Origin of the sequence: Enterococcus hirae ATCC 9790 (assembly GCF_000271405.2) — a bacterium.
GTDB classification, from domain to species: domain Bacteria; phylum Bacillota; class Bacilli; order Lactobacillales; family Enterococcaceae; genus Enterococcus_B; species Enterococcus_B hirae.
In genome coordinates, this window is the sequence record NC_018081.1 from 2,500,418 (window position 1) to 2,558,088 (window position 57,671).

Annotated in this window: 53 protein-coding genes, 1 tRNA gene, 4 pseudogenes and 1 riboswitch (2 of these 59 running past the window's edge); of the genes and pseudogenes, 9 read left to right on the plus strand and 49 right to left on the minus strand. The window is 37.6% G+C overall.

Going from position 1 to position 57,671, the window contains the following annotated elements:
- The 17 genes and pseudogenes from lpdA to purC form a co-directional block, all read right to left on the minus strand.
- Positions 1 to 633, minus strand: the start of a protein-coding gene (lpdA, locus tag EHR_RS11870) for a dihydrolipoyl dehydrogenase (RefSeq protein WP_010719369.1). Its footprint begins 774 nt before the window's first position; only the first 633 of its 1,407 coding nucleotides appear in the window; the start codon lies at positions 631 to 633; the stop codon falls past the left edge of the window.
- Between the two features lie 7 nt (positions 634 to 640).
- A complete protein-coding gene (locus EHR_RS11875; protein WP_010737449.1) occupies positions 641 to 2,278 on the minus strand; it encodes a dihydrolipoyllysine-residue acetyltransferase in 1,638 nt (545 codons plus the stop codon).
- 26 nt (positions 2,279 to 2,304) lie between these two features.
- Positions 2,305 to 3,282, minus strand: coding sequence for an alpha-ketoacid dehydrogenase subunit beta (locus tag EHR_RS11880; protein WP_010737448.1), 978 nt, complete (start codon positions 3,280 to 3,282; stop codon positions 2,305 to 2,307).
- Positions 3,283 to 3,284: 2 nt separating this feature from the next.
- Positions 3,285 to 4,394, minus strand: a complete 1,110-nt coding sequence (gene pdhA / locus EHR_RS11885; RefSeq protein ID WP_010719372.1) for a pyruvate dehydrogenase (acetyl-transferring) E1 component subunit alpha — start codon at positions 4,392 to 4,394, stop codon at positions 3,285 to 3,287.
- Positions 4,395 to 4,852: 458 nt separating this feature from the next.
- Positions 4,853 to 6,280: an aminotransferase-like domain-containing protein gene (locus EHR_RS11890; protein WP_010737447.1), complete on the minus strand. Its 1,428-nt coding sequence runs from the start codon at positions 6,278 to 6,280 to the stop codon at positions 4,853 to 4,855.
- Between the two features lie 117 nt (positions 6,281 to 6,397).
- Positions 6,398 to 7,375 (minus strand): GMP reductase, encoded by a 978-nt coding sequence (gene guaC, locus EHR_RS11895; protein WP_010719374.1) that lies wholly within the window; start codon positions 7,373 to 7,375, stop codon positions 6,398 to 6,400.
- Between the two features lie 216 nt (positions 7,376 to 7,591).
- A complete protein-coding gene (locus tag EHR_RS11900) occupies positions 7,592 to 8,107 on the minus strand; it encodes a hypothetical protein (protein ID WP_010737446.1) in 516 nt (171 codons plus the stop codon).
- 108 nt (positions 8,108 to 8,215) lie between these two features.
- On the minus strand, positions 8,216 to 9,130 hold the full coding sequence (locus tag EHR_RS11905) for an aldo/keto reductase (RefSeq protein WP_010737445.1): 915 nt from the start codon (positions 9,128 to 9,130) through the stop codon (positions 8,216 to 8,218).
- Between the two features lie 119 nt (positions 9,131 to 9,249).
- Entirely contained in the window at positions 9,250 to 10,524 is a 1,275-nt protein-coding gene (purD, locus tag EHR_RS11910) for a phosphoribosylamine--glycine ligase (protein WP_010737444.1), read from the minus strand.
- Positions 10,525 to 10,541: 17 nt separating this feature from the next.
- Positions 10,542 to 12,076 (minus strand): annotated as a pseudogene (purH, locus tag EHR_RS11915) (bifunctional phosphoribosylaminoimidazolecarboxamide formyltransferase/IMP cyclohydrolase).
- Complete coding sequence (gene purN, locus EHR_RS11920) at positions 12,069 to 12,662, minus strand: phosphoribosylglycinamide formyltransferase (protein WP_010737442.1); 594 nt, start codon at positions 12,660 to 12,662, stop codon at positions 12,069 to 12,071. The pseudogene purH and the gene purN overlap by 8 nt, the downstream one beginning before the upstream one ends.
- Positions 12,659 to 13,701, minus strand: a pseudogene (gene purM, locus EHR_RS11925) (phosphoribosylformylglycinamidine cyclo-ligase). Before purM ends, purN begins: the two are co-directional and overlap by 4 nt.
- Before the next feature lie 13 nt (positions 13,702 to 13,714).
- Positions 13,715 to 15,157 (minus strand): amidophosphoribosyltransferase, encoded by a 1,443-nt coding sequence (gene purF / locus EHR_RS11930; protein ID WP_010737440.1) that lies wholly within the window; start codon positions 15,155 to 15,157, stop codon positions 13,715 to 13,717.
- Positions 15,142 to 17,364 carry a phosphoribosylformylglycinamidine synthase subunit PurL gene (gene purL, locus EHR_RS11935; protein WP_010737439.1) on the minus strand — a complete coding sequence of 741 codons (2,223 nt, stop codon included), beginning with the start codon at positions 17,362 to 17,364 and terminating at the stop codon, positions 15,142 to 15,144. The genes purF and purL overlap by 16 nt, the downstream gene beginning before the upstream one ends.
- A 1-nt stretch (position 17,365) precedes the next feature.
- Positions 17,366 to 18,037 carry a phosphoribosylformylglycinamidine synthase subunit PurQ gene (purQ, locus tag EHR_RS11940; RefSeq protein ID WP_010737438.1) on the minus strand — a complete coding sequence of 224 codons (672 nt, stop codon included), beginning with the start codon at positions 18,035 to 18,037 and terminating at the stop codon, positions 17,366 to 17,368.
- 1 nt (position 18,038) lies between these two features.
- Positions 18,039 to 18,293, minus strand: coding sequence for a phosphoribosylformylglycinamidine synthase subunit PurS (gene purS, locus EHR_RS11945; protein WP_010737437.1), 255 nt, complete (start codon positions 18,291 to 18,293; stop codon positions 18,039 to 18,041).
- A 14-nt stretch (positions 18,294 to 18,307) separates the two neighbouring features.
- Positions 18,308 to 19,024 (minus strand): phosphoribosylaminoimidazolesuccinocarboxamide synthase, encoded by a 717-nt coding sequence (purC, locus tag EHR_RS11950; protein ID WP_010737436.1) that lies wholly within the window; start codon positions 19,022 to 19,024, stop codon positions 18,308 to 18,310.
- A 261-nt stretch (positions 19,025 to 19,285) separates the two neighbouring features.
- On the opposite strand from purC, the gene EHR_RS11955 reads away from it, so the two are divergent.
- Positions 19,286 to 19,663, plus strand: a complete 378-nt coding sequence (locus tag EHR_RS11955) for a hypothetical protein (RefSeq protein WP_010737435.1) — start codon at positions 19,286 to 19,288, stop codon at positions 19,661 to 19,663.
- Between the two features lie 156 nt (positions 19,664 to 19,819).
- Here the strand turns inward: EHR_RS11955 and purB are convergent, their stop codons facing one another.
- The 4 genes and pseudogenes from purB to EHR_RS14005 form a co-directional block, all read right to left on the minus strand.
- Positions 19,820 to 21,127: an adenylosuccinate lyase gene (gene purB, locus EHR_RS11960; RefSeq protein ID WP_010737434.1), complete on the minus strand. Its 1,308-nt coding sequence runs from the start codon at positions 21,125 to 21,127 to the stop codon at positions 19,820 to 19,822.
- A 13-nt stretch (positions 21,128 to 21,140) separates the two neighbouring features.
- Complete coding sequence (gene purK, locus EHR_RS11965; RefSeq protein WP_010737433.1) at positions 21,141 to 22,265, minus strand: 5-(carboxyamino)imidazole ribonucleotide synthase; 1,125 nt, start codon at positions 22,263 to 22,265, stop codon at positions 21,141 to 21,143.
- Positions 22,258 to 22,746, minus strand: a complete 489-nt coding sequence (gene purE, locus EHR_RS11970) for a 5-(carboxyamino)imidazole ribonucleotide mutase (protein ID WP_010719389.1) — start codon at positions 22,744 to 22,746, stop codon at positions 22,258 to 22,260. Before purE ends, purK begins: the two co-directional genes overlap by 8 nt.
- Before the next feature lie 106 nt (positions 22,747 to 22,852).
- Positions 22,853 to 23,729, minus strand: a pseudogene (locus EHR_RS14005) (transposase); the annotation flags it as partial.
- 381 nt (positions 23,730 to 24,110) lie between these two features.
- On the opposite strand from EHR_RS14005, the gene EHR_RS11985 reads away from it, so the two are divergent.
- Complete coding sequence (locus EHR_RS11985; protein ID WP_010737430.1) at positions 24,111 to 25,388, plus strand: hypothetical protein; 1,278 nt, start codon at positions 24,111 to 24,113, stop codon at positions 25,386 to 25,388.
- A 203-nt stretch (positions 25,389 to 25,591) separates the two neighbouring features.
- Here the strand turns inward: EHR_RS11985 and EHR_RS11990 are convergent, their stop codons facing one another.
- From EHR_RS11990 to EHR_RS12015, 6 genes are all read right to left on the minus strand, one after another.
- On the minus strand, positions 25,592 to 26,902 hold the full coding sequence (locus EHR_RS11990) for a nucleobase:cation symporter-2 family protein (protein WP_010737429.1): 1,311 nt from the start codon (positions 26,900 to 26,902) through the stop codon (positions 25,592 to 25,594).
- A gap of 2 nt (positions 26,903 to 26,904) precedes the next feature.
- Entirely contained in the window at positions 26,905 to 27,486 is a 582-nt protein-coding gene (locus tag EHR_RS11995) for a xanthine phosphoribosyltransferase (RefSeq protein WP_010719393.1), read from the minus strand.
- Between the two features lie 151 nt (positions 27,487 to 27,637).
- Positions 27,638 to 27,735, minus strand: a riboswitch (purine riboswitch).
- Positions 27,736 to 28,056: 321 nt separating this feature from the next.
- Complete coding sequence (locus EHR_RS12000) at positions 28,057 to 28,740, minus strand: beta/alpha barrel domain-containing protein (RefSeq protein WP_010737428.1); 684 nt, start codon at positions 28,738 to 28,740, stop codon at positions 28,057 to 28,059.
- A 22-nt stretch (positions 28,741 to 28,762) separates the two neighbouring features.
- A complete protein-coding gene (locus tag EHR_RS12005) occupies positions 28,763 to 29,380 on the minus strand; it encodes a glycoside hydrolase family 73 protein (RefSeq protein ID WP_010737427.1) in 618 nt (205 codons plus the stop codon).
- Between the two features lie 9 nt (positions 29,381 to 29,389).
- A complete protein-coding gene (locus EHR_RS12010) occupies positions 29,390 to 30,193 on the minus strand; it encodes a M15 family metallopeptidase (protein ID WP_010737426.1) in 804 nt (267 codons plus the stop codon).
- Positions 30,194 to 30,207: 14 nt separating this feature from the next.
- Positions 30,208 to 30,744 carry a hypothetical protein gene (locus EHR_RS12015; RefSeq protein ID WP_014834723.1) on the minus strand — a complete coding sequence of 179 codons (537 nt, stop codon included), beginning with the start codon at positions 30,742 to 30,744 and terminating at the stop codon, positions 30,208 to 30,210.
- 183 nt (positions 30,745 to 30,927) lie between these two features.
- Here EHR_RS12015 and EHR_RS12020 point away from each other — a divergent pair, with 183 nt between their 5' ends.
- The gene (locus tag EHR_RS12020) at positions 30,928 to 31,881 is read left to right on the plus strand and encodes a Gfo/Idh/MocA family protein (protein ID WP_010737424.1); all 954 of its coding nucleotides are present in this window, start codon (positions 30,928 to 30,930) and stop codon (positions 31,879 to 31,881) included.
- A gap of 112 nt (positions 31,882 to 31,993) precedes the next feature.
- On the opposite strand, the gene EHR_RS12025 is transcribed toward EHR_RS12020, so the two are convergent.
- Positions 31,994 to 32,947 (minus strand): aromatic acid exporter family protein, encoded by a 954-nt coding sequence (locus tag EHR_RS12025; protein ID WP_010737423.1) that lies wholly within the window; start codon positions 32,945 to 32,947, stop codon positions 31,994 to 31,996.
- 109 nt (positions 32,948 to 33,056) lie between these two features.
- On the opposite strand from EHR_RS12025, the gene EHR_RS12030 reads away from it, so the two are divergent.
- Positions 33,057 to 33,647, plus strand: coding sequence for an FUSC family protein (locus EHR_RS12030; protein ID WP_014834724.1), 591 nt, complete (start codon positions 33,057 to 33,059; stop codon positions 33,645 to 33,647).
- Positions 33,648 to 33,728: 81 nt separating this feature from the next.
- Here EHR_RS12030 and EHR_RS12035 read toward each other — a convergent pair whose 3' ends face one another.
- The 4 genes from EHR_RS12035 to EHR_RS14800 form a co-directional block, all read right to left on the minus strand.
- A complete protein-coding gene (locus EHR_RS12035; protein ID WP_010719401.1) occupies positions 33,729 to 35,216 on the minus strand; it encodes a flotillin family protein in 1,488 nt (495 codons plus the stop codon).
- Positions 35,217 to 35,231: 15 nt separating this feature from the next.
- Positions 35,232 to 35,756, minus strand: a complete 525-nt coding sequence (locus tag EHR_RS12040; protein WP_010719402.1) for an NfeD family membrane protein — start codon at positions 35,754 to 35,756, stop codon at positions 35,232 to 35,234.
- A 195-nt stretch (positions 35,757 to 35,951) separates the two neighbouring features.
- Complete coding sequence (locus EHR_RS12045) at positions 35,952 to 37,724, minus strand: HAD-IC family P-type ATPase (protein ID WP_476589224.1); 1,773 nt, start codon at positions 37,722 to 37,724, stop codon at positions 35,952 to 35,954.
- On the minus strand, positions 37,615 to 38,547 hold the full coding sequence (locus EHR_RS14800; RefSeq protein ID WP_010737421.1) for a P-type ATPase actuator domain-containing protein: 933 nt from the start codon (positions 38,545 to 38,547) through the stop codon (positions 37,615 to 37,617). Before EHR_RS14800 ends, EHR_RS12045 begins: the two co-directional genes overlap by 110 nt.
- 178 nt (positions 38,548 to 38,725) lie before the next feature.
- Here EHR_RS14800 and EHR_RS12050 point away from each other — a divergent pair, with 178 nt between their 5' ends.
- On the plus strand, positions 38,726 to 39,508 hold the full coding sequence (locus EHR_RS12050) for a MerR family transcriptional regulator (protein WP_010719404.1): 783 nt from the start codon (positions 38,726 to 38,728) through the stop codon (positions 39,506 to 39,508).
- Between the two features lie 165 nt (positions 39,509 to 39,673).
- Here the strand turns inward: EHR_RS12050 and EHR_RS12055 are convergent, their stop codons facing one another.
- The 7 genes and pseudogenes from EHR_RS12055 to ulaG form a co-directional block, all read right to left on the minus strand.
- Entirely contained in the window at positions 39,674 to 40,390 is a 717-nt protein-coding gene (locus EHR_RS12055) for an L-ribulose-5-phosphate 4-epimerase (RefSeq protein WP_010737418.1), read from the minus strand.
- Positions 40,377 to 41,251 (minus strand): annotated as a pseudogene (locus EHR_RS12060) (L-ribulose-5-phosphate 3-epimerase). Before EHR_RS12060 ends, EHR_RS12055 begins: the two are co-directional and overlap by 14 nt.
- Complete coding sequence (locus tag EHR_RS12065; RefSeq protein ID WP_010719407.1) at positions 41,239 to 41,880, minus strand: 3-keto-L-gulonate-6-phosphate decarboxylase UlaD; 642 nt, start codon at positions 41,878 to 41,880, stop codon at positions 41,239 to 41,241. The pseudogene EHR_RS12060 and the gene EHR_RS12065 overlap by 13 nt, the downstream one beginning before the upstream one ends.
- A gap of 14 nt (positions 41,881 to 41,894) precedes the next feature.
- Positions 41,895 to 42,194 (minus strand): PTS sugar transporter subunit IIB, encoded by a 300-nt coding sequence (locus tag EHR_RS12070; RefSeq protein WP_010719408.1) that lies wholly within the window; start codon positions 42,192 to 42,194, stop codon positions 41,895 to 41,897.
- A 43-nt stretch (positions 42,195 to 42,237) separates the two neighbouring features.
- Positions 42,238 to 43,728: a PTS ascorbate transporter subunit IIC gene (locus EHR_RS12075; protein WP_010737417.1), complete on the minus strand. Its 1,491-nt coding sequence runs from the start codon at positions 43,726 to 43,728 to the stop codon at positions 42,238 to 42,240.
- 12 nt (positions 43,729 to 43,740) lie between these two features.
- Positions 43,741 to 44,193 carry a PTS sugar transporter subunit IIA gene (locus tag EHR_RS12080; RefSeq protein ID WP_010737416.1) on the minus strand — a complete coding sequence of 151 codons (453 nt, stop codon included), beginning with the start codon at positions 44,191 to 44,193 and terminating at the stop codon, positions 43,741 to 43,743.
- A 16-nt stretch (positions 44,194 to 44,209) separates the two neighbouring features.
- Positions 44,210 to 45,277 carry an L-ascorbate 6-phosphate lactonase gene (ulaG, locus tag EHR_RS12085; protein WP_010737415.1) on the minus strand — a complete coding sequence of 356 codons (1,068 nt, stop codon included), beginning with the start codon at positions 45,275 to 45,277 and terminating at the stop codon, positions 44,210 to 44,212.
- Between the two features lie 217 nt (positions 45,278 to 45,494).
- On the opposite strand from ulaG, the gene EHR_RS12090 reads away from it, so the two are divergent.
- Complete coding sequence (locus EHR_RS12090; RefSeq protein ID WP_010737414.1) at positions 45,495 to 46,259, plus strand: DeoR/GlpR family DNA-binding transcription regulator; 765 nt, start codon at positions 45,495 to 45,497, stop codon at positions 46,257 to 46,259.
- A 164-nt stretch (positions 46,260 to 46,423) separates the two neighbouring features.
- Here the strand turns inward: EHR_RS12090 and nagA are convergent, their stop codons facing one another.
- From nagA to EHR_RS14315, 4 genes are all read right to left on the minus strand, one after another.
- Entirely contained in the window at positions 46,424 to 47,572 is a 1,149-nt protein-coding gene (gene nagA / locus EHR_RS12095; RefSeq protein WP_010737413.1) for an N-acetylglucosamine-6-phosphate deacetylase, read from the minus strand.
- Positions 47,573 to 47,660: 88 nt separating this feature from the next.
- Positions 47,661 to 48,482 (minus strand): helix-turn-helix domain-containing protein, encoded by an 822-nt coding sequence (locus EHR_RS12100; protein WP_014834728.1) that lies wholly within the window; start codon positions 48,480 to 48,482, stop codon positions 47,661 to 47,663.
- Between the two features lie 206 nt (positions 48,483 to 48,688).
- Positions 48,689 to 49,906 carry a pyridoxal phosphate-dependent aminotransferase gene (locus tag EHR_RS12105; protein ID WP_010737412.1) on the minus strand — a complete coding sequence of 406 codons (1,218 nt, stop codon included), beginning with the start codon at positions 49,904 to 49,906 and terminating at the stop codon, positions 48,689 to 48,691.
- Between the two features lie 142 nt (positions 49,907 to 50,048).
- Positions 50,049 to 50,210, minus strand: a complete 162-nt coding sequence (locus EHR_RS14315) for a hypothetical protein (protein ID WP_010719418.1) — start codon at positions 50,208 to 50,210, stop codon at positions 50,049 to 50,051.
- A gap of 68 nt (positions 50,211 to 50,278) precedes the next feature.
- On the opposite strand from EHR_RS14315, the gene EHR_RS12110 reads away from it, so the two are divergent.
- The 3 genes from EHR_RS12110 (at position 50,279) to apf (ending at position 52,167) form a co-directional block, all read left to right on the plus strand.
- A tRNA-Leu gene (locus EHR_RS12110) sits at positions 50,279 to 50,361 on the plus strand.
- Positions 50,362 to 50,984: 623 nt separating this feature from the next.
- Positions 50,985 to 51,194 (plus strand): DUF378 domain-containing protein, encoded by a 210-nt coding sequence (locus EHR_RS12115; RefSeq protein WP_010719419.1) that lies wholly within the window; start codon positions 50,985 to 50,987, stop codon positions 51,192 to 51,194.
- Between the two features lie 355 nt (positions 51,195 to 51,549).
- The gene (gene apf, locus EHR_RS12120) at positions 51,550 to 52,167 is read left to right on the plus strand and encodes an aggregation-promoting factor (RefSeq protein ID WP_010737411.1); all 618 of its coding nucleotides are present in this window, start codon (positions 51,550 to 51,552) and stop codon (positions 52,165 to 52,167) included.
- Between the two features lie 107 nt (positions 52,168 to 52,274).
- On the opposite strand, the gene EHR_RS12125 is transcribed toward apf, so the two are convergent.
- The 6 genes from EHR_RS12125 to EHR_RS12150 all read right to left on the minus strand — a co-directional run.
- Positions 52,275 to 53,186 carry a plasmid recombination protein gene (locus tag EHR_RS12125; RefSeq protein WP_306690491.1) on the minus strand — a complete coding sequence of 304 codons (912 nt, stop codon included), beginning with the start codon at positions 53,184 to 53,186 and terminating at the stop codon, positions 52,275 to 52,277.
- A 289-nt stretch (positions 53,187 to 53,475) separates the two neighbouring features.
- Positions 53,476 to 53,982 carry a hypothetical protein gene (locus EHR_RS12130; RefSeq protein ID WP_010737409.1) on the minus strand — a complete coding sequence of 169 codons (507 nt, stop codon included), beginning with the start codon at positions 53,980 to 53,982 and terminating at the stop codon, positions 53,476 to 53,478.
- 304 nt (positions 53,983 to 54,286) lie between these two features.
- Positions 54,287 to 54,916, minus strand: a complete 630-nt coding sequence (locus EHR_RS12135) for a hypothetical protein (protein ID WP_010737408.1) — start codon at positions 54,914 to 54,916, stop codon at positions 54,287 to 54,289.
- Between the two features lie 55 nt (positions 54,917 to 54,971).
- The gene (locus EHR_RS12140; RefSeq protein ID WP_223603537.1) at positions 54,972 to 55,310 is read right to left on the minus strand and encodes an LPXTG cell wall anchor domain-containing protein; all 339 of its coding nucleotides are present in this window, start codon (positions 55,308 to 55,310) and stop codon (positions 54,972 to 54,974) included.
- A gap of 247 nt (positions 55,311 to 55,557) precedes the next feature.
- Positions 55,558 to 57,030, minus strand: a complete 1,473-nt coding sequence (locus EHR_RS12145) for an AcpB/EbpR/MafR family transcriptional regulator (protein ID WP_010737407.1) — start codon at positions 57,028 to 57,030, stop codon at positions 55,558 to 55,560.
- Positions 57,031 to 57,411: 381 nt separating this feature from the next.
- Positions 57,412 to 57,671: the 3' end of an AcpB/EbpR/MafR family transcriptional regulator gene (locus EHR_RS12150; RefSeq protein ID WP_010737406.1), read on the minus strand. The gene runs 1,225 nt beyond the window's last position; the window shows 260 of its 1,485 coding nt (coding positions 1,226-1,485); its start codon lies beyond the right edge, outside the window — the gene reads right to left on this strand; the stop codon is at positions 57,412 to 57,414.

Below are 57,671 nucleotides of genomic sequence, written 5' to 3' on the forward strand. Positions count from 1 at the left end.
TTGAGGAGAACCTTCAAGAATCGTTACCTCAGCACCTAAGTTAGCATAGGCTCCACCTAATTCTGCTCCAATAACTCCGCCACCAATGATGACGAATTTTTTTGGTACTTCTTTTAAAGCTAAGCCGCCTGTTGAGTCAAGTACACGTCCGCCAAACTTGAAGCCTGGGATTTCGATCGGACGGGAACCAGTAGCAATGATTGCATTATTGAAAGAATACGTTTGAGCAGAATCAGGATGGATCACACGTAATGTATGATCATCGACGAAGAATGCTTCACCTTCGATTGTTTCTACCTTGTGTTTTTTCAATAAGAAACCAACACCAGAAGTCAGTGTTTTCACTACTTTATTTTCTTTCCAGTCTTGTGTTTTTGCAAAATCAAGTGTGACATTTTCACTCGTGACACCGAATAAAGTTGAATCAAGAGATTCTTGATAATGATGTCCTGCAGCAATCAGCGCTTTTGAAGGAATACAACCAACGTTTAAACAAACACCACCGATGTATTCTCTTTCAATGATTGCCACTTTTTGTCCCATTTCAGCAGCACGGATGGCAGCAACATAGCCACCAGGTCCCGCACCGATTACAACTGTGTCTAATTCTACAGCAAAATCTCCAACTACCATTTGTTTATCATCCTTCCATCATCAATAACTCAGGATCAGCTAAAAGTCGTTTGATATTGTTCATTGCTTGTTGAGCTGTTGCTCCGTCTACGATACGGTGATCAAAGCTTAAGGAAAGTTTCATCACTCGTCCAACAACGATTTCACCTTCACCATTAACGATCGGTTGTTGTGCAATTGTTCCCACACCTAAAATTGCTACTTCAGGGTAGTTGATTACTGGTGTAAACCAACCGCCACCTACAGAACCAATGTTACTGATCGTAATAGTGCCATTTCGCATATCTTCAGCTGCTAATTTACCTTCATGAGCTAGTTTTGCTTTTTCATTGATTTCATCCGCAATCGCAAACATGCCTTTACGGTCTGCATCTTTTACATTTGGTACATACAAGCCATGATCTGTATCAGTTGCAATTCCGATGTTATAGTAATTTTTATAAACGATTTCTTGGTTCGCATCATCAATTGACGCATTCAAAATAGGGAATTTCTTCACAGTAGCAGTTAATGCTTTTACCACGTATGGCAAGAAAGTCAATTTTGTCCCATTCGCAGCTGCCACTTCTTTAAATCTCTTACGATTATCCCAAAGTTTAGAAACCTCTACTTCATCATGTAAAGTAACATGTGGCGCTGTTTGCTTGCTATTGACCATTGCTTTAGCAATCGCTTTACGTGTCGGTGTCATCGCTACACGTTCTTCCAATTCACCTAAATTAGATTTGAACGCTTTTGCTGGTGCTGCTGGCTTGCTTTCAGCTTTCGCTTCAACCGCTTTTTCTGACGCAGGTGCAGCTGGTTCAGCTGATGCTGTTTGACTCGCATGCCCACCTGATAGATAACTTTCAATATCTTCTTTTGTCACACGTCCGCCTTTACCAGTTGCAGTGACTTGTGTGATATCCACATCTTTTTCACGAGCAAATTGTCGAACTGATGGCATAGCCAAAACACGTTTGTTAGGATCAGCTGCCTCAGCTACTGATGCTGAACCAGAAGTTTCTACTTTAGCATCAGTTGATTCAGCTGTTTTTTCTGATGTAGTAGAAGGCGCACTATTATGTCCTGGTGCATCGATTTCTACTAATACATCACCAACAGTTGCAACTGTTCCTTCTGATACCAAGATGTTTTTAACCGTTCCAGTCACTGGTGACGGGATTTCTTCTACCGATTTATCGTTTTGTACTTCTAACAATGTGTCATCTTCATTGATGGTATCGCCTGGTTTCACAAACCATTTAACGATTTCACCTTCTGCGATTCCTTCACCAATATCGGGTAATTTAAATTCAAAGACCCCACCATCGGCACTAGCTTCAGTTGGTTCAGCAGCTGGATGTTCAGGTGTTTGCTCTTTCGCTGCTACTCCAGCATCGCCACTTGTTTCATTGTCTTCATGTCCTGGTGCATCGATTTCTACCAGTACATCGCCAACATTCGCGACTGTTCCTTCAGGTACGATGACGTTTTTCACTGTCCCAGTAACTGGGGATGGAATTTCTTCTACTGATTTATCATTTTGAACTTCTAATAACGTATCATCCTCATTGATGGTATCGCCTGGCTTGACAAACCATTTGACGATTTCGCCTTCTGCGATTCCTTCACCAATGTCAGGTAATTTAAATTGGTATGCCATGATTTACTTACGTCCCTTCTTATTTCTTAGAATTCTGCAATTTCTTTGACTTTTGCTTCAATATCAGCCGCATTTGGTAACCAGATGTTTTCAGCTTGTCCAAATGGAAAAACAGTATCTGGTGCTGCTACACGTCCAATTGGTGCTTCTAATGAAAGGATCGCACGTTCTGAGATTTCAGCAATCACTTGGGCACTTACACCTGCTTGTCGTTGCGCTTCTTGAACGACTACCACACGACCAGTTTTCTCAACTGATTGAATGATTGTGTCAATATCTAGCGGTGCGACTGTTCTTAGGTCAACGACTTCTACTGAAATATCCTCTTTCGCAAGATTGTCAGCTGCTTTGATCGCTTCACGAACCATTGCGCCATAGGTGATGATTGAAACGTCTGTTCCTTCACGAGTAATTGCCGCTTTGTCCAATGGTACTTCATAAGCTTCATCTGGAACTTCTTCACGGAATGAACGATAAAGTTTCATATGTTCCAAAAATACAACTGGGTCATTGCTGCGGATAGAAGAGATCAATAATCCTTTTGCATCATAAGGATTTGATGGAATGACTACGCGAATTCCTGGAGATTGAGCAATCAATCCTTCTAAGTTATCTGAATGAAGTTCTGGTGTGTGAACCCCACCACCAAATGGTGAACGAATCGTGATCGGTAGATTTCTAGTCCCACCCATTCGATATCTTGTACGTGCCATTTGTGCGACTACTTCATCCATGGCTTCAAAAATAAATCCAAAGAACTGAATTTCAGGTACTGGACGAAAACCTTCTAAAGCTAACCCAAAACTCATACCAGCAATCCCTGATTCAGCTAATGGGGTATCGAAAACGCGTTCTTCGCCAAATTTTTCTTGCAATCCTTCCGTTGCACGGAAAACTCCACCGTTTTTCCCAACATCTTCACCAAAAACGATTACGTTCTCATCATTTTCAAGTTCAAGTGCTAGGGCATCTGTGATTGCTTGAATCATTGTTTTTTGTGCCATGATTATTTCGACTCCTTCGCTTCATAGATTGCAATTTGTTCTTTAATTGATTGTGGTGCCACTTCAAACATATTTTTTAAGAAATCAGAAACTTTTTGTTTTGGAATCTTATCTGCTTCAGCAATCGCTGCTTTGATTTCCTCTTTTGTTTGTTCAATTACTTGTTCTTCTTTTTCTTCTGACCATAGACCTTTTTCTGTTAGGTAGTTACGGAAACGGATCAATGGATCTTTTTTCTGCCATTCGTCATCTGTTTCTTTAGAACGGTAACGAGTTGGGTCATCTCCTGATAAAGTATGCGGACCATAACGGTAAGTCAATGTCTCAATCAAGACTGGACCATTCCCGTTGATTGCCCAATCACGTGCCATTTTAGATACTGTATAAACTGCTAATGGATCCATACCATCTACTTGGATCCCTGGAATCCCGGCTGCCACAGCTTTTTGCGCTAATGTTTTAGCAGCTGTTTGTTTTTCACGAGGTGTTGAGATCGCAAAGCCATTGTTTTGGATATAAAATACAGCATTTGCATGATAAGCTCCAGCAAAGTTTATTGCTTCATAAAAATCACCTTGAGAAGAGCCGCCGTCACCAGTATAAGTGAAGACCACATTTTTTTTGTTTCGTTTTTTCAAACCTAAAGCCACACCAGCCGCTTGGATGTACTGCGCACCAATAATGATTTGTGGTGGTAGAGCTTTCAATTCTTCTGGATAAAAATTCCCTGCCGCATGTCCTCGTGACCATAAGAAAGCTTGTGCTAAAGGCAATCCATGTTTTACTAATTGGGGAACATCACGGTAACCAGGAAGTAATACGTCTTCTTTTTCAAAAGCAAATGCACTTGCAAGTTGGCTAGCTTCTTGACCAGCTGTCGGTGCAAAGAATCCTAAACGTCCTTGACGGTTTAAAGCTGTTGAACGTTGGTCTAATACACGAGACCAAACCATGCTAGTCATTAATTCTACTAATTGTTCATCTGATAAATCAGGAACAAGATCAGGGTTTACTACTTTACCATTTTGGTCAAGCGCTTGGTATACTGGAAAATCTGAATTGACTTCATCTAATAACGCATTAAAGTCTAGTGGTAATTTCTTTTTTGCCATTTGTACACATTCCTCTCTCATCATATAAGAAAATCTCATCTTTCTGCGATTGAAACAGATATATAAACTGTATCAATATCCAACCGTCTTCTTTTATAAATTATCATGGATCATTAAGAAATACAAGCTAAAAGCAAAAAAATTCACGTTTTTAAAAATTTGTAATAATCCGCTTAACCACGCAAATAGTGAACAACCTCACAATCAAGAAAGCGGTTTACATCATTTGTACAAAATTAGTCCTTATTTTCTATCTACTCCTCTCTACTGTTATCATTGAATCCGCACATTGTTATACCTTATTCCAACAAACAGAAAAAATTTTTTATTAATTAGTGATTTTCTTTACAATCATCCCTCTTTTAATTTTCTACTATATGTGTATTTTTTTCAATTAAAAAGCAACAGCAAGGAATCTCCTTAACTGTTGCACATGAACCTGTTCTTTTGATCATGAATTAAACGGATAAACGTTTTGCTAATTTTGCCATTTCCGCTTGAAAAAATGGCAGCCTTTCTTCAGTTAAACGACTAAAATTGATACGTAACCCGTTGGTCTCTTCTCCAAACAAAAAACTTGGTGCAATGCCTAACCCTGAGCGGATCAATTCTTCCGCAATATCTCTTGTCAATTGCTGTCCTTTCCACGTAATCCACGCATAGTACCCACCATAAATGGGCCAGACTTCAAAAAAGTTTTGCGTTTTTTCCCATTCAACCAGTGTCAAACTTCTTTTGTATAATTCTTCCCTCACAATGGCGATCTTTGTGCTATAACTTTCTTCAAATACAGTCATCGCCACATTTTGGGGAAAGATGCTCATCGAAAATTCCATCATTTCCTGCGCTTTCGCTAAGCGGTCGATAAAGGAACGCAGCCCAACGATCCAACCTATCTTGGTCGTTTGTCCTAATACCCTAGATAATGATCCGACATATAAGACGTTTTCCGGATCAATCGAATGAATCGCAGTTGGTTTATGCTTTTCACTATCATGAAAGGATAAGTCACTAAAAACGTCGTCTTCAATGATCGGTAATTGATAGTTGCGACAAAGGGTCACTAATGCTTCGCGACGTTTTTGGGACATCACTTTCCCTGTTGGATTTTGAAAGTTTGGATTAACTAAGACAGCTTTCAATTTATTTTTCTTGATCAACACTTCTAGCTTATCCAGCTCAATACCTTCTCTATCCATGGGTACACCAAATAGACGAATCCCTGTCGCTTTAAATAAGGACAAACGATAAAAAAACGAAGGCGCTTCTACCGCAATAGCATCACCACTAGATAAAATCGTCTGTAAAATTAGAAAAATAGCCTGTTGACCCCCACTCGTAACTAATAATTGCGTTTTAGTAAAATCAAAATAAAATTTTTCGATCAAGTAATTTTTTATTTTTGCTACTAATGGAAGATAACCTAGACAGGTGATTTGTTGCTCTTTTTCAATAATCTCATTCATTGAGTATGCTGGAAATTGAACGTTTGGTAATAAGTCTGTAGGCATCTCGCTCGAAAATAAATCGAGAAAATAAGGGTTCAGTTTTCCTACTTCGATCATTTTTTCATAACTATCATCGATTTGTTCATAGCGTTGGGAAAATAATTCGCGCCAATTCACTCTCGGGACAGAATACCGCCCCCATTCGGTTTGATTCACAAAACGTCCACTACCTCGGCGACTGATAAGAACGCCAAGATCTCGTAATTCATCCAACGCTCGAACCACAGTTGTGCGATTTGTTTGAAAAATAACTGCCAATTTCCTTTCAGAGGGCAAGGGTACGTTGGGATCTAAATTCCCATTTTCAATATTTTTCATCACCTGATCCATAATTTGTCGATAAATTGGTCTTTGTTTCTTATCTATGACTTCCCACATGTTCTGCTCCATTCCTCTTTCTTCTACTGCCTATTTTATCTTATAAAAAAGGGATCGAAAAGCAAAGAAAAAGCAAAGTATGATGCGAGAGCATCTACTTTGCTTTTTCTTTGCTTATTAAATGGTATCTCCGTTAAAAATGGAGTTTTTAACAATCACATAATCAACTTTGCGAATAGCTTCAATATCTTTCCCACCCGCGTAAGAAATAGAAGATTGTAAATCTTGTTGCATTTCAACCAACGTGTCTTTCAAAGACCCTTTATGTTGGATCCAAATTTTCTTACCTTCTACATTTTTCTTTTCACCTTTTTGAAACTCGGAGGCAGAGCCGAAGTATTCTTTGTACACTACGCCATTTTCCACCATTGTCTCACCAGGCGATTCTTCATGTCCGGCAAATAGCGAACCGATCATAACCATTGTTGCGCCAAAACGAACGGATTTTGCAATATCACCATGGGTACGAATACCCCCATCAGCAATAATCGGTTTTCTGGCAGCTTTCGCACACCATCTTAAGGCAGCAAGTTGCCAACCACCGGTACCAAAACCGGTTTTGATTTTTGTGATACAAACTTTACCAGGTCCAATTCCAACCTTTGTTGCATCAGCTCCGGCATTTTCTAATTCCCGAACAGCTTCTGGTGTACCAACGTTTCCTGCAATAACGAACGTTTCTGGTAAATGTTTTTTGATATGTTGGATCATTTCAATCACCGCATTTGAATGACCGTGCGCAATATCAATCGTGATATAATCAGGAACTAAATTTAACTGTGCTAATTCTTCAACAAATGAATATTCTTCTTGTTTTACGCCAACACTGATTGAAGTAATCAATTGTTGCTCCTTCATTTTTTGCACAAAGGGGATTCTTGCTGCTTCATCAAATCGATGCATAATATAGAAGTAACCATTTTCTGCTAAAAATTGTGCAATTGACTCATCGATGATCGTTTGCATATTCGCAGGGACAACAGGCATTTTAAAAGTATGCTTTCCTAGTGTCACTGTCGTGTTACATTCTGAACGGCTACTTACAATACATTTATTAGGAATGAGTTGGATATCTTCGTAATCAAACACTTTCATGGACATGATCCTCCTGATGTTCGAATTCAGTAAAACACGAACATTATTTGCTTTTTGGGTGTTTATTTTTAGCACCTTATGTAATTTACCGTATTTAAACTAAAAAATCAAGGGGAATATAAACAAAAAATAAAAACTCCTTAATCTGAAATAACACTGTCTAGCCATCAAACTTTTCGACAAATAAACAATCAGCTGTTTGTCGCTTATAGCTACTCAATCTCTACCAGGTGGTTCATTCTTTTGTTGATTTCCAGCTTCTTTTGATTGGTTTGTTTTCTCTTGATTGTTTTCATTCAGAGTTCCGGGTTGAACGATTGCTTTTTTAGCGTCAGAAATAATATTAGTCAATCTGTTATAAACCCGTTTTTGACCGTTAGGGTTTTCTTTATCTTTAGATAACTTTGTTTGCGAAATGTTCGAACTTTTTTCTAGCTCTTTTTCTCTATCCTTTTTGAATTTCTCCATACCAGCAAGTACTTTAGGGCTAAAATAGCTTTGCGCTATTTCTTGGATCATTCCAAGTAGAGCTCTATTAGGTTTATTTGATTTTGCAGATTTCGTTTTATTTATTGCGTGTGTCATTACTCCAAGACTATAGCGTTGGGGGTCTAGTTTTAGATTGCCTTTCGCTTCTTTACCATCACTGACATTTTCATACGCTGCTCTATGAGCGTTTAGCTCACTTTCTGGCATTGACGAATTATTGTCCCATTTATTTAGATATCCCATTTTACTCCCCTTTTCGTAGATTCTTAGTGACGTTCCTCGCATCAATATATGTAGAAGTCATTAGCGAACAAGCAACTAATGACTGTTTCATTCAATGTTTTTTCATGTCTATGGTAGGATATTGCCAGCTTCGCGATACAGCGCATACCAGTCTTCACGACTCAGTTCAACGTCTGATGCTTGTGCAATTTCCTTGATTCGCCCTACATTCATCGTTCCTGCAATCACTTGGATATTCGCAGGATGGCGTAAAATCCAAGCTGAAGCTAAACCTGTTGGCGTTGTATGATATTTTTCAGCAAGTTCTGCTAATTTTTGATTCAATTTAGGAAACTTTTCGTTACCGATAAATACCCCTTCAAAAAAACCATATTGATAAGGCGACCATGCTTGGATCGTCATTTCATTCAAACGTGAATAATCCAAGACACTACCATCGTGGTCAACGCTAGCTTCATCTGTCATATTCACATGGATCCCTTGATCAATCATTCCAGAATGTTTCAATCCAAATTGCAATTGGTTGATCAACAAAGGTTGTTTGACGTATTTCTTTAGCAATTCGACTTGCATTGGTTTCTGATTACTTACACCGAAATAACGTACTTTACCTGACTTTTCTAATTCATCGAATGCCTCTGCCACTTCCTCAGGTTCAACTAAGGTATCAGGACGATGTAATAGCAACGCATCAACATAATCCATTTTTAACCGTTTGAGGCTACCTTCTACTGATTCAGTGATGTGCTTTTTGGAAAAGTCAAACATCACACCGGGAACAATCCCACATTTTGTTTGAATAAATAGCTCTTCTCTCTTTATTGAAGTTTTTGCTAACGCACTAGCAAAGATGTTTTCACATTCTCCACCACCATAGATATCCGCATGGTCAAAAAAATTGATACCGTTATCAAAAGCAGTTTCAATAATACGTTCTGGATGCTCAGCGCCATTAATCCTCATACATCCGAGAATGACCGACGACACCTTTTGATTTGAAGTTCCCAATTGAATCTGTTTCATTAAAATCATTCCTTTCTTTCCCATTAGATTTTAACACATTTACTTCAAAAAGGGGGCAAAAAGAGGCATGCCACTTTTTTCTCAAAAAAGAAAAAAATGTTATCCCCCTTTTTGTTGTGCTAGTGATTCTTAGAAAAAACGTTGATTGCTTTCATTCCAATATCTTTCCGATAAAATGTCCCCTTTGTATCTTTTGATTCTAACACGTTGTATATTTTTTCCCTCGCTTCTTCAATTGTTTCCCCATAGGACTCCACTAAGTAGATTCGACCACCTGAACCTTTTAAAATTCCTTTTTCCTCTTGAACACCCGCATAATAGACAGTTGCCTCCTCTTCAGGAAAATCGGGCAAATCCATAGCAGTTAAATACTGATTAGGATAACCTTCTGCTGCAACTACAACCCCTAAACGATATCCAGTTTCCTCCCAAATTAAATGAACCGGCTTATGGTCTAACAAATCGGTGATCACTTGCGCCAAGTCACTCTTCAATCGAGGTAAAATGACTTGTGTCTCAGGATCGCCAAATCTCGCATTAAATTCAATCACTTTCGGTCCATCTGAAGTGGCGATCAATCCTGCATACAATACACCGATAAACGGACGACCAATTTCGCTCATCCCTTTAGCTGCAGGTTTTATTACTTTTTCGATTCCCGCTTCAATGATCGCTTCAGAAATATGAGGTACTGGAGAATAGGCACCCATCCCCCCAGTATTCGGCCCTTGATCTCCATCATACGCTCGTTTATGATCTTGTGAGATTTCCATTGGATAAACTGCTTCGCCATCCACAAACGCTAATAAAGAGAACTCTTCTCCTTCTAAAAATTCTTCCACAACGATTTGATGTCCACTTTGTCCAAAGCGATGTTTTTCCAGCATATCGCTGGCTGCCTGTAACGCTTCGGCTTTTGTCATCGCTACGACCACGCCTTTGCCAGCAGCTAAACCGTCCGCTTTGATCACAATTGGGGTGCCCTTCTCTTCGATATATCGTTTGGCTTCAAGATAGCTGGTAAAAGTTTTAGATTCAGCAGTTGGAATCTGACAACGCTCCATCAATTCTTTGGCGAAACTCTTAGATCCTTCGATCAATGCGGCAGCTTTCGTTGGGCCAAATATTTTTAATTCTGCTTTTTTAAAATCATCTACGATCCCATTTAGTAATGGAATTTCTGGGCCAACAAAACTCCAAGTAATTGACGCTTTCTTAGCAAACTCAATCAATCCTTGATGATCAGTTTCTTTAATATCAACGATTTTGACCCCATCACGTGTCATGCCAGGATTCCCCGGTGCACAATAAACGTTTTCGACTAGCGGACTTTGTAAGATTTTACTCGCAATCGCATGTTCACGCCCACCAGTTCCTATGATCAATACATTCATTTCTTACTCCTTCTATCTTAATGTCTAAAGTGACGGACGTTCGTAAAGACCATGGCAATTCCATGTTTATTAGCCATATCAATCGACGCTTGGTCCTTGATACTTCCACCAGGCTGAATGATCGCATTGATTCCGTGTTTAGCTGCATATTCCACCGAATCATCCATTGGGAAATAAGCATCGCTTGCCAAAACAGCTGCTTGTGCTTTTTCTCCAGCTTGTTCAATCGCAAGTTTGACAGAACCGACACGATTCATTTGTCCTGCACCAATCCCTAGTGTCTGATACCGATTACTTACAACGATCGCATTTGATTTGACGTGCTTAACAGCTTTCCAAGCAAATGCTAATGCAGCCATTTCATCAGATGTTGGCTGACGATCGGTTACTACTTGCCACGTAGTTGGTTTTTCCATTGCTGTATCTTTTTCTTGGACGAGTAACCCTCCAAGGACTGAAACAATTTCATTAGATGCTTTTGTTAATTGCGAGTTAAAGTCAACCGTTAATAATCGTAAATTCTTCTTGGCTTTTAAAACTTCTAAACTTTCTGGTGTATAAGACGGTGCAATGATAATTTCTAAAAAGAGTTTATACATTTCTTGAGCTGTTGCTAAATCGACTTCCCGATTCAATACCACAATCCCACCAAAAATCGAAACAGGATCTGCTTCATAAGCTGCTAGCCAAGCATCGAAAATCGTGTGAGCTGAGCCAATACCACAAGGATTCATGTGTTTGAGTGCTACGACTGTTGGTTCTTGGTATTCACTCATGATCCGCAAAGCAGCATCTGCATCACGAATATTATTAAAAGATAGTTCTTTTCCATGAAGCTGTTTTGCTTGAGCAATCGAATAACGTTCTGGTAGAGCAGATTGATAAAAGACAGCTTGCTGATGACTATTCTCGCCATAGCGGAGGTCTTGCTTGCGTTCAAAAGTAAGAGTCAATTTTTCCGTCTTTTCTTCCTTCACTTGCTCCGTTAAATATTGAGCAATCAATGCATCATAGGCTGCTGTGTGACGAAATACTTTCGCTGCCAGTTTCTGACGTGTCGCTAGAGAAGTAGTCCCTTGATTTCTCAGTTCATCTAAAACAATTGGATAATCGTTCGGATCAACGATCGCCGTAACAAATTCATGGTTTTTGGCAGCACTACGCAACATACTTGGTCCACCAATATCAATATTTTCAATGGCTTCTTTTTCACTAACATCCGGTTTCATGATTGTTTCTTTGAAAGGATACAAATTGACGCAAACAAAATCAATCGGCAAAATCTCAGAAGCTGCCATTGCATCTCTGTGACTAGCAAGATCACGACGTGCTAATAATCCCCCATGAATCTTAGGATGCAAAGTTTTGACACGTCCGTCCATCATCTCAGGAAAGCCAGTGACATCTTCGATTGCGATGGTTAAGATTCCCGCTTCATCAAGTGTTTTTTGGTGCCCCCAGTTGAAATGATCTCAATTTCCAAAGCTTGTAATCCCTTGGCAAATTCAACAATTCCTTTTTTATCCGATACACTTAACAATGCTCTAGTCATTTTTTTCTTCCTCCACTTTTTGCATTTCTTTGATGACTGCTTCGATTATTTTAGGATAGGTCTGATGTTCGATTTGATGAATCTTTGCTTCTAAGCTATCCAATGTGTCTTCTTTCGTGATCTCTATGGTTTCTTGGTGAATGATGGGTCCTGTATCTATCCCTTTATCAATGTAATGAATCGTTATACCTGTTTCTTTGACTTCCGCAGCAAACGCATCACGAATCCCATGTAAGCCAGGAAAATCAGGTAAAAGAGAGGGGTGGATATTAATGATCCTTGACTCATAAGCATTCAATAAAGTCGGACCAATAATCCGCATGTATCCTGCTAATACAATGAGTTCAATTTCTTTTTCCACTAGGATCTCTAAAATTTTTTCTTCATATTCTCTTTTAGATGAAAATTCTTTTGGTGAAAAAAAATGAAATGGTACATGTAACTTTTCTGCCCGTTCTAAGACAAAAGCATTCGGCTGGTCACAAAAAAGCCATTCAAAGGTATCTGGCAACTTATTTTCCCGAAAATAGTCAACTAAAGCTTGAAAGTTGCTGCCATTTCCTGAAGCAAATACGGCAATCTTCATTTTTCTTCCTCATCAAACAACACTGTTTTATTTTTTAAGGGAATTACTTCACCGATTCGATAAGCTGCTTCTCCTTGCTCATTGATTTTTTCAATGACTTCATCGACTTGAGAAGCTGCTACTGCTACAACCATTCCAATACCCATATTAAAAATCTCAAACATCTCTTGTTCAGGGATTTCACCTAAACGTTGGAGACAATCAAAAATCGGCAAGCTAGGCCATGAACCTAATTGAATTTGCGCGGCCGTCCCTTCCGGCAACATCCGAGGAATATTTTCTACGAATCCACCACCAGTGATATGTGCCGCACCTTTGATCTTTTGTTCTTTTATGATTGGCAGCAAAGCTGATACATAGATTTTTGTCGGCTTTAACAATTCTCGGTCCAGTGTTTCAGACAGACCCTCTATCTGATCGGTTAATGTGTAACTATTTTGTTCAAAAAACACTTTCCGAACCAATGAATAGCCGTTTGAATGAATCCCGCTAGAAGGTAAGCCTAACAGAACATCACCAACTTCGATTTCACTTCCTGTGATCAATTGCGACTTTTCTGCAACCCCAACTGCAAAACCAGCAAGATCATACTCATTTTCCGCGTACATCCCTGGCATCTCTGCGGTTTCGCCACCGATCAACGCAAGATTACCTGCTACACAACCATCCGCCACGCCAGCGACGACTTTTTCTAATTTTCGTGGATCATTTTTTCCAGTAGCTAAATAGTCTAAGAAATATAAAGGTTCCGCACCTTGAGCTAAAATATCATTGACACACATCGCCACACAATCGATTCCGATCGTTTCATGTTGATCCGCTTCGATGGCTACTAACAATTTTGTTCCTACCCCATCTGTCCCTGATACCAAAACTGGTTCTTTTAATTGGTAAGAACTTAAATCAAAACAGCCACCAAAACCGCCTAAAGCACCCATTACCCCTAGTCGCTCTGTTTTTTCACGTGTTTCTTGATTCGTTCTACTACTTCATAGCCAGCTTCTACATCCACACCAGCATTCGCATAGGCATTGCTCATGTTACTTCCTCCTTTATTGAAAAAAAGATACTTTTTCTTTCAATGATTCACGGTATTTTTCTTCATAGTCGTATAAAGGCGTCGGATAATCACCATTAAAATAAGCCATACATAACCCAGAATAAGGAGCTGCTTCTTTTAATCCGATTGCTTGGATCAATCCATCCTCACTCAAAAATTCCAATGAATCTGCTTCGATACATTGTCTGATTTCTTCGATACTATGATTCGCTGCAATTAGTTCTTTTCTCGTTTGAATATCGATGCCGTAAAAACAAGGATATTTTAACGGTGGTGAAGCAATTCGTACATGAACCTCTTTTGCTCCTGCTTCTTTTAATAGACGTACGATTCGCCGGCTCGTTGTTCCTCTAACGATCGAATCATCCACCATCACGATTCGTTTGCCTTTAACAACTCCTCTGACAGCCGAAAGTTTCATCCTGACACCCTGTTCCCTTAACGCTGGTGTAGGTTGAATAAAGGTTCTGGCAATGTATTGATTTTTTACTAGTCCAATCTCATAAGGGATGCCACTAGCTTCGGCATAGCCACTGGCTGCTGATAGCGAAGAATTTGGAACACCTACAACCATGTCAGCATCAATTGGCGCTTCCTGTGCTAAATTTCTCCCCATATTTTTACGAGCAGTGTGTACATTGACACCAGCGATATTTGAATCTGGTCGTGCAAAGTAGATATATTCCATGGAACAAATCGCTAACTGGGTTTCGGTCGTATAAGTATCGATCGTGTAGCCTGAGTCATCAATGATCACTACTTCCCCTGGACGAACATCTCGAATAAACCGCGCACCGATGACTTCCAGTGCACAAGTTTCAGAAGCAATCACATATGCACCATTTTTCATTTGACCGATTGCCAAAGGTCGAAAACCATTCGGATCAAGAGCGGCGATCATGGCATCTTCTGTTAAAAGCAAATAGGCAAATCCGCCTTTCACTTCATTTAATGCTTCTTTTAAACGATCGAGCAATGTTGTTTTTTTACTTCGACGAATCAAATGCATCAAAATCTCTGTATCTGAATTGGAATGGAAAATCGCACCGTCTTTTTCTAACGACGTTCTCAACGAACGGGCATTCGTAAGATTACCATTGTGAGCTAGACCGATTGACTGGTCATAAAATTTAAATAAAAAGGGTTGGATATTGTCCACACTACCATTACCTGCTGTAGCATAACGCACATGTCCAATCGCTGCTTGTCCAGAGAGTGCAGCTAGCTTTCTTTGATCTTTGAAAACTTCTGAGAGTAAACCTAGATCCCGGTGTCCTAATAGTTTCCCTTGATCATTTGAAACGATCCCAGCACCTTCTTGACCACGGTGCTGAAGACTATGAAGCCCAAAATACGTTACGCTAGATGCTTCTTGATGTCCCCAGACACCAAACACCCCACATTCTTCATTTAAACTTTTTACTTCATAAGACATTCGATTGCGTCCTCCCAGCATTTTTTAGCTGTTGTAACAGCTAGATGGATTTCCCCATCACTTGCTTGGATCACGATATTACTTGACTCAGTCACTTTACCGATACAACTTGCTTTTTCGCCCATCAAACGTTCAAATTCCTCACGATCTTCTGGAAGGATGGTGACCACAAATCTTGATTGTGTCTCTGAAAAAAGTTGTGCTGTCGTCAGATTTACTGTGACATCTAATCCCAATTGGGTACCAAAAGCTGCTTCAGCCAACGCCACAGCCAAACCGCCTTCCGAACAATCATGCGCACTGGTTACCACTCCTGCTTGAATAGCCGCCAGTAGACTTTCTTGGTTTTGTTGTTCCGTCAATAGATCAAAATGCTCGATGTCCCCTTCAATTTTTCCTAATTGCATTTTTTGCAATTCACTACCATTGAAATCGTCATAAGTTTCACCAACAAGATAAATCAAATCATCCGCCATTTTGAAAGATTGAGTGGTGATGTGTTGGTGGTCTTTGATCAATCCGACCATGCCGATCATCGGGGTAGGATAAATCGCTTTGCCATCCGTTTCATTGTATAAAGAAACATTCCCGGAGATCACAGGTGTCGCAAAGACTTCACATGCTTTGGCAATCCCGTCTGCTGATTTGACCAGTTCCCAAAATACTTCTGGCTTATCAGGAGAACCATAATTCAAGCAGTCTGTGATCGCCAATGGACGTCCGCCACTAGCTACAATGTTTCTGGCAGCCTCTGCAACAGCAATTTGGCCACCTATCTCGGGGTTTAAGTAAAGGTAGCGGGCATTACAGTCAGTCGTCATAGCAATTGCTTTTTCAGTTCCACGAATACGCAATACGGCAGCATCACTTCCAGGGGAAACTACTGTATTGGTTTGTACTTGAGAATCATAGGTTTCATAAATCGCATGTTTTGAAGCTATTGTCGGTTGTTTCAATAAATCTAGCAATAATTGATTCGCATCTTCAATGATTGGTTGATATTGCCCTAACTGTTTAAATTTTTCGATTCGAGCGGGTTCTTGCACTGCCTTTTCATAAACAGGTGCATCTTCGGCTAAGGCATCAACTGGTAAGTTAGCCACTTCTTCCCCATGATGGTACAAGCGATACAAGCCATCATCGGTGACTTCTCCAATCGTAACAGCATCCAAATCATATTTTTTAAACAATTCTTTGACTCTTTCCTCTGCCCCAGCTTTTACACAAATCAACATTCGTTCCTGTGATTCTGAAAGCATCATTTCGTAAGGAGTCATATTTGTTTCTCGTTGTGGCACATCGTCTAATGTCAAAATCAAACCAGATCCAGCTTTTGATGCCATTTCCGAACTTGAAGAAACCAATCCAGCAGCGCCCATGTCTTGGATCCCTACTAAAATGTCCGCATGTTCCAGGATCAATTCTAAGCAAGCTTCAAGTAATAGTTTTTCCATAAAAGGATCGCCTACTTGAACTGCGGAACGTTGCTGTTCTTCTTCTTGACTGAACTCTTCTGAAGCAAAAGTCGCACCGTGAATGCCGTCGCGTCCTGTTTTCGCACCGACATACATGATCGAATTACCCACACCAGAAGCTTGCCCTTTTTGAATGTCTTTGTGATCGATCAATCCTACACACATGGCATTAACTAACGGATTCCCTTCATAACAAGGATCAAACGCTACTTCTCCTCCAACCGTCGGTATTCCGATACAATTACCATACCCAGAAATCCCTGCGACTACTTCTTCCAATAAGTACTTGGTTCGTGGTTGGTCTAACTCGCCAAAACGTAAGGAGTCAAGTAAAGCAATCGGACGTGCACCCATACTGAAAATATCACGGATGATCCCACCAACACCGGTTGCCGCTCCTTCATAAGGTTCTACTGCTGAAGGGTGATTATGACTTTCCGCTTTAAACACAACTGCTTGACCATCACCGATATCCACGATACCAGCTCCTTCTCCTGGACCTTGAAGAACATGCGGTCCACTTGTTGGGAATTTTCGTAAAATCGGTTTAGAATTTTTGTAAGAACAATGTTCACTCCACATGACTGAAAACAAACCTGTTTCGGTGTAGTTAGGCATTCTCCCCAATATATCTTCTTCGATCATTCGATATTCTTCATCTGTCAATCCCCATTCAGCATAAATTTTCTTTTCTTTGATCTCTAAGGGACTTGGTTCATTCCGTGTTTTCATCTTAGACAGTCACCTTTCCAAAATTTTTTAACATCGATGCAAAAAATCGTTTTCCGTCTTCTGATCCTAGTAACGCCTCCATTGCCCGTTCTGGATGAGGCATCATTCCCAACACATTTCCTGCTTTATTGGTGATCCCTGCAATATTTGCGACACTACCATTGATATTCTCAGCGTAAGTAAAAACGATTTGATTATTGGCTTTTAACTCTTGCAACGTTTGATCATCGCAAAAATAATTTCCTTCGCCATGAGCGACAGGCAGCTGAATGATCTCATCGGTTTCATACTCCGAAGTAAAGGCTGTCTGGTTGTTAACTTTCAAAGGAACAGTTTTGCAAATGAAGCGCAAAGAATCATTTTTTCTTAACACGCCTGGAAGAAGACCCGCTTCTGTAAGGATTTGAAACCCATTACATGTACCAAAGACTGGTTTTCCTTCCTCCGCAAAACGAACAACTTCTTTCATGATAGCTGAAAAACGCGCAATAGCTCCACAGCGTAAGTAATCGCCATAAGAAAAACCACCAGGGAGCAATACGCCGTCATAGCCTTGTAGAGAGGTTTCATCGTAACGAACATACTCAGCTTCTACTCCCACAATGTCACGAATTGCCCACAGCATATCCGCATCACAGTTCGAACCAGGAAAGACAATCACGGCAAATTTCATGCTAGATTCCCTCCAATTGTTCGATTTCATAACGATACGTTTCCATGTTGACGTTAGCTAATAGTTTGTCACAAATTCCTTCAATCGTTTCCTCTACTGCGCTAGCTTCTGCTGAAACTTGGATCTCAAAATATTTACCGATTCGGATATCTTCAACAGTTTCATATCCCAAACGATGGACCGCATTTTTCACTGCTTCTCCTTGAGGATCTAATACAGAATCTTTATAGGTGACATAAACTTTTACAAAATACATTTCATTTTCCCCTCTCATAAACCAACTTGTGTTAAACGTGTCAAAACTTCTTGATATACTGGGACAATCTCCCCAATTTTTCGTCGATAAACATCTTTGTCCATGTGTTCGTTTGTTTTCAGATCCCATAATCGACAAGTGTCAGGCGAAATTTCATCTCCTAATACGATTTCGCCCGTAGCTGTTTTCCCAAATTCCAGTTTGAAATCAATTAACTGTAAATCGATTTTCTCAAATAGTTGGATTAACAAATGATTGATTTTTCTAGCCTGTGTCTTTAATTCAGTAATTTCAGCTTCATCTGCAATTTGTAAAAACAGCACATGTTCATCATTGATAAATGGATCATCTAATTGATCGTCTTTGAAATAAAATTCGACAATTGGTGTGGGTAATTTTTGTCCTTCAGGAATTGCCAACCGTTTTGAAAAACTACCAGCTGCACTATTTCTGACTACCACTTCTAAGGGAAGAATATTTAATTTTTTCACTAATTGTTCGTCTTTTCCGATTTGTTGAATAAAGTGATTGGCAATCCCTTGTTCGGATAAATAATGGAAGACTTTACTTGTGATTTGATTGTTCAGTTCCCCTTTTCCATTTACTTGGTCTTTCATCAAGCCATTTAAAGCGGTAGCTTGGTCCAAGTATTCCACCCAAATCACCTGTTCATCTGAAGTATGGTACATTTTTTTGGCTTTTCCTTCATACAGCAAATCTTTCTGTTCCATTTCGACATCTCCTTAAATTCTTGACGATCACAACAAATATTATTTTTTTGTTCGTCTTTTCGCTTTAAATTTTAACAAGTGTTTTTATCCTGTTCAATAAAAACATGTACATTTATAGCATTAAAATTGTCTAATGTTCGTGTTTAATCAAAAAATTCTTCCCTGGAAAAATAATAAGCGTTTACACCTATAATAATTGATGCTATAGTAGGATTAGAATGATTCTGGATATTTATTCAAGGAATTCAAGGAGGTAGCGAAATGGAAGAGGCCGCAGTTTGTGCCCAATGTTTTTTAATGGATTTATCGCCCGAGGAAACGTCACGTTTATATAATGACCTGTTGTCTATCAAAGATGTCTACTTATGTAATAAAGATACGAGTTTTTATACCTTCAGAAAAATCCGTCGTGCGGCAAAGCGCCATACTGAGTGTCGAAAGCGCACATTTGAATATCAAACATTTTCTGAACATCAACTCGTGATCAGTCAGATACACGAACAAAAATTATTCAAAAATCATTATCGTATCCAAGTCACTTATGATCAGCAAGAATTTGATTATACTTTTATCGAAGAATTATTGAGTTTGCTTCATACTAAACATTTTAACTATTCCGCTCAAGCCCTTTACGGATAGTTTTCTCATGCTATTATCAAGCAACATCATGAAATGAATCAAAATAGCTAAAAAGAACCCCGACTAGTTGAGTTATTTGTGTCAAGGTTCTTTTTTATTACATTTCAGTAAAAGAGTGGCTGCTTCTAGCAATCCGAAGCAAGCCACTCATTTTGATTATTTGTCTTTTTCTCCTAAACCAACACGGTCAAAGATCACATCCACATTTTTCAAGTGATGATGGTAGTCAAATGCGTCATCGATCTCTTCTTTTGTTAAAACAGAAGTAACCGTTGGATCCTCTTCAAGTAAAGGTCTAAATTGAACTTGATGATCCCATGCATAAGCTGTTTTAGGTTGAACCAAGTCGTAAGCTTCTTCTCTTGTCATACCTTTGTCAATCAGTTTCAACATCACACGTTGACTATAGATCAAGCCAAAAGTAGCTTCCATGTTACGTTTCATATTCTCAGGAAAGACCGTCAGATTTTTTACGATATTTCCAAAACGATTCAACATATAGTCCAATAAAATTGTTGTATCAGGTAAAATGATTCGTTCTGCTGACGAATGAGAGATATCTCTTTCATGCCACAACGAAACATTTTCATAGGCTGTGACCATATGACCACGAATCACTCGAGCAAGTCCAGCCATGTTTTCTGAACCGATTGGGTTTCGTTTATGAGGCATTGCTGAAGACCCTTTTTGTCCTTTAGCGAAGAACTCTTCTACTTCTCTCGTTTCTGATTTTTGCAAACCACGGATTTCTGTTGCAAAACGTTCGATGCTGGTAGCAATCAATGCCATAGTCGCAAAGTACTCTGCGTGGAGATCACGTGGGAGCACTTGCGTAGATATCTCTTGCGGACGAATCCCTAATTTTTCACACACATATTCTTCAATAAATGGCGGAATGTTCGCAAATGTTCCTACCGCTCCTGATATCTTACCTGCTTCAACACCTTTGGCTGCATGCTCAAAACGTTCAATATTTCGTTTCATTTCTGAATACCAAGTAGCTAATTTCAAGCCAAATGTCGTTGGTTCAGCATGAACGCCATGCGTTCTTCCCATCATCACTGTGTACTTATGTTCTTTAGCTTTTTCACCAATAATTGCCGTAAAACGTTTCAAATCATCTCGTAAAAGATCATTTGCTTGTTTGATTTGATAGCCATAAGCTGTATCCACGACATCAGTACTCGTTAAGCCGTAGTGGACCCACTTACGTTCTTCGCCTAATGTTTCAGAAACTGCTCGAGTAAAGGCAACAACGTCGTGACGTGTTTCCTTTTCAATTTCCAAAATACGTTCAATATCAAAAGATGCATGTTCACGAATTTTTTTGACATCTTCTTTAGGAATTTCTCCTAATTCTGCCCATGCTTCGTCAGCTAAAATTTCTACCTCCAGCCAAGCTTGGTATTTGTTTTGTTCTGTCCAGATATTGCCCATTTCAGGTCGTGTATAACGTTCTAACATCAATTTTTCTCCTTTAATCCCAAATATTGGTTTTCTTTATTTCATCCAAAGTTTGTTGAATGTCTTCAGTTACGATAGTAATATGCCCCATTTTACGACCCTTTTTCGCTTGTGCTTTCCCATAAAAATGAAATTGCCAATCTGGTTTTTTATCGATCAAATGATAGCTTTCTAATAACTGCTCGCCCAATACATTGACCATCACTGCCTCACTCAATAAACGGACTTTTTTACTTAATGGCCAACCACATATTCCCCGAATATGGGCATCAAATTGACTCATCGAGCATGCTTCAATGGAGTAATGTCCCGAGTTGTGAGGTCGTGGTGCTAATTCATTCACATATAAACCACCAGTTTTTGTTAAAAACATTTCAATGCAAAGTACGCCAGATAAGCTCATTCCTTCAGCGATGACTCGAGCAATCCGCTCTGCTTCTTCAACAACCTCATCAGCGATTGCTGCTGGTGCAATCGTTTCATGTAAAATGTTGTTACGGTGGATATTTTCGACCACTGGAAATGTACTATAATCCCCTTGTCCGTTTCCAGCAACTAAGATCGAGATTTCTTTTTCAAAGGGAATCCATGCTTCCAATACACAGGTCCCTTCCCTTAGTAAATCCATTGCTGGCGCAAGGTCTGCCCGACTTTTCAAGACGTATTGTCCCTTGCCGTCATATCCACCTCGTGTCGTTTTCAACACACAAGGATAACCAATACCATCAATGGCATCTTGAATATCGGTTGGACTTACAATTGTCGCATAAGGGGCAATAACGATATTATTCGTTTCTAAAAAAGATTTTTCTAAAAGACGATCTTGGGTGATCGCTAATAAATCAGTTCCTTGAGGAATAAACGACATAGAGGAAATGGCATTTAATGCTTCCACACTGACGTTTTCAAATTCATACGTGATAACATCTGTTCGTCTAGCAAGTTCTTCCAATGCAAAAGTATCATCGTATGTTCCTTGAATATACCAATCAGCTACTTGAGCTGCTGGACAATTCGTTACAGGATCAAGAACCCCGACTTTAAAGCCCATTTCTTTTGCACTGATCGCCATCATCAGTCCTAATTGTCCGCCACCGACAATTCCGATCGTTGATCCAGGCAACAAAGGTTTAACCAAGTTGATCACTACTTTCTATCACAGTTTCAGCTAACATTAACCGTCTTTTCGCTAACTTAGCCTCCAACTTTAAATCATACATTGAAAGCATCTCAACCGCAAGTAGTCCAGCGTTAATTGCCCCCGCTTTTCCAATCGCCGTCGTTGCCACAGGAACACCACCAGGCATCTGGACAATAGATAATAGCGAATCTAATCCGTTCAATGTTCGTGTTTGTACCGGAACGCCAATTACTGGTAAGGTTGTTTGAGAAGCCACCATTCCTGGCAGATGAGCGGCTCCACCTGCTCCAGCAATGATTACTTTGATTCCCCTTGCTCGTGCTTCTTTGGCATACTGAAACATCAAATCAGGTGTACGATGCGCAGAGACGACTTTCTTTTCATAAGCCACCTCAAACTCTTCTAGAATCTCGCAAGTATTTTTCATCGTTTCCCAATCAGATGTACTCCCCATAATTACCGCAACCTTGATTGTCATACATTTCTCCTTTCTCTACTTTCACATTCATATTTTAGCAATCGATTTTTTTGATGTCAAAGAATTTTCGAATATTATAAAGATTTTCAGCTTCAATGTTCGGTATTTATATCAGCAAAAAAACGAGAGTGAGACAATCGTTCTTTCTCAAAAAGAAAATAAGTTCGATTTTGATGTTTATTGTCAAAATCGAACTTATTTTTTCTGTTATGCGCACTTTCCTCTCCATATATTTTCCTTATTTCCTTAAATTTAATGCCATCAGTGCCAAACCAATATCTATCGTTGCTCCTTGTTTCCCACGCAAATGGAAACGATGGAACGCCAAGTGAGCCTTCAGATATCCGAATGCGGGTTCGACATCCATTTTTCGTTTCCGATAAATCGAACCAGTTTTCTCCTCTAGAAGCTTTTTTCTGCATTCTGCTTTGAAATAGCGCCAATTATTATTTACTTGAATTTTTCGCTTTTGTTCACTTTTCACACGCGTACATTGACGACGAACTGGACAGTTCCGACAATCCTCACATTCATAGATTTTGAAATCTCGAATAAAGCCGCCTTTCTCTTTTCTGCGACTATAATTTTTGAACGGTACCGGACGATTCGCCGGGGTCTTGTTCTTCAAGATAACGCCAATTCTCCACGTTAAACGGATTCTCCTTGTCCTTCTTTTTATTTTCTTTGTAATAACTGCCATAGGTAATCAAGGGAGTTATATGTAGAACATCGTTGATATACATGTAAATTTCTTCGCTACCATACCCTGCATCTGCCACAATGTACTCCGGCAACTCCTTATGTTGGTCTAAAAAACTATCTAAAAATGGCTTCAATATTTTGGTGTCTGTGGGATTCGGAAATAATTCATAGCTCAAAACATACTGATTTTCGGTGGTGATTTGTAAATGATAACCTGGTTTGAGCTGTCCATTTCGCATATAATCGTCTTTCATCCGCATAAAGGCGGCATCAGTAAATGTTCTACATCTAGTGGTAAAGTTGTTTGGTTGATGGTATTATTTTTAAACATAAAGCACACTCCTTTGATTTTTGTTTAAGCACTTGAATCATACAAGGTTGTGTGCTTTTTGTGTGCCTTAAAATCAAAAAAAAATGGGACAATAATCAGATTTTTTCTGACTATTGTCCCACTCTCTAATCTTAGTATGTTTTTGTAAATGGAAACAATAAATTTCGTGGGAACTATCATATCCTTTGTATAGATTTATGTAATTATCCATTATACAAGTAGAAGAAAAGAGTAGTTTTTCATCTTTTCCTAACAAAAGAAATTATTAGAATATAACTATAATCTTAACGTGTTAAGATTGAACTATGAATAAAAATAGAGGAGTGAAGAGATGAAAGAATGGTATGAAGGGTTTTACTTTACAAAAGATGAGATTAACAGTCAAAGAAAAATAACTGAAAAAGCAAAACAAGCCCTTAATGTGAAACATGAATATTCATCAGCGAGCAAAGTGGCGAAAGAAAACTACGAAAAAGAAAATAAATGCTTGGAATATATGAAAAGTCATCATCAAGAAGAAAAGGATCAATCAGCATTTAGCGCAAAAGAAATAGATGAAGCAAAAGTACAAGTGTATAAATTGGAAATGCAGCATGCTCGGATATCCGATCCTTTTGGCAATGAAGCATTAAAAATATCAGAAAAACTTAAATATGCCAAAAACAGATACAATCATATGGAAAACATAAATAAACCCAAAGTACAACGACAGCAAAAAGCGAAAGAGACAGAACAAGCAGCGGCTAATTTGGGCACGTTACAAGCACTGAGAGAACAAAGAGAAGAACCTGATGATAAAAAAATTAAGGTGTATATGGACAATTTTAAAAAGTCAAACAACCAGTTAGAAGCAAAATACAATAACTTAACGACTAACAGTCCTGATAAAAATGGAAAACTCAAAGAAAACCAATTTGAGGAAATCACAAACACTGTGCAGTATGTTAAAGATAATAAACATAAAATGTCCCTGCTAGATAAAAAAGAGTCTAGAATCCAAGATAAATTAAGTAATGAAAAAGAGAGCCGAAAGAACATAAAAAATCAAATAAATGAAATAGATAATTCGTCATTTTTCAATAAAATTATAGTGTATTTTACAGGAGAGAAGAGAGATTTAACGAAAAAATTAGACACAAAAGATCAAAATATAGTAACTTATAATAAAGAATTGAGTACGATATCTGTAGATAAAGCAGCATATATAATGGAGAGTGAAGCAGCAATAGATAAAATGTTACCCATAAGTCAAGAAAAACAGGCTGAGCTTAATGCTTTAAAAACGAATCTCAAAACTTTGATGAATGAGGTGAATCATTTATCTAAAAATACACAAGTAACCCAACAAATTGATCCCAAATTCAAGGATGATTTGACAAACTTAGAAAATTCGAATAAAATACTTTCGGAAAAAATTAAGAATTCAATAAAAATAGTTCAAAATTTAGCTGACCAAAAAAAGGAATTTGCAACAATGAGGGGTCAAAGTACATTTATTGATCTAAAAGAAAATGCGAAGGAAAAACAAAGTGAAATTGTAAGTCAAGGGAAACAACCTGAAAAAAGTAAACAACCAGATAAATCAGAGCGGGGTTCCTCTTTTGCATAGCATAAATAGCATATAATAAGTATAGAATATTGATTTTAGCGTATACATAAAGAAATAAACTAGAACGAGGTTGAGACAAAGGTATTTAGCGTCAAGAAATAAGCAGGAATTTCCAAAATTTGCTTTTCAACTTTTTGGTCAATCCCTGCTTATTTTTCGAAGATGTTACTTTTGTCTCAGTCTCATTTTTAGGACGATTCAAGTTATTTTTTTGCTAATGCTTCTTCAATAATCTCTTCATCTTTTTTCAACCCGTTAAAAACAAGATTCAAAACGATCGCTGTCACGCTACTCATGACGATCCCATTCCCCGTAAACATTTGAACTGTTGGGGGTAATTGGCTAAATAAAGTCGGCATAATATTGAATCCTAAGCCAAAACCAATCGAAACAGCAGTAATCAAGAGATTTTTGTCATTCGTAAAATCAACTTCCATCAACATCCGAATACCTTGAACAGCAACCATCCCAAACATGACTAACATACCGCCACCTAGAACTGGCTCTGGAATGATTTGTGCTAAAGCACCTATTTTAGGAAATAATCCAAGAATAATCAAAAAAATTGCAGAGAAATAAATTGGTTTTCTTGTCTTGATACCAGAAAGTTGGACTAGCCCAACATTTTGAGAAAAACCAGTGTAAGGGAAAGTATTGAAAATCCCACCTAAAATAACCGCCAGACCTTCGGCACGATAGCCTTTTTTCAATTCTTCTTCGCCCACTTTTTGTCCAGTGATATCCCCTAGCGCAAAGTAAACACCTGTTGACTCTACCATACTCACAATAGAAATAATGATCATCAACAAGATCGACCAGACATCAAAAGTTGGTTTTCCAAAATAAAAAGGTTGAGGCACGTGAAAAACAGGTGCTTGACCAATCGCACTTAAATCCACCATTCCCAGTACAGCAGCTAAAATACTCCCGCCAACTAAACCGATCAGTACAGCAATCGAGCGAACAAACCCTTTAGCTAACATTTGTACTCCGACGATCAGTGCAATTGTAACGAAAGCTAGCAATAAATTGGTTTGATTTCCAAAATTAGTCGCAGATGAATCGCCACCGCCCATTTTTTCGATTGCAACTGGAATCAACGTCAACCCAATCACGGTAATGACCGTCCCAGTCACGATCGGCGGAAATAATCGTTTGATCTTTGAGAAAAATCCAGACACTAAAACAACAAAAATACCAGAAGCGATAATCGAACCATAAATTGCCCCAACACCTTGGTCGCTCCCAATTAGGATCAGTGGTGCAACTGCTTGAATGGCACAACCTAAAACAACTGGCAACCCAATACCAAAAAAACGATTAACCGTCAATTGTAATAATGTTGCTAAGCCACACATAAAAATATCAATCGAGATCAAGTACGTCATTTGCTCTTGATTAAACCCTAGTCCCGTACCGATCAGCAAAGGAACAGCAACTGCCCCAGCATACATTGCTAAGAGATGTTGTAAACCTAATACTGCGGCTTGGCCATTTTTTGTTTCTTTCTCCACCTTTATGCATCCTCCTCAAGAAATTCAACTTGTCCGTTGGATAATGCCGCAATTCGTGCCAATGAAACAACTTTCAAGCCCATTTCTTCTAATAGCTGACGGCCATCTTGGAACGATTTTTCAATCAGGATGCCGATCCCTTCGACTCCTGCACCTGCTTGGCGGCACAATTCAACCAACCCTTTCGCCGCTTGACCGTTCGCTAAGAAATCATCAATGATTAAAACCTTGTCCTCTGCAGATAAAAATTTACGAGAGATAGAAATCGTACTAGTCACTTGTTTTGTAAAGGAATAAACAGAAGTAGTCAGCAATTCTTCATCCATCGTCAAGCTTTTGGCTTTTCTGGCAAAAATCATTGGTACATTTAATGTCTGTGCCACAAATAAAGCTGGTGCAATTCCAGAAGCTTCAATCGTTACCACTTTAGTGATTCCTTGATCTTTGAAAACTTCCGCAAATCGTTGGCCTATTTGTTCCATTAATACCGGATCCACTTGATGCGTCACAAAGCTATCTACTTTTAAGACGCCTTCACCTAGCACACGGCCATCTTTTTGAATACGTTCCACTAATTCTTTCACTTTATTTTCCCCTTTTTCATTTATTGATATCAAAGCTAACCACTATTCGACCTCATGGATCACCCTTTCAAGGTTTCAAGCTCGTGCGAAATACGCAAAAATGCCTGCTTTTTAAACAAAAAAACCCTTTTACTAAATAAGTAAAAAGGGTGCAAGACACTCTTTCACTTATAGTCCAGCATTTACGGTGCTGGCTAGAAACTGTCATCCTTATCATGACGATATATAAGTGGGCTATATCACTACGTTCCTTCGATCCTCTTAAGAAACAAAATAGTGATCTATTTTGCTCAAGTAGTCTAGAAGTAGCTTTAATAAAATATGTTGATTGGTTCAAGCATTCATAATCGTTGTTTGGCACTTTTAATGTTAGCTTTTGTTCCAAACGATGAAAACAGTTTAACATCTGTTTCAGAAAGTGACAACCAACTTTCACTATTTTTTTCTAAAATCTAATATTTTTGATCTCACTCAGCAAGGTTGTTCGGTATTTATGACAGAAATAAAGAGAAAAAAGAGAATTTACGTGAGTGCCACGATTTTTTCTCTTTTTTGACTTGTTTTTGATTATTATGATTCCTCTTGCTTTTCAAGTTGTCGATACTTTTCCATTTTACGACTAAATAATTCCCCGTTACTTGGAGGAGTATAGGTAATAGCGTTCGCTCCAGCTTTGATCGTATCCAAGATGCTTTGATCTGTTGGACCACCAGTAGCAATAATCGGTAGTTCCGGATACTTTTCTCGGAAAAATTTTACCGTTTCAGTTGTTTCTTTCCCTGCACTGATATTGATGATCGTAATACCTGCTGCCAATTTTTCATCGATTTCTGTATATTTCGATGTCACTGTACTAATCACTGGGATATCCACTGCACGACAAACTTCTTGAACTGTTTCAAGTGGTGTGGGTGCATTTAAAACGACTCCTAACGATCCTTGCGCTTCAGCGAATAAGCTCATGTAAGAAGAGCGCGTGCCTTGCGTTAGACCTCCGCCAACACCTGAAAATACTGGAATGTCTGCTGCTTCGATAATACTTTTAGTGATTGCAGGATGCGGAGTAAATGGGTACACAGCAATCACGGCATTTGCATTTGTATTCCGGACAATTGCTATATCAGTAGTAAAAATAATCGATCGGATCAGTTTTCCAAAAATCTTAATACCACTTGCCTCCATAATGACCTCCGGTACTCTAACGATATCTTTTCGTAGCTCGGTCATAATTTCAGGGGTAAATTGCTCTGCCATCTTGCCACTCCCTTTTTCATAGTTATTGATCATATTGATCCAAGTGATAGGTTTCAATGACTTGGATAATTTTTTGTGCGTAGGAAGGGTCAGTTGCGTAGCCTGCGTCTTGCAGTGCTTGGGCAGCTTCACGATAGTTCGTAGCCGTGATCACTTTTTCATATAATGCTGGATTCCAATCTACCCCATTCACAAAAAGTTGTGTGTGAGAGTCCATCGATTGTTCCCATGAATCATACACACGAAAATCTCCTTGGATCGTGACCCATTCTTCATTCACAAATTCCTTTGTTTCTAAATTGACCTTTTTTTGATCACCATATGCTTTAATTCCAAAAAGATTATTGTATTGACTGGCTAACGTACTCTCGCCCCAGTTTGATTCAAGAATTGCCTGACCTAAAATGATACTTGGGAGAACGCCATAGCCGGTTTGTAATTCTTTCGCATGAGGAGCTAATCGATCAATAAATTGTTGATGTGTTTGTGCCTCATTGTTATTCTGTTCTTGCCCAACAAGAGGCGCTGACAAGCCTCGTAAAGAGAGAACAAAAGCTATCATCAACAATATTCCACCAAAAATCACAGCAATCAAGCGTAATGAATTACGTTTTTGTTTCTTCCATTTTTTTTTGGCCATTCACTACTCCTATTTCTTTTGTAATTGTTCTAAGTATTCTTCTAATGTGATATCATGTTTCGAAATATAGGCCGCACTTTCTTCTCCAACATAACGTAGGTGCCATGGTTCATACGTGATTTTTGTAATATCTTGACGATCTTTAGGATAACGTATGATAAATCCATATTTAGGCGCATTTTCAGCAATCCATTTTGCCCCTGGTTGATCTCCATAACTTGCCTCTAAAAGCTGTGAAGGATAATTATTATACCAATTTTCATCCACTACATCGACCGCTAAGCCTGTATGATGTTCGCTATGTCCAGGGACGGTGATTGTTTGTTTCGTGATTGCTGTCGCCTCTTCTTCTGAAACATGTTGACTACTCATCACTTCTTGGACATTTTGTGTAAACACCTGTTGCTGTGCTGCAACCGAACGATATGCGGAGACCATCACTAAAGGAAACCCTGCAGATTGTGCTGCTTTCGCAAAATCTTCATAATGGGATTCGATACGTTTATCGATCAAATAACCATTGGGCAGTGATGCCAGTTGCGTGTCTTCATTGATTTCTTTTTCGATTTTATGATCAGGTCCTACCAAGACAAGATCCCAATCGGTCGATTGAACCTTTGGTAGATCTTCACTTTTTTTGGTTGAATCCTTCACTTTAGTTTCTTTGGAACTCTTTGTTGTCTGTTTGGTTACTTGTTCAGTTGTTTGATTTTCTGCTTGGACGTCAGATTTCATGTGTTGCTCGCTTACAAAGATGTACCCCATTGCGGCAACCATGATCACAACTGCTCCAAACCCTAAAACTTTATTCACTCTTAAAAATCCTCTCATTCCTTTTTATGTTCATTTTTTTCATGAACATAGGTTTCTTCCAAATTCTCGTTTACCCAATCCAACAGTTCCAATTTCTCGCCTTCGATCTGTCTTTGAACGTCTGCAGGTAATCGAAAGTTCAAGATGTCGTCATAACCCCATTCATCATAATTAATACTTACCTTCAAGTCAAGGAACCCTGTAAGATATTGATCGTTTTTTAATGGAATCAATTCGACTTTGGCAGGACCATCCGTTAACCATTTTTGAGCGATTCTCGTTTTGATTTGTTTATACTCTGCCACTGCAGTCGTCCTTTTTTCAGGGAAAATGATCGTTTGTCGTAAAATCTTTTGCGTAAGCATCCATTCATAATCAGTAAACAGGTTTTTGATTTTCTGCATGGTTTCAGATGGAAGGTTCTTCTCTCCTCGTTTCCAGCCTTCCCACTGCGCTTCGTCAATTACTAAATAGTCCTCTAAAAAATTCTTTTCTGTTGCGTACTGTTCCAGTAATACACTAAGAATCAAATCAACATAAACTTGATGCATAAAAGTTTCCCCCTCTACTCATTTTACTTAAATTTCAAAAAAATTCACTACGGCTTTACTTTTTCTTATTAAAGTACTCTAACACAAATTTTAACGATTCATTTGGTATAATTAAACAAGGACAATGGCATTTTTTCATTTCATTCACTATATTAAATATAACACGAGAAGGAGTTTTGAAGTATGAAAAAGTATCAATGGGGAATCATTGGCTTAGGAAATATTGCACATGAGTTTGCGGAACATTTTGACCAAGAAACAAGCGAGTTGGCAGCAGTTGCTTCACGAACAATAGATAAAGCAGAAGCATTTGCACAACGCTATCATATTCCTAAAGCATATGGTAGTTATCAAGAAATGCTTAATGACCAAGAAATCGATATTATTTATATTGCCGTTCCCAATCGTCAACATAGTCAACATATCATGGAAGCATTAGCAGCGAATAAGCATGTTTTATGTGAAAAAGCGATCACCATGAATAAAAAAGAACTGACCGAAGCAATGAAATTAGCAGAAGAAAAGAATCTAGTGTTAGCAGAAGCGATGACGATTTTCAATATGCCATTGTATCAACAGTTACGTTCTTTGATCGATACAAACAAGCTTGGGGCATTAAAAATGATTCAAGCACCATTTGGCAGCTATAAAGATCCCGACCCAACCAATCGCTTTTTCAATCCTGAATTAGCTGGTGGTGCTTTATTAGATATTGGGACATATGCCGTCTCGTTTGCTCGTTTCTTTTTGAGCTCTCAACCAGAAGTTATTGCATCAACAATGGTACCATTTGAAACAGGTGTGGATGAACAGTCAGTGACTATTTTAAGGAATAAAGAAAATGAGTTAGCAACGATCAGTCTGACTTTCCAAGCCAAAATGCCTAAAGTGGGAATCGTTGCCTTTGAAGAAGGCTATATCACCATCACCGATTACCCTCGTGCGGATCGTGCGGAGATCATCTTCAATGACGGGACAAAAGAATGGATCGAAAGCGGCAGCACCGCGCAAGCCATGAATTATGAAATCGAAAATATGGTCAAAACTATTAAAGGCGAACTCCCTAACCGTTCGTTGTTTCTGACCCACGATGTCATCGAAATCCTTGATGGGATGCAAAAACTTTGGCAAAAATAAGCTCCTTGAAATAAGCTGGAATTTTTCAAAAACATGAAAAGCTGTTTAAGCAACGGAGACATCCCCAATGCTTAAACAGCTTCTCTTTATTTCATTCATTGAACTGAATAATTTAACCAATCGATTGTTGCGAAAATTCCGCTTTGATTTCAATAAAGCTCTTAAAGGATTGCAAAAATTGAAACAATTCTGCTCGATCTTCAAATTCTAAACGTTCTTTGGGCATAGCCATGTCCCGATATAGTTCGTAGACTTCTTCAATCCGCTTCAATAATTCTTTTCCATCATTTTTTTCGGAAAAAGTTTCTGCAGTATAAACCAACAAGCCGTAAATATGCTTGCCATAAGGAACCGGGTCTTGGATTCGATCCAGATTCCCCTGCATATCTTTGATCACGTTGATTTGGGTTCGACGCATGGAAAAATACGTTTCATAGTATTGCGTTTGTTTCACCCAGTAATTCTCTTGGTACTTCCTAGCATCGCTCTGACTTTCTCTTACGAAAGCCAACAATTTATCACAAAGCAGTTGATTGTTGGTATTTCTTCCAGTCAGTAGGAAATCAGCCATGTTGTTTAAAATGATACGAAACTCTTCTTCGATCAATTGTTGATTTTTTTGTAGCTGTTTTTTGATATCCGGCATATAGATATTCGCTACTAATGCAAAAAAGACACCGATAGCCATTAAACTTGCTGCATTACCGATCAACGACCAACTCATATTTTTTTCACTTAAATAGTGTGTGACTAGCACAGAATTTACGACAATTCCATCCGTCAATTTTAACCCAACAGTCAGAGGAATAAACAGTAGTAGGAACAAGCCAAACCCCAAGATCGTATAATCAAAAATAAAAAAACTAATAAAAGCAATCACAGTTGCTAAAATAAATGCCGTAATCCTTAACATCCCAGTTCTTAAAGTTGAACGTTTCGTGTTGCCCACACTTAACAAAGCAATGATTCCTGCTGAAGGCCAAAACAATAATGAAAACATTTGGGCGGTAACCATGGACAACATACTACTAACCACTGTTTTCACGGTCCTCATTCCGATACGCATAAGCAACCCCTCTCTTTTCTTAGAATTATACTAAAAGACTTAGCTAAAAACTAGCAATCTCTTTAAAAGTTCGTTATCCTATTAAAAAGGACTAAAAGGAGAATAAGCGATGGAATTTGGCCGTTTTCGTTTAGGAATGCGAACAATAAAAAGCGCATTAGCAGTTTTTTTATGTATTTTATTTTTCCACGTCACTGATCGAGGACTACCGATGATTGCTGCATTGTCAGCTGTTTTTTCCTTGCGCCAAGATTTAACCACTACTGTTTCCTTTGGTCGTTCAAGAATCATTGGCAATTCAATCGGCGGCTTTCTCGGAATCATCTATTTTTTAGTAAAGAACTATTTTCACAATGATTTTTTAGTGGAATTATTTCTGCTGCCGGTTCTAGTGGTCATCGTCATCGTGGTATCTGACGGAATCAATAATAATTCTGGGATCATCTCAGCAATCGCCACTTTGTTGTTGATTGCCCTGAGCGTTCCCCAAGGCGAATCCTCTTTATATGCGATCCAACGAGTCTTAGACACATTCATTGGAACCTTTATCGCCATCGGAATCAATTTCTTTCTCCGTCCACCTGAGACAGAAAAGAAAGAAGAGCTTGTAGAAGACTTAGTTGAGCTGCAAAAAAAAGAAGCGTTGCTTAGAGAAAATTTGGCAGAAGTCGAAGAACAGATCAAAAAAACACAAAAATAGCTAATACATAAATAAACAAACCAGTCTCTTCAACATGAAAGAAACTGGTTTGTTTATTTTTCTAACTAATTTTAGCGATAATTATTCTGCTTGATCGGGTTGTTCCCCGTTTTCATAGAGATTAACTTGTTTCATCGTTCCACGATTAGAGAGATTTTCGATAATGTCTTTGATATCTAATCCTGTTGTTTCTTTCAACGTTTCTTGAGTGGAAGCTAAGAGATTGGTAGCATAGTTAGTCACCCGGTTCGCTCCGCCATTTTCGCTTGACCCGTTACTGGTATCAACCACTGAGATTTTCTCAATGTTTCCTAATGGTTGTGCTGCTTCTTTCATTAATTGTGGTAACATCTCGATTACCATACTCAAGACCGCTGCTTCACCATATTCTTTGAACGCATCTGCGATTTTGGCTTTGGCTTCAGCTTCGGCCGCTCCTTTGGCTAAAGTCGCTTCCGCTTCCGCTTGACCAGCTAACCGGGTTTTATTGGCTTCGGCTTGTGCCAGTGCTTCAACGCGGAATTGTTCAGCTTCGGCTTCAGTTACTTCTTTTACCTTTTGAGCTTGTGCTTCTTGTTCTTTGGCATAACGATCCGCATCGGCTTTTTTCTTCACTTCTGAATCGTATTGTTTCTCACGACGAATGATTTCTTTTTCTTCTAATTCAATTTGTTTTTGTCGTTCAATGACTTTTACTTCCATTTCTTGTTCAACAACATGTTGTTGCGCCCGAGCGCTTTCCAAGTTATAGGCTTGGTCTGCTTTGGCTTTTGCAATATCTTGTTCTTGCTTGTAAGAAGCTAGTTTTAATTCTTTTTCTTTGATTGATTCTGCAATTTCCGTCTGTCTTTGTAGTTCCGCTGCTTGAGAATCTTTTTCAGCTTCTGCTTTTTTAATACGTGTTTCTTTTAACGCTTCTGCTTCCGCAATATCTGCGTCACGTTTCACTTGGGCGATCCGTGGTTTCCCTAAAGAATCTAAGTAACCGTTTTTATCACGAACTTCTTTGATCGTAAACGAAACAATGATCAATCCCATTTTCGCTAAATCAACAGATGCCACTTCTTGAACGCTTTGACTAAATTTGTCGCGGTTTTGATAAATTTCTTCTACAGTCATGGAACCCAAAATGGAACGAAGATGCCCTTCCAAAACTTCTCTTGCTTCATTTTCAAGTTCCTCACGTGTTTTACCTAGAAACTGTTCTGCAGCAGTCGCAATTTCTTCCACTGAAGAACCAATCTTGATGATCGAGGTGCCATCACACATCACTGGTACCCCTTGTTCAGTATAGACTTCTGGCGTCGAAACATCTAACTTGCTTGACAAGAGACTGATCCGATTCGAGCGTTGGAAAACTGGTAAAACAAATGCCCCGCCACCACGAACGATTTTGATTTTATTATTACTTTCATCTGCGTGGACATTTTTACTGCCTAAATAACTCCCGCTAATAATTAATGCTTCATCTGGTTTGGCAGTTTGATATTTTGCTACAAAGACGATCAGTAACATTAAAATGATCAAGACTGCAATAGCAATTGCGATATAAACTCCTGATATTTCCATTTCTTATACACTCCTTCATATTTTTAGCATGCCTTCATAAGGCGTTACATAACAAACTCTTTCTTTTACTTCAATGATCAAGACCTGTTCTCCTTGCTTAGCTGGTGAACTTTGTGGGGCATAAAAGCATGCAGGTCGCGTAATCGAACCAGTCACACTTTTTAATTGGATCTCCCCCATCCCTTTTAATGGTATGGGTGTAACTACGATCGCCATCTGTCCTTCAAGAGTTTTTTCTGATGCCGACAACGTACTTTCAGCATTTTTCATCGGCATTCGGACATAAAAATTGAGCAAAAACACTAAAACAGTTGCAATCGCCCCACTTGAAATCAATAGAAACAGCGAATCTAATTCTGTTAAGCGTTCTCCTAAATACCCAAACAGGCTGGTAAAAGTTAGCCAAGGGACAATGAGTATCGGGTCAATTGGACCATCGAAATCAAAAATATCTCCAAAGACTAGCAGAAAAACTGCAATCCCCGCACAAGTTAAAAGTGTATACCAATAAATCGTCTCTAATGCCACCCCTCCAATCATGTAATCGCCTCCTCCTCTGTTTTGTTCTATCATACCAATAGAATAACTTTCTGTATAGTTTGATCGATAATTTTGTTTTACCAATTTCCCAATGACGATTTAGCCAGTGGGGCGGACACCCCACCGGCAACAAAAGAACTTTGATGCGATCGTTTATTATTTTTGTTCGCTTCTTTTCTTTAAAAAGAAAATGGCTCATGCATCTAGTTTGTGAGTTGATTTTACCGTCATCCCTACAAAAGCTTTCTCTAATTCAACAAGAAGGAATAAAACCAATCCAGGTAGTAAACTGATGCTTGCTTCTTGGACAGTCAACGAAACTGTCCCAATCGCAATTTTTAATGGTGGGAACACTAACATCAATCCTTGTAAGAGGATCATCGCTCCAATCGAATAGAGTAATGCCCGATTTTCAAAAAGATCTTTTGTCAGACTAAATTCAGTCACTCTTCGACAATTAACCATGTAGAAGGCTTGTCCAAAAACCATCGCATTGATCAGAACGGTTTGTTTCGCTTCAGCAGGAACAAAATCCATTGCAACAAACCCTAAAATAGTCATGATGATCCCAACATATAAAATACGCAAAAGTGCATATTTTGATAGGATTTTTTCGTCAATTGGTCTCGGTGGACGATTCATAACATCTTGATCTGCTTTTTCAAAACCCAATGCGTATGAAAGGGTGATCGAAGCGACTAGATTTAACCACAAGATTTGTACAGTAGTTAAAGGTAATGGGAAATTTCCTACCAATGAAAAGAGCAATAGTAATCCTTGGGCTAAACAAGTTGGCAAATAAAAGAGAATCGTCTTTTTCAAATTATCAAAAATACGTCGTCCTTCTTTCACGGCTTTTGCAATGGTCTCAAAATTATCATCTACCAACACCATGTCTGCTGCCTGTTTGCTAACATCGCTCCCTTTGATTCCCATAGCGATCCCGACATCGGCTTTTTTCAAAGCTGGCGCATCATTAACGCCGTCCCCAGTCATTCCAACAATTTCATCTTGTTCTTGGAGATAGGTCACAATAGCCAATTTATGTTCAGGTGTCGTCCTGGCAAAAACATCATTCTCACGGACAGCGATCTTCCATTCTTCTTCTGTCAATTGATCTAGTTCCGTTCCCGTAATCGCCGATTTAGCATTTTTTAAACCTAATTCCTCAGCGATCGCTTTTGCTGTTGCTTGATGATCGCCAGTGATCATTTTTACTCTGATCCCTGCTTGTTGCATTTCCTTGACTGAAGCAATAGCTGATTCCTTTGGTGGATCAATGATGCCACTAAGTCCAATCATCACCAGCTCATTCGTTAATTCTTCATGTGACAATTCACGATCCTTTAACTCTTTCATTGCAAACGCTAAGACACGTTGGCCTGTTTGCGCTAATTGTTCGTTTTTTTGTAACCACATAGCATGATCTATCTGTTGTTGTCTTCCATCTGATCCCAGTTCATATTGCTCTTTATTCAGTAAAACATCTGGCGCACCTTTCACAAATAAGATCCTTTTTCCTGCAATCTCATGGACGGTCGCCATATATTTGTAAGCTGAGTCGAAAGGGATTTTATCAACGACTGGATAAAGTTCGATCGGTTGTTGATTGGTCCATTTTAATAAAGCTAATTCCGTGGCATTACCTGAAGTTGGACATACTCCTTGAGTTAGTTGGGTTTCTTGACAATTATGCATCGCTTCAACAAGCCAAGTCTCATTTTTGGTCCAGTTTTTTTCTTCAAGCATTTCCACCCCATGGTTCGCTTCTCTAGTCGCTAAGCTAACCAATGTCATTTCATTTTTAGTCAGTGTTCCTGTTTTATCTGAACAAATTACTGTCATTGCCCCTAACGTTTCAACTGTGGGTAGATTTTTGACGATTGCTTGTTTCTTTGCCATTCGATTGACACCCGAAGATAAAATAATCGTTAAGATCGAAGGAAGTCCTTCTGGGATAGAAGACACGATCAAGGCAATGACAGCCGTCGCTATATAGCCCCAAGTCATGCCATAATAAAAGTGTAGCTAACAATAAAATCAACGCAGCGATTCCTTTAAATATACTAGTATTCATTTCTTTGATTTTCTTCAATAACGGTGTTTCTTGTTCTGTGATCGACCCTAATGAAGTGCTGATTTTTCCAATTTCTGTAGCAGTTCCGACAGCGACTACGATCCCTATTCCTCTGCCTGATTCCACTTTAGTCCCAGAAAAAGCCATATTCGTTTGTTCCGCTAAAGGAGTCTCTAGCGGTAACGGGTCGGTCGTCTTTTGGATCGCATGGGTTTCTCCAGTAAGAATTGCTTCATCAATTTGTAAGTTGAACGTTTCACTCAAACGAACATCTGCAGAAACGATATCTCCAGCAGCTAATACGATTTGATCCCCCACCACTAAATCAGCTGGTGCAATCTCTTTTTGCTGTCCCTTTTCGATGATGACTGCTTTTTCACTAAGTAATTCCGCAATGCTGTCTAAAGATGAAGCTGCCTTTCGTTCTTGTAAATAGCCGATCAGCGCATTTAAGAAAACAACTAAAAAAATCATACTGCCTTCAATATATGCGCCTGTAAAAAGCTTAACGATCGCAGCTCCTAATAAAATGTACATCAGTGCATCATGAAAGTAAGAAAGAAATTTTTTCCATTCTGGAACTTTAATACCATTTTCTAAGACGTTTCTTCCATACTTAAGTTGTCGTTCGTTCCTTTCTTGTTCGTTCATTGCTTTTTTTACCATTAATTTTTCTTTGATTTCTATGATTGATAAGGTGTACCATTCTTTCATTTTTTTCCTCCAATAATTCTTACTGATCAAATCATAAAGGTTAGAGTGACTCTAAGGTCAAGAAAAATTTAAGCAAATCTATCTATGTAGAATAAAAAAATCAATTCCATTCACATTTCCCCCACGTTTCGTAGTAAAATAACCTTACTTAAAATGACTGATCAATGGAAGTGATGATTTGAAAATCAATGAATTAGCAAAGCTCTATGATATTACAGCCCATACTTTACGCTATTATGAAAAATTAGGTTTGATTACACCGGATTATGATGAAAATGGCTATCGAAATTATTCTTACGAACACATTGAACAACTGAATACCATCCGTGACCTACGTTATTTTGATGTCTCCATTACTGAGATCGCCGATTATTTGAAGCAAAAAGAAATCAGCAAGACAAAAGAATTATTAGCTTTTGAAATCGAGGCACTTCATCAACTCATCAGTGACTCACAAAAAAAAATCGAACTATTAATCGAACGTGTCCAGTTAATTGAAGAAGCAGAAAGCATAGACTATCAAGAAGTGCTATTAGTGCAGCAACCGAAAAGACTGATTCTTAAAGCTTCTACGGTTGCAACGGATGAACAAATCGACTTTTCGTTAAAAGAACTTCATAAAAAATACGAACCTTTATTAAGCACTAATAATCAAAATCTTTTTGGTAGTATCATCCATTTAGAGGAAGATCCTTTTACCTATCAAGTATTTTATTTTTGTCCTGACCTTACGATTAAAAATGAGGATGCTGAGATACTCCCTGCTGGAAATTATCTTAGTTATAGTTTTAAAGGTGACTATGAACAAAGGAAGAAAGGAATTGCTACCATCATGAACTACCTGACTACCCATTCGCTTCATAGAGCCAGTCCATTTTATGAATCTTATCTAATTGATTTTCACGAAACGAATAAGCCAGAAGAATATGTGACGCGTTTAGAAATTTTAGTTGAATCGTAGCTTGGAATAACTAAATATTTATACAAGAAAAAACTACGTCTGAGTTTGACATCAGACATCAAACTCAGACATAGTAACTCTTTTATAAATCAAGAATAAAAATTTGCTACTAAGTGCTACGAATCAATAAATGTGAAGACTTCAAGTAAGCCCCCGCAAGCTTCGTCACTTTTGACCGTAATATGCATGCATCCCATGTTTTCGATAGTAGTGCTTATCTAAAAGATATTGTGGAATAGATTGCATAGCAGGATTAATTTTTTCATTTTCTTTAGCCATTAAGCATATTTCGTCTAAGATCAAGCTATTCTCTACCGCCTTTGCAGGGGTTTCACCCCAAGTAAATGGGCCATGTCCATAAACGAATACACCAGGAACTTCAGTGGGAGCTAATTGTCTCTCTTGAAACGTTTCAACAATCACCTGACCAGTGTTTCTTTCATAAGCACTTTTAACTTCTTCTTCAGTTAATTGCCGTGTGCAAGGAATCGTTCCATAAAAAGCATCCGCATGAGTTGTTCCATAGGCAGGCAAGTCTCGACCAGCCTGCGCCCACATGACTGAATGAGTGGAGTGCGTGTGGACGATAGCATTGATTTTTTCAAAAGCTTGATACAAAATCACATGAGTCGATAAATCAGAAGAGGGCTTCATCCCATCTTCTTCTAGCGGATTTCCAGCTAGATCAGTCACTACCATTTGTTCGGGAGCCATCTGTTCATACTTTACACCACTTGGCTTGATCACGATCACCCCAAGTGCTCGATCAATCTCACTGACATTGCCCCAAGTCAACTTAACTAGTCCATATTGAGGTAGTGCCAAATTTGCTTCATAAACACGTTGTTTCATTTCTTTAATGATCGGATTACGCAAACTCATAACCTGCCTCCTTTAGCTTCGGATAAAGATAGCTTTTTGCTGCTACGATTTCTTTTTTAAAATCCGGATTTTTTTCACTCCACATTTCAATTAAAAATGACCCATTATAATTCATCTGTTTGAGTTTCTTTAACAAACCCTCAAAGTCAACACAGCCTGCGCCAAAAGGAACATCACGAAATTGACCTGATGATTCAGTTGTTACTGGATAGGTATCCTTTAAGTGGATGGAAGAAATCCAATTGATCCCTTTTTCTAGTTCACGTTCTGGATCGTTTTCTTGCCAAGCCGAAAGGTTACCAAGATCTGGATAAACTTGAAGATATGGTGAATCAATCTGGCGTTTGATTTCTAAAAATTTAGTGATTGAATTCATAAATGGATCATCCATAATTTCAATTGACAAGATGATTCCATATTCAGAAGCTATTTTGACGCTTTCTTCAAGTCCTTCAATAAATAATTTTCGTGATAGCCTTGTTTTTTTTCATAATAGACATCGTATCCGGCTACTTGGATAATTTTGATACTTAAGCGCTGAGCAAGTCGGATCGCTTTGACCATCAATTCTTTGGCTTTTATCCGATACGCTTCATTTGAAGAGCCAAAAGGAAACCTGCGATGACCACTCAGACAAATGGAATTGATCCGAATGCCCGTCTCTTTCATGTCTTTGCGTATTTGATTGATCATCTCGTCAGACCAATTGAGTCGAGCTAGGCGTTCATCTGTCTCGTCAATCGACATCTCAATAAAGGAAAAACCAAGTTCCTTTGCTAATAAAAAGCGCTCTTTCCAAGAGATATCTTTTGGTAGTGCCTTCTCATAAATTCCGATTTGAGCCAAGTCTATTCCCCCCAAATGCGAATCATTTCTTGTTTAAAATCATTGGCTGCTTTTGCAGGATCGTCCGCACTAGAAATCCCTCTTCCAGCTATAAAAGTTTCCACTTCAATCCCTGCGAATAATTTCAATGTTTCCACGTTTAATCCACCTGTCACAGAAACTGCAAAGCCCATTTCTATCAATTTCTTTACTTTTGTCAGATCCCGTTCTCCCCAAGTTTCACCAGAAAGTAATGCATCTCGACTTTGATGATAGATCACCTGTTGGATACCGATCCTCCGCCATTCAGCTGCTTGTTCATAGGTCCAATCCCCATACAGTTCGACTTGCAATGCCTTCACTTCTTTTTGAGCTGCTTCCATGGTTGGCAGAGTAGCACAGCAGATAACAGTCATAAAATCCGCACCGGCATCAGTTACATTTTTGGCTACCGTTCCCCCGGCATCCGCACATTTTGTATCAGCAACAATTGTTTTCCTTGGAAACATGCTACGAATACAGCTGATGGCTTTGCGCCCCTCTTGCAGACATAAAATGGTTCCAATTTCAATAATATCGACAATATCCCCTACTTGAAATACATCTGCTAATGCTTGTTCTAAATCATTATGATCCAAAGCAATCTGTAATTTTGGTCTGCTCATTTTGTCTTCCTCTTTTATTTAGATTTTTGATACAACGCTGATTCAGCAAATTTTTCACCAATTTCTTTGGCTGACATGACATTTTTAATGCCAATCACTGTAATTCCTTTTTTCTCAGCTTGGATAAACATATTCAAAAAATTGACTGGTGTAAAAACGACATCATACTGAGTCGCAGAACTTTTTCCTTCAGAAATTGCACAATGATGGATTTTGGTAATTGACACACCTAGTTCTTTCATTGCCTTTTCGACGCTTCTCATCATCATCAAACTTGTTCCCGACCCGTTTGCGCAAGATACTAAAATTCTCATTATGTTTTCCTCCTATGTGTTCATTTTAATTTTATTGTTGTATTTAATTCTCGTTGTGATATTTTTCTGCATATTGCTCATAATCATCGACGATCAAAAAGTACCCGTCTGGATTTTTACGGTATTGTAATTGTGGAATAATCAATAGCCCAACCACGACTAATGCGATACCAACATACCCCAAAAACTTCATCATTACAGTAAATAATGGCCAAGCAGTGGCCCAGTCAAACATACCGAGATAGCCACCATATTTTGACATGCCGATCCAAGTTGCAAAAACGGCCGATCCACCAACTTGAATGATTCCAGAAAGAAATGGGAACAGACAGGCGGCTTTGAAACCACCTCGATTGTTGGCAAAAACTGCGATAACTGCATTGTCAAAGAACAGTGGAATAAAACCAGCAATCACGATGGTTGGTGATTTGAACAAAATGAGTAAGGCAATCATCAAAAATTGACCTAAGGCACCAAACAAGAAGCCAATGGTTACGGCGTTAGGTGAACCAAAACCAAAAGTAGCAGCTACGTCAATCCCAGGAACCGCACCTGGTAGGATTGTATTGGAGATCCCTTGAAAAGATTGTGTTAGCTCATCCACGAAAGTACGGACTCCTAATTGTAAAATGGCTAGGTAGACAGCAAAATTCAATGATGTTGTCATAATATAGAACAAGAAACTTTGTCCTTCTTGCATAAACTGTGCTTGAATCAAATAATCTTTTCCTAGCACTAACAAAATAATTCCAAAAAATAAAAGCATTAATAAAGAAGTTGCTACCATATTTTCATTAAATATAGATAAAAAACCTGGTAATTCAATATCTTCCAATTTTTTATCCACTTTTTTAGAGTGTTCTTTTTTTTGATCACGTTTCTTTAAAAACTCGGCTAACTTCGCAAATATATAGATACCAAACATTTGCTGATGTGCCACAGAAAAACCCGCGCCCTCGGTTAACTCCTGGGTGATACCAACTGTTAAATTAGAAGCTACTGCCCAATAACAGCCTAAAATCAGTCCCATAAAAATCAGAACTTGAATTCTTCCTAAAGAGGGAAAACAAAATAATAATATCCAAAAAGCAGTTGCAGATTGTTGAATCTGAACATTTCCAGTTGTAAAAACCGAACGTAATTTTGTATATTTTTGAAAACGAACGAGTAAGATATTCATAACAAAAGCAATCAAAAGTAAAATCATGACATCCCCAAATGTACGACCAAATGTTTCCTCTAATCCAGAGTCAACGGCATTTTGTCCAAAATATGGATCGGTGACCATCGCATCCAGATTAAACCGTTCTTTTAAACCTACTAAAATGGGGCGGAAGTTGTTTACTAATCCTCCTGAACCAACCGTCAAAATGAAGTAACCGACTGTTGCTTTCAAGAAACCAGCAATACACTCATAAAATGGACGTTTCAAGAGAATGTACCCTAGCAGTACAATAAAACCAATCAGATAAGCTGGTTGAGTTAAGATGTTTGTAGCGAAATAAGTCCAAATGCTCAATAAAAAATCAGCCATTCTTTTTTCCTCCTATAAGTTATACTCTTGCATCACCACTCGATAGTCTTCAATCGAATCGGTATCTGCCAAACGATCAATTAGCCCATCTATCATCAACAACTCAGACAATTTTTGAATATTTTCCATATGCTGATCTACATTTTTGGCTGCTAAAGTAAAGAATAAACTTGCTGATTTTTCTTCTTGGTCGAATTGAATGGGCCTTTTCATTTTAGTGAATGATATAGCTGTTCCATAAACTCCTTCACTATCTGCTGAAGAATGTGGCATTGCCACTTTGGGAACAATCATGATATAAGGACCATGTTCTTCTACACATTGGATGATTTCATCTACGTAACTTTGATCAATCAACTTTTTATCTAATAATAGTTGACAGCTTTCAGCAACAGCTTCCTTCCAATCAGTAATTTCTTTATCGGAATATTTCACCAAGCCTTGATCCAAAAAATATTTCAACATGTTGTTAGCCTCTTTTCTATAAGAATGACGGGAATGGTGTATCGTTTTCTACAGAAAATACATCCTCAAAACCACGGTAGAAATTAAATTCCAGGTCGTCTTTGTTCGTTGGATAGGTAAACTTGCCTCCTACCTGCCAGATATATGGTTTAAAATCGTACTTCAAGCGATCCTTTTTAAACTTCCATATTTCGGTAATTTCTTTTGGATCAGCCATAAAATTTGCCCAGATATCATAATGAACAGGGATGACTACTTTAGCCTTCAATGACTCAGCCATTCGCAACATATCGACAGAAGTCACTTTATCCGTGATACCTCGTGGATTTTCACCATATGCACCTAGGCAAACATCAATAGTATGTTCGTTCCCATGTTTCGCAAACATATTAGAATAATGAGAGTCTCCAGCATGATAAATATTTCCACCCGATGTTTCAAATAGATAATTCACAGCGATCTCATCCATTTCTTGAGGTATTTTCCCTTTTAAAGTTTCCTCTGGATCTTCACAAGTGACTAATGCTGTACGGTCAAATGCTTCTAAAGCAACGATAGTTACATCCTCAATTTTGACTTCATCTCCTGGTTTGACGATTATCGTTTTCTCTTTTGGAATTCCCCAGTTCAACCAAGTATTTACTACTTCTTGAGGACCAATGAATTTTGCATTCGGACAATTTTGATGAACAGCAGCTGCTGTATTGATATCCAAATGATCCGAATGGATATGCGTGACAACTAAAGCGTTTACACTTTTCATTTCAAAAGGGTCAATCACAAAAGGTTGCGTCCGCAAGTTCGGTTGCATTTTTTGAACCCCACTCATTCGCATCATCTGATGCCCTTTTTTCATCATCCCATTTCCATGACTACGTTTACCTGTCCCACACCATAAATCACACAAAATATTTGTCCCTTTATGCGTCTTTAACCAAATCCCGGTACAACCTAACCACCACATCGCAACCGTTCCTTCTTTTACTTCTTCTGTTTCGATCTCTTCATTCAAGTAGGTACCCCATTCAGGAAATGTTTCTAAAACCCAATTTTCTTTTGTGACATCATTGACATGTTTGCTCATTGTAATTCTCCTCTCAAGAACTTTCTTTTGTTGATATCTAAATCATAATATGCAACGACAAACATGAAAACCCTTTTATATGACTGTTTGTTATTTATATGATCGTTTTTGTAAGTTAATTGATTTTTTTAGTATGATATATATAGTTAATAAACTTTATATGAATCTTTGAAGCGATAAAAATCATATACATAGGCAACAAATAGGAGGGTAAATAATGAAAAATTCCATTGTCAATATTGAGAAGCGTCAAAAGGATATTTTGGAGCGATTACAACAAAAAGAGCAAATGACAACATATGAGTTAGCTGAATCTTTAAAAGTCTCTATTAGTACAATACGCAGAGACCTAAATTTATTAGAAGAAAAAAATGAGATCATTCGTCATTACGGGTTCTGTTCTTATAATTATGATAATCGTACAGACTTTGATCAATCTGGACCAGAACGACTAAAACAATCAATCGCTCGTGAAGCTTGTAAATACATCAATGATTATGATACCGTATTCATTAATTCTAGTTCTACTGCACTTAAAGTGGTTGAATATGTACGTGCCAATCACCTGACAATTGTCACAAATAACGTAAAAATCACTTACTCCCCTCATAAAGAAAACTGCAATTATATCTTGACTGGAGGTGAGATGCGCTTTCCAAAAGAAGCATTAGTGGGTGATATCGCATTAAATACCATTTCTTCAATGAATGCTGATGTCTGTATCATTGGTTGCAGTGGTGTGTCGATCGATAATGGCGTAACAACTAAAATTCTCAATGAATCAACGATCAATGAAATGATGATTCGTCAAACGTTTAAATGTAAAATTCTAGTTGCTGATCATCGTAAAATTGGTTTAACATCAAAATTTAAAATTGCAGATATTTCATTTTTTGATTATTTGATTACTGACAAGTTTTGTTCTGAAAAAGTAATTGCTGAAATCAAAAATGTTGGGGTGAAAGTCATCCAAATCAGTTAAAAAAAAGCCGTTGTGAATGGAACAAGGTTCTGTCCCAACCACATCGGCTTTTGCTTATTTACGAATGATGTTCAAATAAAATGACCTGATCCATTAAGTCAAAGCTCTTCAAATCAGCCTTTCAGCGATGGTTCGCTCTTACTTACTTAATAACAGTCTTTTTATTAAGCGTGATAACGTTCTACACCATCTAGGTATGTTGCTTCTAAAGTCATATCTGGATTCAATACGATAAAATCAGCGTCCCGTCCTTTTACGATCTTGCCACAAGTATCATCGATCTTGCAGCTGATTGCTGGTACTAAGCTTCCCATCATCACAGCTTGTTCAGGTGTAGCTAATCCCCAGTCTACTACATTTTTGATTGCTTCTTTTAATTTCAAGATACTTCCTGCTAAATTACCTGATTCTAAGCGAGCAGTTCCATCTTTCACGACCACTGGAAATTCTCCTAAATTATAATTGCCATCAGGCATTCCACCAGCCATCATGCAATCAGTGATCAATGCCACATGGTCATGACCTGCTTTTTCCATTAAAATTTGAGCAGCATTTGGATGAACATGATGCCCATCACAAATCAATTCTGAAAAAACATGTTCTAGCGATAGTAGCGCACCAACCATTCCAGGTTCACGATGATTTAATCCACGCATGCCATTATACGCATGGACAAAGACACTGGCACCTGCTTCTACTGCCTTTTGTGCTTCATCGATCGTCGCATTACTATGACCCAATGAAACAACCACGCCTTCATCTGTCACTTGTTTGACAAACTCTTCAACGCCTTTTCGTTCTGGGGCTAGGGCAATTTTTTTGATCAGTCCGCCAGAAGCTTCTTGCCATTCATGGAAAGTATCAAGATCAGGGTCTCCAAAATAACTTGGATTTTGCGCCCCTTTATGTTCTTCCGTAAAGAATGGTCCTTCAAAATAGATTCCTTTAATTTTTGCTCCAGGAGCTTCTTGGTACATTTTTCCAATTGTTTCAGCTACATCTTTTAAACGTTCTTTACTTGATGTTAAAGTAGTTGGTAAAAACGATGTTACTCCACAAGAAAGCAATCCTTCTGACATTGCTTTCACACCTTCTGCATCATTATCCATCACATCATGGTTCATATAGCCATGAATATGCGTATCAACTAGACCAGGAGCGATCCATTTTCCGCTTTGATCAATGATATTGACTTCTCCTTCAGGTGTGTTTTGGGTATACTCCCCAAAAAGACCATCAGTGATTTCAAGATAACCTGCATTTTTGACACCGGATGACAAAAAGAATTTGTCTGCGTAGATAAAAGTTCTCATTCTTCTCTCTCCTTTGATTTTCTATCCTAAAGGTACTCTTATTTTGGAGATAAGTCAAGAATGGTCTACACCATTTAGAGACTTTTTGCTATTTTTTAACTGATTGTGCCAATTCTTCATAAAAGAGAGCTTTATTGATTTCACCTTTCTTTTTATAAATCAAACTCTTTAAAATAAATAAATCGTTAAGGTAATAATAACTATTTTTATCTTGCGCCCACCGTATTCCTTGATTTACTTGTTCTAAAGATAGTTCAATTTCTCCTTGGTGCAACAAAAAGCTTCCATAGTTATAAAAAATTTGAGTAAACTCACTTTTGGTTCGATCTTGGATCGTCTCTTGGAAGAGTTGGATACTACGACTTAAATAGTACCTCGCTTCCGCAGTTTTGCCAGCTACGCCATAGATTTTGCCAATGCAACTGACTAGCTGGATCTCAACATCCGTCACTTGTGTTCGATCTTTTAACGTCGAATAGGAGAGCGCTTCTTTTAAATAACTAAGTGCTTGAGTAATATTTTTTCGTAATGTAAATTCACAGACGCCTAAATAATAATAATATTTTTGAAAATCCGCAGCTTCGTACAAATTTTCTGTAACCTCTGGCGATTTTAACACTTGTTCCAGCTTGCGATAATCTCGTTGCTGAAAATACAAGTCTGTTAACTCAAAATTCTTTAAGACCGCTCGAATTTTCCCATGAGATAAACGCATGACATGATCGATCGTTACGCCTAAACGTTGGCAAATTTGTGCCATTACAACAACATTTGGTAGCTCTTCATTATTTTCAATTCTGCTTAAAACACTCTGTGAACAAATATCTTGCGAAAGCATTTTTTGTGTCATCTTCTGTTCTTTTCGAATTTCTTTTATGATTGTACCAAAGGAAGCGACCAACGTTTCCATAAGCATCCTCCTTCAAAATATGCGTATTCGCATTATACCAATATTTTACTTTACGGAAGAAGAAACATCAAGAAAAGTCCTATCAAAAACTTGTCCGACTTTTTTCCTTCCTTATTTTTGATTTAGCTAGTGATTATTTCATCTCTCACACCAAAAAGAGCCAAAACTTGAGTTCGGCTCTTTTGAGTAAAAACATCCATGATAGGCTATTTTTGTCGGTAAGTCGATAAAAATTCACGCATTTTGACAGCAGTCGTTTTCAGATCATCCATCTTTGGTAAATAAACGATTCTAAAATGATCCGGTTGATGCCAATTAAATCCCCCACCATGAACCAGCAAGATATGATGTTCATGTAGGAAATCTAAAACAAACTTTTCGTCATCTAAAATATTGAAACGCTTCGTATCAATCTTAGGAAAAATGTAAAACGCTGCTTTAGGTTTTACTGCAGAAAGACCGGGAATGTCATTAATGGCATTGTAAATAAATTCTCGTTGCTCATAAATACGCCCATCAGGTAATAATAATTCATCCACACTTTGATAACCACCTAATGCCGTCTGAATGATTTGCTGAGACAATACATTGGAACAAAGACGCATCGAAGAAAGCATGTTCAATCCTTCAATATAGCCTTTAACATGTGATTTATCTCCACTCAACACCATCCAGCCAACACGAAATCCTGCAACACGATGGGATTTAGATAAACCATTCAACGTCACGACAAATAAATCTGGTGCCAAGGTAGCGATTGGAATATGTTCTAAACCATCCATGACTAAACGATCATAAATTTCATCAGAATAAATAATCAATTGATTTTGACGAGCAATCTCCACGATTTGCTCTAAAATCTCTTTTGGATACAATGCTCCAGTTGGATTATTTGGGTTGATGATCACGATTGCTTTTGTTCTACTCGTTATTTTTGATTTAATGTCATCAATATCAGGATACCATTCTGCTTGTTCGTCACATATATAATGAACAGGTTTTCCACCAGCCAGTGATACTGAAGCCGTCCATAATGGATAATCAGGCATCGGAACTAAAACCTCATCCCCATTATCAAGTAGACCTTGCATACACATTGTGATCAGTTCGCTGACTCCATTCCCTGTATAAATGTCGTTGATCGTCACATTGGGGAACTTTTTGATTTGACAATATTGTTCAATCGCTTTTCTTGCTGAAAAAATGCCTTTAGAATCAGAATAGCCTTCTGAATCTCGTGCATTCATAATCAAATCACGTATCACTTCATTTGGCGCTTCAAATCCAAAGGGGGCAGGATTTCCAGTATTTAACTTCAAAATACTGATCCCTTCTTCTTGCATACGTTCGGCTTCTTCTAACACAGGTCCACGTACGTCGTAGCTTACGCCTTCTAGTTTATTGGATTTTTCAAATTCTCTCATAACGCTATCCAATCCCTCATTTCAAAATAAACAGAAATTTCTGTATTTTTTTTTTTACTTATTTTCAATATCATACTCTATCCCTCTAAAATTTACCACAATTTTAAGTAAAACCATAAGAAATTTTAGTTAGTTTTCAAACTCATTTCCGTCGATATTCATTGAATAAATTCGCACCCCAGTCCATAGCAATTCCGCAAATAACGCCCAAAAAAATTCCGGCAGACAAATCTTTCAATACAATACCAAGAATTAGCCCAACACTCATTCCTAAGATAGAAAACTCCCCATCATATTTTTCCACTTTTTCTCTCCCTTTTCATCTTGACATCTGCGGAAATACTCGCTATCATTAATTTATTGTTATTATACGCAGACGTGATGGAACGGCAGACATGCAAGATTGAGGGTCTTGTGAGCGTACGCTCGTGTGGGTTCAAATCCCATCGTCTGCATCAATGACTAGTCGTAGAGCATTCCGTGCTCTACGTTTTTTTGTTTTCTTATTCACGTCTTATTAATAAACTTACTGTTCGTTATACTAAACGACCTGACTTCTGATAATTTTACGCATAAATTCTTCTTTCTATTTTACTCTTCCTGTTAATTTACTGCTAATGATTACTATGGACAGTTCCTTCTTATGTTTCATAAGATAGCTTTTTTGATTATTTCTCCTTATTACGATTAAGCAATGAGATCAGTATTGTTTTATCTGCATGCCTTCTATTTTGCCCATCTTGATCATTTTTTATATTTACAACCTATGACCTATACTGTAAAAGAATTATGAGAACGATGAATATTAGGAACCATAATTGAACTCTTATTCAATCGATTCTTTTAAATAGTGTAACGCTTGTTTACAGTTCTTGAATCCTTTTGCTTTCCATTGGACATTTCTCTTTCTTAACTTATATATTTCATTTTTTTCTCATCATCAAACTCGTATTCTTATAAATAAAGATGACATTACCAGCTTATAACCTTATTTTATAAGCTTAAGCAGTATTTTAGTACTAATATAAAAATTAGTTTATAATTAGAGTATGTCAAATATGGAGAGGAGAAATAACAAATGAAAACTTTAGACATTATTGCTTTAACATTGTTGATCGTTGGTGGATTAAATTGGTTATTGGTTGGTTTATTAGAATTTGATTTAGTTGCTACTATTGCAGGTGGATCTACGACAATTCTAGCTAAAGCGATCTATATTATTGTAGGAATTTGTGCTATTTATTGTTTGAAATTCTTTCCACTTATTACAAATAGAGTAGAACGATAATTTTTTAATTATCCTCTGTTCCTAATATAAATAAAGCAGTCATGAGCGTTAGTTTGTATGCTCATGACTGTTTTTATTTATATTCATGTAAGCGTTATCCGAGACGAAAGAGAGATTTTTTCTACAAAAAAACGTGAGATTAACCTTTTCTTAATAACTAGACAGCTACTCTTTTTAGAGACATTATGCTTGATTTTACGACAAAGAAATCGCTTTCGATTACATATGTTACTTCAAATATTACAAAAAAGGTAGATTTGTCATAAAGCTATTACCTATGAAATATATCCCCGTGGTAAAGTATTCCTCGTTGGTCACAACAAAACTATTTTTAAATTTACGAAGGAGCTTTTACATGAAATCACTTAAAACATTACTATTAGGAACAACTTTGACTGCCGGCGCACTATTCTTTATGGGAACATCTGCACATGCGGACGAAGCTTATACCGTTCAATCAGGTGATACGCTATCAACGATTTCTCAAAAATACGTTGGTGATAACTCCTTGATCCAAACTATTGCAGAAAAAAATTCAATCTCAAACATCAACTTGATTTATTCAGGTCAACAATTAACAATCCCAACAGGCGAACAAGCAGCAACAACACAAACAGCTTACCAAGCGCCTGCTCAAACAAAAACAGTGGCTGAACAACCAGTGAAGCAAGAACCAGTTCAACAAGCAGCACCTGCTCAACCAGTTGCTCAAGCAACGCAAACAGCGGCACAAGCAACACCAGCGACAACAAACACAAGCTCAGCGAAAGAATGGATCGCTCAAAAAGAATCTAGCGGTTCTTATACAGCAACAAACGGTCGTTACATCGGACGTTACCAATTAGATTCTTCTTACTTAAATGGTGACTATTCAGCAGCAAACCAAGAACGAGTTGCTGAACAATACGTATCTTCTCGTTATGGCTCATGGGAAGCAGCTAAATCTTTCTGGGAAGCAAACGGTTGGTACTAATATAAAATAGCTTGTTTAAAAAGCGAAGGTCCCTCTTTAGGATCTTCGTTTTTTTTTACTAAGCAAAGCGTAAATGAAAAAAATTGGCAGAAATGGTATCCTTTCTGTCAATTTTTTTGGTAATTTCGATTTTCTAATTCCAGTTTGGCAAATGGTGGTTCGTTCATCGTGTTTTTTGAACAGTTGTGTTTGTCTAACTGCTCAAAATTATTTTTTGTTTCTTTCATGACGTTCAATAAATAGTTGTTCTCTGCTTTCAATCGTTTCACTAATGAATTCAAATAATTGTTTTCTTTATGTAATTCGTCTATTGTTTTACTCTTTTCGTCTGTCATATGATTTGAGTAGTTGTCTGTTTCTCTTACTGGTTTCTTCATCCCCACCTCAGAAGGCAACAACGAGTGGTGAAGTAATTTAGTATACAGTTCTTTGTATTCCTGATACTCAGCATTCAATTGTTCTTTCATATGATCATTTGTCGATTTCTTTCGATAGATGGATGTCTTATTTTGTTGAAGAACTGCTTCTAACTTTTTGAGTAATTCTGTTTCTATTTCACAGTTTTTATATTTGGACATAATATAAGCAGAATTGAGACGTCCTTCTTTCATGGGTATTAGGCCAATATGTAAGTGTGGTTTCTCTTCATCAAAATGAACATGTGCATAAATGATATTCGATAGACCGTATAGTTTTTGAAAGGTTTGAACAATTTGTAAAAAAAATAGTTTTGTTTCTCTTACTGATAATTTTTTTAATGCCGATTCTTTAAAGATGATTCGCCATTCAATTAATATTGTCCAATTAGAATGAATCGATTTTGTTGAAGATAAATGGGTCAAATATTTTCTAATGATCTTTTTATAGTCAATAAATTTCTTATTTAAAACATCATAATTTAAAGATGTTTTATCTGGTTGTACAATACTTGATTCAACTATTTCTCTTTGATTATGTCTTTGGACTTGTTCTAATTCATAAAATCGATAATCCGTTTTTTCTAATTTGATTGATTTAATAGTTCTGCCTCCTTACTTTCTTCTTACTATGTGAATCTTTCAAACAAGTAAATAAACAACGTTTTCATCTAAAGTTTAGTTAATTCTATCCCAAAAAACAAACCGAAAAATTCCTATTTCTTGGTAATTATGTACTTTTAGTGAAATAAAAAAGGACCCTCTTTAAAGGATCCCAAGTAAACCAGTTAAAACAAAACCTACTTCGTGAATTTTCGAGTGAACTAAGATAATAAAGCAAGCTTTGGCCCGCCTCTAAATAACTATTTTTTATTATACTAGCTATGATTCGTTAATCAATACGGAGTGTTCCATCAATGGTTGTTGTATTGATTAGTTCTTTTTCATCATATACTTTATAATATATCTTTATGCCATGCGTACCCGAGGAAGGCATATTCTTGAAAGCAACCGATTCAATCCCATTGTTGGGTGGAATCAATCCTGAAACATATAATTTTTTTTGATTAGATGCTAAATAGTATTCTACTTGTATATTATAGGAGTTGACACCCACATTACGTACATCCACGTGGGCTTTTCCCTCTTTATTTAATTCGATTTCATGCTTCAATACAATCCGAACATTGTCTTTATCGACTTCTTCCTGCATCTTTTTTAATAATTCGCCATTATTCAACTGAGTGATGTTCTCATCAAAATCTGGCAATCCTGTAACGACTTGAGGGGGAGATTGATTAAAATAGAAGTATCCACTGATCCCCAATATCAAAAGTACTACAGAGAAGGTTATCAGGATATATGTGCTTTTTTTTCTTTGTTTTGCTTTATGTGCCATTTAAAAATCTCCCTTTCTGATAAAATCAAAAACAAATCGTCTCAACCAGATGGATAAAAAAATCATTCGTTAAGCATTTACTTTTATTTTTTTTCAAACAATCCACAAGTTTTTTTGTTGATCAACTAGTTTCTTTCGTTCCAACAGTTTATACTTTCAATGATTAGCAGAACTCCAACTATTTGGAATCCTGCTAAATGGTATTCTAAGACAGTCATGTCATTGTTACTATGTGCGAAATTCCCTGTTTATTCTGCTGGGGATTCCAATAATATATGATATAAATGAAACAAATCACGCTTTTTTATGATTCAGTATCTTTTAAAGCAGTGAAATTAAACGTTATTTCGTAACTTGGTCTAACCACTTGATTTTCTTTAAATCCTTCAGCGATTTTTCCTTCGAATTTTAACGTTTTAGATGAAGATTTATCTAATTCTGTTAAATAAGTAGGGCTATTAAGAAATTGACCCGCAACACTTTGTAAACGGACGCCCGCTTCATTTGTTGGCGTAAAGTATAAATCTTGTCTTACACCCGATTGACTTTTTTCTTCAAATTTTGATATTTCAATCTTGACTCTACGTGCACTAGAATTATTTGTTACGGTATAAATAGGTGATAAGATATTAGGAAGTGGCTGGCCATCATCTGTTACCGCATTTGCATAACGTACTTTTGTAGGTACAGTGATGTCAACATAAGATACATCTTCCGGTCCGACCGGATCCCATGGACCAATCCAGCCATCCACTCCAATTTGTGCATTATCTTTTCCTTGAATAGTTGCGCTGTCATCCTCAGGGTCACTTAATCCAGGAATCCAGCCTAATTCATTATCTTTAACTGTTTCTGCACTTGCATTCATTGTTCCAATTCCAAATCCACCTAATAAAATAGATGATACTAGTAACACATTTGTCAACTTCTTCATTATTCTGTCTCTCTCCTCGCTGAAAACGTCTCACAACATTTCCATAAAAATAAAATTACATGATATAGTTTTTTTCTCGATTGAGCTCAATCAACATAACCGTTGAGAAAAGGGATACAATTGTTCCAAGTAACATCATATAAACGCTCAATTGTTCACCAGTTTGTGGAAGTCTCACTTTTTTTGAAGAACCTGAATCAGATGGTGTGATCGTTATAGTTGCTTTTTCTTTGGTTCCTGCGTCACTTACGTTATCAATTGTACTGGCATCTGCGTCCGCATCCCATACTCCTATTATTGCTTCAACTTGAATCGTTTGTTCATTTGTGGTTTGTGCATGACAGTTTGTTGTAATGAAAAGACTAACCATTAAAACACCTATCAAATAATACATCACTCTTTTTATTTCGCTCTTCACCTCCAATACTTTAACGACGCAACCTCCACAATAATATTATCCGTAAAAATAAAATAGAATGAAAACCAAGTTTTACCGATAGATTGGTAAATACCTTTTCCATTAGTAATTGTTATGTAACAAAAAGATGATTAGCTTAGAACATCTAAAAAATAATACTTAATTTTTAGCCATATCAGTTGATAAGCGGAAACTTTTCCGAAATTTATAGTCATAGTGTAAACTAACTATCCATACTGGAATTAACTTTTATATGGTAATAATCAACTAATTTATTAATGATATCTTCATCAAAATAACTAGACATCCCAATCGTTGGAATACCGAAATGGTCAGGCGAATATACATCTGTTAAAAGGCAATCGAACTTTTGTAAATAGCCCTTTTGTATTTGAGTAGTAGGATCGAGTATCTCAATTTTGATATTATGTCTAAAATAAAATTGAATTTCCTCTTTGAGCATCCGCATATGATCGTAAGAGCTATCCAATAAAAGCGCTACATTGATACTTGCTTTACTTTCTCTCACGCGTACCCATAGTTCAGACCAAGAAGTTAATAATTTGAAGATGGATTGCTGGATCATTTCATCTAAGTAAGATAAAAATGGATTACCAAGAGAAAAGTAAATATCAAAAAATTCATCTCTTAATGCGGTAACTAACTCAGGACTTACCTTCAACGTATTTTCAAAAAAATCCGTTTTTTTATTGTATAAAATATAAGTAGGTCGCACCGAACTCATGGTCGTCCAATAAATATCATGAATCAATTTATCTCGATTCTCGCAAAGTAATCCAAAACGTTCTTCCAGCAAAGTAATCACATAGCCGATCTGTTTCTTTATTGAGACCGAATCGATTTCAACTCCTTCTGAATGAAAGCGAGCGATTGGATTAATTGGCTGATGGAATTCATAAAATAATTGCTGAAGATTTTCTTTTACACTTTTGATGCCAAAGACATTATGTATTTTTTCTACTAGTTTTTTTTCGTTCATTAGATGTGTAAAATGAAAAGGTATCTCGTTAACTTCTAATTGATAGCCTTGCTTCAATCGTGTAAAACAGACATACAATTGAAATTTTAAATTTCCCAAAAATAAATGATGGTCATTGTTCACAATTGCCCATATCGTATTTTCTTTGATGAATATATCAATGATCTCTGAAATCAAATTTCTTTCTTCTTTTTGTATCAATTTTTCGGGCAAATGATATTTCTCAGAAAAATATACTGAAAAGAAGTCTCTGATATTCCCTTCGTTTCCGATAATTTTGATTTGATTGGTAATTTGAAAATCGAAAAACCGGATTTCTTGATTGATTCGATTAATTACCCTTGATACCTGAGTTTCTGAAATATAAAGCAAATCACTAAGCTCTTCTTTAGAAGTAACTTTTCCTAGGAAAATCGTTTCCAGTAATGTGTATTCTAGACTCTTTTCAAGAATTTTTGAACAGATAAATGACTTAGGCGTTGTGATATCTTTCTTTAAAATGATTCCTGCTCTAAAAGAAGTTTCAATTGATAGAGGCTCAATCATTTCGTTGACTTGAGATAGATCATTTCGAATGGTTTTTTCTGAACTATCAATTTTTTCAGCTAATTCCGCAGTCGTAATCCATTCCGTATTCCAAAGGATTTCTAAAATATTCAATTGGCGTCTCAAACGCCCGTCTAATATTTCTCTCATTTCTATTACATCTCTCCTCTCCTAACAGATAAATACTCCTTGTTTTATTTTTAGCATATCCCAATCTTTAAAAATAACCTTAATATACCGAGCCCTTGGTAAAATATCTTTCATAATCTTTTATTTTTTCCACCGATCCATTGAGTTGTTCGTGATGCAAAGTAAAAAAATAGGAGACCAAAGACAATCATTCATCTCGGGTCCCTTTACTAGGTAGATCTATGCAACAAACAGAATCGTTTTCACTAAATAGCACGCTCACTTTTTTTATAGTTAATGTAACGATAACTGCTCTTTGGATGTTTATTCGGAAATACTACTATGATTGTTACTGTATCGTTCAGCCTCTTTCTCAATATGTATATTCAACTTGTTTTGCTTTTAGATGAGTATATTCTTTCTAAAAACGTGTAATTCTTCCTTTTTGTTGATCAAAAAATGATGTAGTTTTTTGACAAATTCTTCTCCAAAATAATTAGGGACGCCAATAATTTTCACATTTCCTAGATCGCCAGTATTAAAGCCATTGGTTAGGACACAATCATAGTGTTTTAGCTGATTCACAGAATTTTGTGCTATTGGCAATAAAATATCAACTTCATATGTATTTCTAAAATGATATTCAATTTCTTCTTTTAGCA

What these genes read in the sequence shown, in the direction of transcription:
- EHR_RS11875 (WP_010737449.1), bottom strand. Translation starts at nt 2,278, where the DNA reads ATGGCATACCAATTTAAATTACCTGACATTGGTGAAGGAATCGCAGAA.
- EHR_RS11880 (WP_010737448.1), bottom strand. Translation starts at nt 3,282, where the DNA reads ATGGCACAAAAAACAATGATTCAAGCAATCACAGATGCCCTAGCACTT.
- pdhA (WP_010719372.1), bottom strand. Translation starts at nt 4,394, where the DNA reads ATGGCAAAAAAGAAATTACCACTAGACTTTAATGCGTTATTAGATGAA.
- EHR_RS11890 (WP_010737447.1), bottom strand. Translation starts at nt 6,280, where the DNA reads ATGTGGGAAGTCATAGATAAGAAACAAAGACCAATTTATCGACAAATT.
- guaC (WP_010719374.1), bottom strand. Translation starts at nt 7,375, where the DNA reads ATGAAAGTGTTTGATTACGAAGATATCCAACTCATTCCTAATAAATGT.
- EHR_RS11900 (WP_010737446.1), bottom strand. Translation starts at nt 8,107, where the DNA reads ATGGGATATCTAAATAAATGGGACAATAATTCGTCAATGCCAGAAAGT.
- EHR_RS11905 (WP_010737445.1), bottom strand. Translation starts at nt 9,130, where the DNA reads ATGAAACAGATTCAATTGGGAACTTCAAATCAAAAGGTGTCGTCGGTC.
- purD (WP_010737444.1), bottom strand. Translation starts at nt 10,524, where the DNA reads ATGAATGTATTGATCATAGGAACTGGTGGGCGTGAACATGCGATTGCG.
- purN (WP_010737442.1), bottom strand. Translation starts at nt 12,662, where the DNA reads ATGAAGATTGCCGTATTTGCTTCAGGAAATGGCAGCAACTTTCAAGCT.
- purF (WP_010737440.1), bottom strand. Translation starts at nt 15,157, where the DNA reads ATGTCTTATGAAGTAAAAAGTTTAAATGAAGAATGTGGGGTGTTTGGT.
- purL (WP_010737439.1), bottom strand. Translation starts at nt 17,364, where the DNA reads ATGAAAACACGGAATGAACCAAGTCCCTTAGAGATCAAAGAAAAGAAA.
- purQ (WP_010737438.1), bottom strand. Translation starts at nt 18,037, where the DNA reads ATGAAATTTGCCGTGATTGTCTTTCCTGGTTCGAACTGTGATGCGGAT.
- purS (WP_010737437.1), bottom strand. Translation starts at nt 18,293, where the DNA reads ATGTATTTTGTAAAAGTTTATGTCACCTATAAAGATTCTGTATTAGAT.
- purC (WP_010737436.1), bottom strand. Translation starts at nt 19,024, where the DNA reads ATGGAACAGAAAGATTTGCTGTATGAAGGAAAAGCCAAAAAAATGTAC.
- EHR_RS11955 (WP_010737435.1), top strand. Translation starts at nt 19,286, where the DNA reads ATGGAAGAGGCCGCAGTTTGTGCCCAATGTTTTTTAATGGATTTATCG.
- purB (WP_010737434.1), bottom strand. Translation starts at nt 21,127, where the DNA reads ATGTTAGAACGTTATACACGACCTGAAATGGGCAATATCTGGACAGAA.
- purE (WP_010719389.1), bottom strand. Translation starts at nt 22,746, where the DNA reads ATGACAATCAAGGTTGCGGTAATTATGGGGAGTACATCTGATTGGGAA.
- EHR_RS11985 (WP_010737430.1), top strand. Translation starts at nt 24,111, where the DNA reads ATGAAAGAATGGTATGAAGGGTTTTACTTTACAAAAGATGAGATTAAC.
- EHR_RS12000 (WP_010737428.1), bottom strand. Translation starts at nt 28,740, where the DNA reads ATGGCAGAGCAATTTACCCCTGAAATTATGACCGAGCTACGAAAAGAT.
- EHR_RS12005 (WP_010737427.1), bottom strand. Translation starts at nt 29,380, where the DNA reads ATGGCCAAAAAAAAATGGAAGAAACAAAAACGTAATTCATTACGCTTG.
- EHR_RS12015 (WP_014834723.1), bottom strand. Translation starts at nt 30,744, where the DNA reads ATGCATCAAGTTTATGTTGATTTGATTCTTAGTGTATTACTGGAACAG.
- EHR_RS12020 (WP_010737424.1), top strand. Translation starts at nt 30,928, where the DNA reads ATGAAAAAGTATCAATGGGGAATCATTGGCTTAGGAAATATTGCACAT.
- EHR_RS12025 (WP_010737423.1), bottom strand. Translation starts at nt 32,947, where the DNA reads ATGCGTATCGGAATGAGGACCGTGAAAACAGTGGTTAGTAGTATGTTG.
- EHR_RS12030 (WP_014834724.1), top strand. Translation starts at nt 33,057, where the DNA reads ATGGAATTTGGCCGTTTTCGTTTAGGAATGCGAACAATAAAAAGCGCA.
- EHR_RS12035 (WP_010719401.1), bottom strand. Translation starts at nt 35,216, where the DNA reads ATGGAAATATCAGGAGTTTATATCGCAATTGCTATTGCAGTCTTGATC.
- EHR_RS12040 (WP_010719402.1), bottom strand. Translation starts at nt 35,756, where the DNA reads ATGATTGGAGGGGTGGCATTAGAGACGATTTATTGGTATACACTTTTA.
- EHR_RS14800 (WP_010737421.1), bottom strand. Translation starts at nt 38,547, where the DNA reads ATGAAAGAATGGTACACCTTATCAATCATAGAAATCAAAGAAAAATTA.
- EHR_RS12055 (WP_010737418.1), bottom strand. Translation starts at nt 40,390, where the DNA reads ATGAGTTTGCGTAATCCGATCATTAAAGAAATGAAACAACGTGTTTAT.
- EHR_RS12065 (WP_010719407.1), bottom strand. Translation starts at nt 41,880, where the DNA reads ATGAGCAGACCAAAATTACAGATTGCTTTGGATCATAATGATTTAGAA.
- EHR_RS12070 (WP_010719408.1), bottom strand. Translation starts at nt 42,194, where the DNA reads ATGAGAATTTTAGTATCTTGCGCAAACGGGTCGGGAACAAGTTTGATG.
- EHR_RS12075 (WP_010737417.1), bottom strand. Translation starts at nt 43,728, where the DNA reads ATGGCTGATTTTTTATTGAGCATTTGGACTTATTTCGCTACAAACATC.
- EHR_RS12080 (WP_010737416.1), bottom strand. Translation starts at nt 44,193, where the DNA reads ATGTTGAAATATTTTTTGGATCAAGGCTTGGTGAAATATTCCGATAAA.
- ulaG (WP_010737415.1), bottom strand. Translation starts at nt 45,277, where the DNA reads ATGAGCAAACATGTCAATGATGTCACAAAAGAAAATTGGGTTTTAGAA.
- EHR_RS12090 (WP_010737414.1), top strand. Translation starts at nt 45,495, where the DNA reads ATGAAAAATTCCATTGTCAATATTGAGAAGCGTCAAAAGGATATTTTG.
- nagA (WP_010737413.1), bottom strand. Translation starts at nt 47,572, where the DNA reads ATGAGAACTTTTATCTACGCAGACAAATTCTTTTTGTCATCCGGTGTC.
- EHR_RS12100 (WP_014834728.1), bottom strand. Translation starts at nt 48,482, where the DNA reads ATGGAAACGTTGGTCGCTTCCTTTGGTACAATCATAAAAGAAATTCGA.
- EHR_RS12105 (WP_010737412.1), bottom strand. Translation starts at nt 49,906, where the DNA reads ATGAGAGAATTTGAAAAATCCAATAAACTAGAAGGCGTAAGCTACGAC.
- EHR_RS12115 (WP_010719419.1), top strand. Translation starts at nt 50,985, where the DNA reads ATGAAAACTTTAGACATTATTGCTTTAACATTGTTGATCGTTGGTGGA.
- apf (WP_010737411.1), top strand. Translation starts at nt 51,550, where the DNA reads ATGAAATCACTTAAAACATTACTATTAGGAACAACTTTGACTGCCGGC.
- EHR_RS12130 (WP_010737409.1), bottom strand. Translation starts at nt 53,982, where the DNA reads ATGGCACATAAAGCAAAACAAAGAAAAAAAAGCACATATATCCTGATA.
- EHR_RS12135 (WP_010737408.1), bottom strand. Translation starts at nt 54,916, where the DNA reads ATGAAGAAGTTGACAAATGTGTTACTAGTATCATCTATTTTATTAGGT.
- EHR_RS12140 (WP_223603537.1), bottom strand. Translation starts at nt 55,310, where the DNA reads ATGTATTATTTGATAGGTGTTTTAATGGTTAGTCTTTTCATTACAACA.
- EHR_RS12145 (WP_010737407.1), bottom strand. Translation starts at nt 57,030, where the DNA reads ATGAGAGAAATATTAGACGGGCGTTTGAGACGCCAATTGAATATTTTA.